The 56,849-nt window shown below is 70.7% G+C and carries 50 protein-coding genes, 1 tRNA gene and 1 other RNA gene; 11 read left to right on the forward strand and 41 right to left on the reverse strand.

What is annotated here, in order from left to right:
- Window positions 1-175 precede the first annotated feature (175 nt).
- The gene (locus ACWD2L_RS30690; RefSeq protein WP_351343904.1) at window positions 176-478 is read left to right on the forward strand and encodes a hypothetical protein; all 303 of its coding nucleotides are present in this window, start codon (window positions 176-178) and stop codon (window positions 476-478) included.
- Between the two features lie 36 nt (window positions 479-514).
- Here ACWD2L_RS30690 and ACWD2L_RS30695 read toward each other — a convergent pair whose 3' ends face one another.
- Both ACWD2L_RS30695 and ACWD2L_RS30700 read right to left on the reverse strand, forming a co-directional pair.
- On the reverse strand, window positions 515-1,189 hold the full coding sequence (locus tag ACWD2L_RS30695; RefSeq protein WP_351343907.1) for an RDD family protein: 675 nt from the start codon (window positions 1,187-1,189) through the stop codon (window positions 515-517).
- A gap of 71 nt (window positions 1,190-1,260) precedes the next feature.
- A complete protein-coding gene (locus ACWD2L_RS30700) occupies window positions 1,261-2,676 on the reverse strand; it encodes an RDD family protein (protein ID WP_351343910.1) in 1,416 nt (471 codons plus the stop codon).
- 232 nt (window positions 2,677-2,908) lie between these two features.
- Here ACWD2L_RS30700 and ACWD2L_RS30705 point away from each other — a divergent pair, with 232 nt between their 5' ends.
- Window positions 2,909-3,388, forward strand: coding sequence for an SsgA family sporulation/cell division regulator (locus tag ACWD2L_RS30705; RefSeq protein WP_351343913.1), 480 nt, complete (start codon window positions 2,909-2,911; stop codon window positions 3,386-3,388).
- 31 nt (window positions 3,389-3,419) lie between these two features.
- Here the strand turns inward: ACWD2L_RS30705 and ACWD2L_RS30710 are convergent, their stop codons facing one another.
- From ACWD2L_RS30710 to hppD, 5 genes are all read right to left on the reverse strand, one after another.
- Complete coding sequence (locus ACWD2L_RS30710) at window positions 3,420-4,790, reverse strand: FAD-binding oxidoreductase (protein WP_351343916.1); 1,371 nt, start codon at window positions 4,788-4,790, stop codon at window positions 3,420-3,422.
- A gap of 292 nt (window positions 4,791-5,082) precedes the next feature.
- Entirely contained in the window at window positions 5,083-5,670 is a 588-nt protein-coding gene (gene nthA / locus ACWD2L_RS30715; protein WP_351338238.1) for a nitrile hydratase subunit alpha, read from the reverse strand.
- A complete protein-coding gene (locus ACWD2L_RS30720) occupies window positions 5,660-5,962 on the reverse strand; it encodes an SH3-like domain-containing protein (RefSeq protein WP_351338235.1) in 303 nt (100 codons plus the stop codon). The genes nthA and ACWD2L_RS30720 overlap by 11 nt, the downstream gene beginning before the upstream one ends.
- On the reverse strand, window positions 5,955-6,239 hold the full coding sequence (locus ACWD2L_RS30725) for a hypothetical protein (protein ID WP_351338232.1): 285 nt from the start codon (window positions 6,237-6,239) through the stop codon (window positions 5,955-5,957). Before ACWD2L_RS30725 ends, ACWD2L_RS30720 begins: the two co-directional genes overlap by 8 nt.
- A gap of 31 nt (window positions 6,240-6,270) precedes the next feature.
- Window positions 6,271-7,416 (reverse strand): 4-hydroxyphenylpyruvate dioxygenase, encoded by a 1,146-nt coding sequence (hppD, locus tag ACWD2L_RS30730; RefSeq protein ID WP_351338229.1) that lies wholly within the window; start codon window positions 7,414-7,416, stop codon window positions 6,271-6,273.
- A gap of 149 nt (window positions 7,417-7,565) precedes the next feature.
- Here hppD and ACWD2L_RS30735 point away from each other — a divergent pair, with 149 nt between their 5' ends.
- From ACWD2L_RS30735 to ACWD2L_RS30755, 5 genes are read left to right on the forward strand one after another with little or no spacing between them, the layout of a single operon-like run.
- Window positions 7,566-8,036 carry an Lrp/AsnC family transcriptional regulator gene (locus ACWD2L_RS30735; RefSeq protein WP_351338227.1) on the forward strand — a complete coding sequence of 157 codons (471 nt, stop codon included), beginning with the start codon at window positions 7,566-7,568 and terminating at the stop codon, window positions 8,034-8,036.
- A 34-nt stretch (window positions 8,037-8,070) separates the two neighbouring features.
- Entirely contained in the window at window positions 8,071-8,718 is a 648-nt protein-coding gene (locus ACWD2L_RS30740) for an ABC transporter permease (protein ID WP_351338225.1), read from the forward strand.
- Window positions 8,711-9,994 carry a betaine/proline/choline family ABC transporter ATP-binding protein gene (locus tag ACWD2L_RS30745; protein WP_351338224.1) on the forward strand — a complete coding sequence of 428 codons (1,284 nt, stop codon included), beginning with the start codon at window positions 8,711-8,713 and terminating at the stop codon, window positions 9,992-9,994. The genes ACWD2L_RS30740 and ACWD2L_RS30745 overlap by 8 nt, the downstream gene beginning before the upstream one ends.
- Window positions 9,991-10,863, forward strand: coding sequence for an ABC transporter permease (locus ACWD2L_RS30750; protein WP_351338222.1), 873 nt, complete (start codon window positions 9,991-9,993; stop codon window positions 10,861-10,863). The genes ACWD2L_RS30745 and ACWD2L_RS30750 overlap by 4 nt, the downstream gene beginning before the upstream one ends.
- Window positions 10,860-11,864, forward strand: coding sequence for a glycine betaine ABC transporter substrate-binding protein (locus ACWD2L_RS30755; protein WP_451192624.1), 1,005 nt, complete (start codon window positions 10,860-10,862; stop codon window positions 11,862-11,864). Before ACWD2L_RS30750 ends, ACWD2L_RS30755 begins: the two co-directional genes overlap by 4 nt.
- Before the next feature lie 12 nt (window positions 11,865-11,876).
- On the opposite strand, the gene ACWD2L_RS30760 is transcribed toward ACWD2L_RS30755, so the two are convergent.
- The 4 genes from ACWD2L_RS30760 to ACWD2L_RS30775 all read right to left on the reverse strand — a co-directional run bounded on the left by ACWD2L_RS30760 (window position 11,877) and on the right by ACWD2L_RS30775 (window position 17,135).
- Window positions 11,877-12,668 carry a YlbL family protein gene (locus ACWD2L_RS30760; RefSeq protein ID WP_351338218.1) on the reverse strand — a complete coding sequence of 264 codons (792 nt, stop codon included), beginning with the start codon at window positions 12,666-12,668 and terminating at the stop codon, window positions 11,877-11,879.
- A 175-nt stretch (window positions 12,669-12,843) separates the two neighbouring features.
- Complete coding sequence (locus ACWD2L_RS30765) at window positions 12,844-13,485, reverse strand: IclR family transcriptional regulator (protein WP_351338215.1); 642 nt, start codon at window positions 13,483-13,485, stop codon at window positions 12,844-12,846.
- A gap of 281 nt (window positions 13,486-13,766) precedes the next feature.
- The gene (locus ACWD2L_RS30770; RefSeq protein ID WP_351338213.1) at window positions 13,767-15,569 is read right to left on the reverse strand and encodes a DEAD/DEAH box helicase; all 1,803 of its coding nucleotides are present in this window, start codon (window positions 15,567-15,569) and stop codon (window positions 13,767-13,769) included.
- A 147-nt stretch (window positions 15,570-15,716) separates the two neighbouring features.
- On the reverse strand, window positions 15,717-17,135 hold the full coding sequence (locus tag ACWD2L_RS30775) for an MFS transporter (protein ID WP_351338210.1): 1,419 nt from the start codon (window positions 17,133-17,135) through the stop codon (window positions 15,717-15,719).
- Window positions 17,136-17,525: 390 nt separating this feature from the next.
- On the opposite strand from ACWD2L_RS30775, the gene ACWD2L_RS30780 reads away from it, so the two are divergent.
- Window positions 17,526-17,597 (forward strand) — tRNA-Cys (locus ACWD2L_RS30780).
- 66 nt (window positions 17,598-17,663) lie between these two features.
- On the opposite strand, the gene ACWD2L_RS30785 is transcribed toward ACWD2L_RS30780, so the two are convergent.
- From ACWD2L_RS30785 to ACWD2L_RS30810, 6 genes are all read right to left on the reverse strand, one after another.
- Window positions 17,664-19,973, reverse strand: coding sequence for a xanthine dehydrogenase family protein molybdopterin-binding subunit (locus tag ACWD2L_RS30785; protein WP_351338208.1), 2,310 nt, complete (start codon window positions 19,971-19,973; stop codon window positions 17,664-17,666).
- On the reverse strand, window positions 19,970-21,268 hold the full coding sequence (locus tag ACWD2L_RS30790) for a 2Fe-2S iron-sulfur cluster-binding protein (RefSeq protein ID WP_351338206.1): 1,299 nt from the start codon (window positions 21,266-21,268) through the stop codon (window positions 19,970-19,972). Before ACWD2L_RS30790 ends, ACWD2L_RS30785 begins: the two co-directional genes overlap by 4 nt.
- A complete protein-coding gene (locus ACWD2L_RS30795; RefSeq protein ID WP_351338205.1) occupies window positions 21,265-22,164 on the reverse strand; it encodes an FAD binding domain-containing protein in 900 nt (299 codons plus the stop codon). The genes ACWD2L_RS30790 and ACWD2L_RS30795 overlap by 4 nt, the downstream gene beginning before the upstream one ends.
- Window positions 22,165-22,474: 310 nt before the next feature.
- On the reverse strand, window positions 22,475-24,094 hold the full coding sequence (locus tag ACWD2L_RS30800) for a beta-N-acetylhexosaminidase (RefSeq protein ID WP_351338202.1): 1,620 nt from the start codon (window positions 24,092-24,094) through the stop codon (window positions 22,475-22,477).
- Window positions 24,095-24,213: 119 nt separating this feature from the next.
- A complete protein-coding gene (locus tag ACWD2L_RS30805; protein WP_351338200.1) occupies window positions 24,214-24,519 on the reverse strand; it encodes a DUF3039 domain-containing protein in 306 nt (101 codons plus the stop codon).
- 42 nt (window positions 24,520-24,561) lie between these two features.
- A complete protein-coding gene (locus ACWD2L_RS30810) occupies window positions 24,562-25,140 on the reverse strand; it encodes a YqgE/AlgH family protein (RefSeq protein ID WP_351338198.1) in 579 nt (192 codons plus the stop codon).
- A gap of 240 nt (window positions 25,141-25,380) precedes the next feature.
- Between ACWD2L_RS30810 and murA the strand changes: the two genes are divergently transcribed.
- A complete protein-coding gene (murA, locus tag ACWD2L_RS30815) occupies window positions 25,381-26,721 on the forward strand; it encodes a UDP-N-acetylglucosamine 1-carboxyvinyltransferase (RefSeq protein WP_351338195.1) in 1,341 nt (446 codons plus the stop codon).
- Between the two features lie 250 nt (window positions 26,722-26,971).
- Here murA and ACWD2L_RS30820 read toward each other — a convergent pair whose 3' ends face one another.
- The 14 genes from ACWD2L_RS30820 to ACWD2L_RS30885 form a co-directional block, all read right to left on the reverse strand.
- Complete coding sequence (locus ACWD2L_RS30820; RefSeq protein ID WP_016645140.1) at window positions 26,972-27,253, reverse strand: HU family DNA-binding protein; 282 nt, start codon at window positions 27,251-27,253, stop codon at window positions 26,972-26,974.
- A gap of 295 nt (window positions 27,254-27,548) precedes the next feature.
- On the reverse strand, window positions 27,549-28,982 hold the full coding sequence (locus ACWD2L_RS30825; protein WP_351338192.1) for an NAD-dependent malic enzyme: 1,434 nt from the start codon (window positions 28,980-28,982) through the stop codon (window positions 27,549-27,551).
- A 337-nt stretch (window positions 28,983-29,319) separates the two neighbouring features.
- Entirely contained in the window at window positions 29,320-31,713 is a 2,394-nt protein-coding gene (locus ACWD2L_RS30830) for a HelD family protein (protein ID WP_451192630.1), read from the reverse strand.
- An 80-nt stretch (window positions 31,714-31,793) separates the two neighbouring features.
- Entirely contained in the window at window positions 31,794-32,606 is an 813-nt protein-coding gene (locus ACWD2L_RS30835) for an anti-sigma factor family protein (RefSeq protein ID WP_351338186.1), read from the reverse strand.
- Window positions 32,603-33,208, reverse strand: coding sequence for a sigma-70 family RNA polymerase sigma factor (locus ACWD2L_RS30840; RefSeq protein ID WP_351338183.1), 606 nt, complete (start codon window positions 33,206-33,208; stop codon window positions 32,603-32,605). Before ACWD2L_RS30840 ends, ACWD2L_RS30835 begins: the two co-directional genes overlap by 4 nt.
- Before the next feature lie 74 nt (window positions 33,209-33,282).
- Entirely contained in the window at window positions 33,283-33,891 is a 609-nt protein-coding gene (locus ACWD2L_RS30845; protein ID WP_351338180.1) for a CGNR zinc finger domain-containing protein, read from the reverse strand.
- 65 nt (window positions 33,892-33,956) lie between these two features.
- Window positions 33,957-34,499: a GNAT family N-acetyltransferase gene (locus tag ACWD2L_RS30850; protein WP_351338177.1), complete on the reverse strand. Its 543-nt coding sequence runs from the start codon at window positions 34,497-34,499 to the stop codon at window positions 33,957-33,959.
- Window positions 34,500-34,674: 175 nt separating this feature from the next.
- Window positions 34,675-35,838, reverse strand: coding sequence for a uroporphyrinogen-III synthase (locus ACWD2L_RS30855; protein WP_351338174.1), 1,164 nt, complete (start codon window positions 35,836-35,838; stop codon window positions 34,675-34,677).
- A 124-nt stretch (window positions 35,839-35,962) separates the two neighbouring features.
- On the reverse strand, window positions 35,963-37,333 hold the full coding sequence (locus tag ACWD2L_RS30860; RefSeq protein ID WP_351338171.1) for a nitrate/nitrite transporter: 1,371 nt from the start codon (window positions 37,331-37,333) through the stop codon (window positions 35,963-35,965).
- 140 nt (window positions 37,334-37,473) lie between these two features.
- Window positions 37,474-38,217 (reverse strand): MHYT domain-containing protein, encoded by a 744-nt coding sequence (locus ACWD2L_RS30865; RefSeq protein ID WP_351338168.1) that lies wholly within the window; start codon window positions 38,215-38,217, stop codon window positions 37,474-37,476.
- 126 nt (window positions 38,218-38,343) lie between these two features.
- The gene (locus tag ACWD2L_RS30870) at window positions 38,344-39,789 is read right to left on the reverse strand and encodes an acyltransferase family protein (protein ID WP_351338165.1); all 1,446 of its coding nucleotides are present in this window, start codon (window positions 39,787-39,789) and stop codon (window positions 38,344-38,346) included.
- Complete coding sequence (locus ACWD2L_RS30875; RefSeq protein WP_351338162.1) at window positions 39,786-41,975, reverse strand: polysaccharide deacetylase family protein; 2,190 nt, start codon at window positions 41,973-41,975, stop codon at window positions 39,786-39,788. Before ACWD2L_RS30875 ends, ACWD2L_RS30870 begins: the two co-directional genes overlap by 4 nt.
- The gene (locus ACWD2L_RS30880; RefSeq protein ID WP_451192635.1) at window positions 41,976-42,755 is read right to left on the reverse strand and encodes a hypothetical protein; all 780 of its coding nucleotides are present in this window, start codon (window positions 42,753-42,755) and stop codon (window positions 41,976-41,978) included.
- Between the two features lie 154 nt (window positions 42,756-42,909).
- A complete protein-coding gene (locus ACWD2L_RS30885) occupies window positions 42,910-43,887 on the reverse strand; it encodes a LysR family transcriptional regulator (RefSeq protein WP_351338158.1) in 978 nt (325 codons plus the stop codon).
- A 129-nt stretch (window positions 43,888-44,016) separates the two neighbouring features.
- On the opposite strand from ACWD2L_RS30885, the gene ACWD2L_RS30890 reads away from it, so the two are divergent.
- Window positions 44,017-45,210, forward strand: coding sequence for an MFS transporter (locus tag ACWD2L_RS30890; protein WP_351338156.1), 1,194 nt, complete (start codon window positions 44,017-44,019; stop codon window positions 45,208-45,210).
- 19 nt (window positions 45,211-45,229) lie between these two features.
- Here the strand turns inward: ACWD2L_RS30890 and dacB are convergent, their stop codons facing one another.
- The 6 genes from dacB to ftsE all read right to left on the reverse strand — a co-directional run bounded on the left by dacB (window position 45,230) and on the right by ftsE (window position 50,893).
- Window positions 45,230-46,813 carry a D-alanyl-D-alanine carboxypeptidase/D-alanyl-D-alanine endopeptidase gene (gene dacB / locus ACWD2L_RS30895; protein ID WP_351338153.1) on the reverse strand — a complete coding sequence of 528 codons (1,584 nt, stop codon included), beginning with the start codon at window positions 46,811-46,813 and terminating at the stop codon, window positions 45,230-45,232.
- Between the two features lie 96 nt (window positions 46,814-46,909).
- Window positions 46,910-47,297: a transfer-messenger RNA gene (gene ssrA / locus ACWD2L_RS30900) on the reverse strand.
- 109 nt (window positions 47,298-47,406) lie between these two features.
- Window positions 47,407-47,952: an SsrA-binding protein SmpB gene (gene smpB, locus ACWD2L_RS30905; protein ID WP_351338241.1), complete on the reverse strand. Its 546-nt coding sequence runs from the start codon at window positions 47,950-47,952 to the stop codon at window positions 47,407-47,409.
- 31 nt (window positions 47,953-47,983) lie between these two features.
- Complete coding sequence (locus ACWD2L_RS30910; RefSeq protein WP_351338150.1) at window positions 47,984-49,156, reverse strand: S41 family peptidase; 1,173 nt, start codon at window positions 49,154-49,156, stop codon at window positions 47,984-47,986.
- Between the two features lie 78 nt (window positions 49,157-49,234).
- Entirely contained in the window at window positions 49,235-50,152 is a 918-nt protein-coding gene (gene ftsX / locus ACWD2L_RS30915; RefSeq protein ID WP_351338148.1) for a permease-like cell division protein FtsX, read from the reverse strand.
- 51 nt (window positions 50,153-50,203) lie between these two features.
- On the reverse strand, window positions 50,204-50,893 hold the full coding sequence (gene ftsE / locus ACWD2L_RS30920) for a cell division ATP-binding protein FtsE (protein ID WP_326015669.1): 690 nt from the start codon (window positions 50,891-50,893) through the stop codon (window positions 50,204-50,206).
- Between the two features lie 290 nt (window positions 50,894-51,183).
- Between ftsE and ACWD2L_RS30925 the strand changes: the two genes are divergently transcribed.
- On the forward strand, window positions 51,184-51,375 hold the full coding sequence (locus tag ACWD2L_RS30925; protein WP_351338145.1) for a hypothetical protein: 192 nt from the start codon (window positions 51,184-51,186) through the stop codon (window positions 51,373-51,375).
- A 67-nt stretch (window positions 51,376-51,442) separates the two neighbouring features.
- Here ACWD2L_RS30925 and ACWD2L_RS30930 read toward each other — a convergent pair whose 3' ends face one another.
- The 4 genes from ACWD2L_RS30930 to ACWD2L_RS30945 all read right to left on the reverse strand — a co-directional run bounded on the left by ACWD2L_RS30930 (window position 51,443) and on the right by ACWD2L_RS30945 (window position 56,743).
- Complete coding sequence (locus ACWD2L_RS30930) at window positions 51,443-52,237, reverse strand: hypothetical protein (RefSeq protein ID WP_351338143.1); 795 nt, start codon at window positions 52,235-52,237, stop codon at window positions 51,443-51,445.
- A 340-nt stretch (window positions 52,238-52,577) separates the two neighbouring features.
- Entirely contained in the window at window positions 52,578-53,684 is a 1,107-nt protein-coding gene (gene prfB, locus ACWD2L_RS30935; protein WP_351338141.1) for a peptide chain release factor 2, read from the reverse strand.
- Between the two features lie 57 nt (window positions 53,685-53,741).
- Entirely contained in the window at window positions 53,742-54,986 is a 1,245-nt protein-coding gene (locus ACWD2L_RS30940; protein WP_351338139.1) for a serine/threonine-protein kinase, read from the reverse strand.
- Window positions 54,987-55,099: 113 nt separating this feature from the next.
- Complete coding sequence (locus ACWD2L_RS30945) at window positions 55,100-56,743, reverse strand: serine/threonine-protein kinase (RefSeq protein WP_351338137.1); 1,644 nt, start codon at window positions 56,741-56,743, stop codon at window positions 55,100-55,102.
- Window positions 56,744-56,849: the final 106 nt, after the last annotated feature.

Below are 56,849 nucleotides of genomic sequence, written 5' to 3' on the forward strand. Positions count from 1 at the left end.
CGCCGACCGTGTCCGTTTTCATGAGCAACAGGCGCGCCTTGCCGTCCACTTGGCGGACTCGGTGACTCCGTGCGCCCCCCATGCTCCGGCAGCAGTGCTTAGGGCATGCTTACCGGGTGCTCTGCTCGGGCACAGGTCCGAATAGTCCCCCGATGTCACGAGGACGGATCTCACCATGCCTCGCCCGACTGTCGCTCAGCTGGCCTATGGATCGGCCACCGTCGTCTGCTCCACCATCGCCATGGTTCTGCTGTCCCGGACGGAATCGGGGCCCGGCGTGCCCGTCATCGCCGTCTCCGCCCTCATCCTGGGCCTGTTCGTGGCGATGTCGGTGCCGACCCGCAAGCGGGAGCCCTCCGCGGGGGCGGCCGCCGCGGACGAGCGGGTACCGGCGCAGCGCCTCAGCACGACGGTGCCCTCCCCTTCCCCCTCGGCCTCGACCGAGGCCTCGCGCGCACGCGAACCGGCGGGCCCGTGAGGCACGGACCCGCCGGTTCATCGGTGCGGTGTTCGGTCAGGTGGCGGTGACCACCACGGTCTTCGCCGCCTTGTCGTGCAGTCCCTGCTTGTAGGGCTTGTCGAAGAAGCTCCAGCCGCCGCAGATCGCCGTCCAGATGCAGGCACAGCAGAACACGGCCGGCAGCCACAGGACGGCCGCGCGCAGCAGGTTGGTCTGCATGCTGGGTGTCGCGCCGTCGCCCAGGTTGGCGACGCGCAGCTTCAGCCACTTCTTGCCGAGCGTCTGCCCGGTCTTCGCCGTCATGATCGTGTCGTAGCCGATGTAGAGAATGGCCCCGATCAGTGACTGGCCGAACCGCTTGCCGGTGCTCATGTCGTCGGTGTCGATGTTGTACTGACCGACCCCGAAGAGCCAGGACAGCAGGGCCACGACGATCGCGATGAGGATGATGTCGATGATCCGCGCGAGGACGCGCTTGCCGCTCTCGGCCAGCGGCGGCATCCCCGCGAGCGGGTCGGCGGCGCCGTAGCCACCACCGTAGGGATCACCGCCGTACGGGGGCGGGGAGCCGCCTCCGTTCGGTGGCGGTGGCGGTGGTGGGGGCGCCGAGTCGTAGGGGTTCTGGGGGCTGCCGTACGGCGAGCCGCCGCCCTGGTCGGTCGGCGGCGGCTTGCGGAACGGGTCGTCGTCCGGCGGCTGGCCGGACCCGGGTGGCGGTTCGGTGCTCATGGCCCGAGTGGAACGCGAACCCGCCCGCGCTGCACGTGGCGGGCCGCCGTCCGGATGACGGACCCCGGCCGTCAGTCCGCCGCCACGAACGTTCCCGCCACCTTGTCGTGCAGGCACTGGCGCCACGGGCGGTCGAAGGCGCCCCACAGGACGCCGAGGACGCCCACGACGAGGACGCCGGGCACGCTGTAGGCGAGCCAGCGCTTGAGGGCCGAGACGAACGTCGGGGCCTCGTGCTCCCCCATGTCACGGACCGTCAGGCCGAGCAGCTTCTTGCCGAGGGTCTGGCCCCACTTCGACGTCGGCAGCGCCTCGTAGAGCGTGCCGACCACGAGCAGCACCGCGAGGATGATGCCGAAGTACGTGCCCGTCGTGCCGTCGAGCAGCCAGACCGTGACCTGGTGGCCGGAGGCCTTCGCCTCGTCGATCTTGCCGTTGATGTGGTCGGCGGCCTTGGTGCCGAGCGGCACAGCGACGGCCGCGGTGACCGCGCCGACGACGACCGAGTCGATGAGCCGGGCCGCGAGCCGCTTGCCGAGCCCGGCCGGGCGGGCCGCCGCCGCGGCCTGCGCCGCGGCGAGGAACGGGTCGCTGGCCACCGGCTTGAACGGGGCCACCGGGCCGCTCGGATCGGCTGCGGGCACGGGCGCCTGGGCCTGTCCCTGTCCCTGGCCCGCCAGTTGGTGCACCTGTTGCGGCCACGAAGGGGAGCCGCCGCCGGGCCCCTGCGTCATGGGGCTCTGGAGGTGGGCCTGTGCCTGGGGCGGCTGCTGCTGTTGCGGCTGCTGGGGCTGGTGCTGCTGCGGCTGCTGTTGCGGGACGTTCGGCTGTGCCGGGGCGGCAGGGGGCTGCGGGGCGGGCTGCGGGTTCAGTCCCGCGCGGGACTGCGCCTGGGACTGCCCCGGCGCGGCGGACCCGCCCTGGCCGCCGTCCTGCTTCGGCAGCGTCCGGAACGCCATCGTGCCGTCGGCGGGGGCCGGCTGCCCGGCTCCCGGCTGCTGCATGGCGCGGAGCTTGACCGTGCCGTCCGTGCGCTCCGGCGGCGCGGACGGCTCCGGAGCGGGCTGCTCGGGGTTCTCTGCGCCCGGGGCGGAGCCCCAGGAGACCCGGTGGGCCTGCTCGTCGCGGAAGCCCGCCTGCCGGGCGGTGTTGGCCTGCCAGGCGGACGCGGGCTCGGGCGCCGCGGGCACGCCGTGATCGTGCCCGTGGTCCGAGGGCCCCATCTCCGTACGCACGGAGGGCTCCTCGTCGAGGAAGACGGGTCCTGTCTCCTCCGCGGGAGGGGGCTCGGACGCCGAGGTGGGGGCGGGGGCGGAGCCCGCTCCGGCCGGGGCCGGGAGGGATTGCCCGTCGGAGGGGGCGGGGCGGCTGGTGCCGGGAACCCACGCAGCCCCGTTCCAGTACCGGACATATCCGGGAATGGACGGATCGGGGTAGTAGCCTTCGCGGGGCCTGTCGTCGCCGGGGGCCGGGGTTGGCGCACTCATGTCCGTCGTCCCGTATCTGCTCGGGGGTCTTGTTGTGGGTTCCACATCTATCAGACCGCCGCGCCCGCCCGTGCCGCTCCGCCGTTACGGACCACTATCCGGGGAACTTGGGGCCCGCGCCGGAACACCGGAAAAATTCTTCGCCGAACTCGCGTAATGCTCCCGCCGGATCGTGCTCTCACCTTCCAACGGGCCCGCTCCGGACCCGTACGACGGAGAGGAAGCGCACGACATGCACACCGTGGTGGAACGCGAACTGGAACTGAAGCTCGTTCTCTCGCCGGAGCGGAGCATCCCCGTCCCGGCCCGACTGACCTACCGCACCGACGACCCCTACGCCGTCCACGTCACGTTCCACATCGGCTCGCATCACCCGGTGAACTGGACGTTCGCCCGCGAGCTGCTCGTGGAGGGCGTGTTCCGGCCGTGCGGGCACGGGGACGTGCGGGTGTGGCCGACGAAGGTCGACGGGCGCAGCGTGGTGCTGGTGGCGCTGAGTTCGCCGGACGGGGACGCGCTGCTGGAGATGCCGACCGCACAGGTCTCGGCCTGGCTGGAGCGGACGCTGCGGGCGGTGCCGCCCGGCACGGAGGCGGATCAGCTCGGCATCGACGATGCCCTGGCCGCTCTGCTGGCCACGGCCCCGGCCACCGACGACCTGTACCTGCGCGACCCGTGGCCGGGCGACGAGTCGTCCTCCGAGGACCTGTGAGGGCGCGCGGCCGGGGCCGCGCCCTCCACTGTCAGAACAGCTTGCCGGGGTTGAGCAGGGCCTGCGGGTCGAAGGCCGCCTTCACCGCCTGCTGCATCTCGACGCCCACCGGGCCCAGCTCGCGGGCGAGCCACTCCTTCTTGAGTACGCCGACGCCGTGTTCGCCGGTGATGGTGCCGCCGAGTTCGAGGCCGAGTGCCATGATCTCGTCGAAGGACTCGCGGGCGCGGCGGCCCTCGTCGGCGTCCTGCGCGTCGAAGCAGACGGTGGGGTGCGTGTTGCCGTCGCCCGCGTGCGCACAGACGCCGATGGTGAGGTTGTACTTCTCCGCGATCCGCTCGACGCCTTCGAGCAGCTCGCCGAGCCTGGAGCGCGGCACGCACACGTCGTCGATCATCGTGGTGCCCTTGACCGCTTCGAGGGCGGTGAGCGACAACCGCCGCGCCTGGAGCAGCAGTTCGGACTCCGCGGCGTCCTCGGCGGGCACGACCTGGGTGGCGCCCGCGGCCTCGCACAGCGCGCCGACGGCTTCCAGATCCTTTACGGGTTCCGGGGTGTCGAAGGCGGCGAGGAGCAGCGCCTCCGTGGTCTCCGGCAGGCCCATGTTGGCCATGTCGTTGACGGCCTTCACCGTCGTACGGTCCATGAGTTCGAGCAGCGACGGCACGTGCCCGCCCTCCATGATCCGGCAGACCGCGTCGCAGGCGGCCTCCGCCGAGGCGAACTCGGCTGCCAGCACGAGCTGTTGGGGCGGCTGCGGCTTGAGCGCGAGCGTCGCCTTCACGACGATACCGAGGCTGCCCTCGGAGCCGACGAAGAGCCGCGTCAGGTCGTAGCCGGCGACGCCCTTGGCGGTGCGCCTGCCGGTCTGGAGCAGTCGGCCGTCGGCGAGGACGACGTCGAGCCCGAGCACGTACTCCGCCGTCACCCCGTACTTCACGCAGCACAGGCCGCCGGAGGCCGTGCCGATGTTGCCGCCGATGGTGCACATTTCCCAGCTGGAGGGGTCCGGCGGGTAGTAGAGCCCGTGCTCGTTGACCTTGCGGGAGAGCGTGGCGTTGATGACACCCGGTTCGACGACGGCGATCCGGTCGACCGGGTTGATCTCCAGGATGCGGTCCATCTTGACGAGCGAGAGGACGATGCAGCCCTCGCTCGCGTTCGCCCCGCCCGACAGGCCCGTGCGGGCGCCCTGCGGGACGACCGGGACGCGCAGCGCGGTCGCCGTGCGCATCACGTGCTGTACCTCTTCGACGGTGCGCGGCAGGACGACGACGGCGGGGGTGCCGGCGTCGCAGAAGCTGGCCATGTCGTGGGCGTAGGAGGTGGTGACGTCGGCGTCGACGATGATGGCTTCCGCGGGCAGGCCCGTGCGGAGCTCTTCCATGAGGGTGCGGCTCATGATCACACCCTCGCACTCCGTGCCGAGCGTGTGAACCCCCAAGCCTGTGGCTGCCGTGAGCCCGGACTCTGCGGCTCTCTTGAGCCCGGACTCTGCGGCTCCCTTGAGCCCGGTGCGGCATATCAAGCCCCTGCGGCGATTGAGCAGCGGGGTATGGGGCAGCGCCCCAATCTTTTGAGCCCCTGCGGCGATTGAGCAGGCGGTGCCGGGGTTGACGACTCGGGGCTCTGCCCCGGACCCCGCTGCTCAATCGCCGCAGGGGCTTGAATGTGCCGCACCGGGCTCACACGGGTTACACCAGCGCCGTGCCGATCAGGCCGTTGCGGGTGATCAGGGCGGCGAGTTGGTTCTCGCTCAGGGCATCCGTGGCGGTGGGGCGGCGTGGCAGGACCATGTAGCGGGTTTCCGCGCTGGAGTCCCAGACGGTGACCTTGGTGGCATCGGGCAGCGTGACTCCGAACTCGCCCAGTACAGCCCGGGGTTCGCGGACCACGCGGGAGCGGTACGCCTCGCTCTTGTACCAGCCGGGAGACGGCCCGAGGAGCCGCAGCGGATAGCAGGAGCACAGCGTGCACACGATCATGTTGTGCACGCTCTCCGTGTTCTCGGTGACCCGCAGCCGCTGGGGCTGAACTCCCCCGGAGGAGAAGCCCAGTTCGGCGACGGCCGTCGAACCGTCCGCGAGCAGCCGCGCCTTGAACGCCGGGTCGATCCAGGCACGGGCCACGACCTTCGCCCCGTTGACCGGCGACGCACCCGCGAGGAACCCGTCGATGACCTCGTCGACCGTCTCGCCGCCGACGATGCCCTTCTCCTCCAACAGGCTCTCCAGGAGCCGTACTTGGCGGGAGATCACCGCGTCGTCATGGTTACCGCTCATCGCCGGGCCCCGCCTTCCGCAAGTAGCTCTCGGACAGGTCGAGGACCACGTCGTGCCCGCCCTCGCCCCACAGCTCACGCGCCGCGAACCGCACCGCGTAGATCATCTCGTCGGGCGCGTTGCCCCGCCCCTGCGCCCGCACGTCGGCGAGCGGCGCCCGGCCCTCCGGCTCGACGACGACTCCGAGCTTGCCGCGGGCGTAGCGCGGCAGCCGGGTGTGGTGCGGCGGGTCGTGCCGGTACGTACGGACCAAGTCACCGGCTACGTAGGCGGGTTGCTCGGACTCAGACACGGTCGAGCGCCCCCTCCTCGATGACTCCCTTGCGTTCGAGGAGCGTGCGGATCGCGTGGAACCAGCGCTCGTAGTACGAGGCCGCCAGGTACTCCTGCGGCGGCATCGTCTCGATCGCGTCCCGGAACTCGTCGAGGTTGAAGACCTTCTGGACGAGCAGCGCGCGCTGGAGCGCGAAGACCCGCGCCTCCCAGTCCGCGTGGAAGGGTTCGGCGTCATCGCTGGTGTCGATGGCGCCGAACCCTGTCGTTCCGCCTACGTCGTTCATCCTGGCCATACGGCCAGCCTAAACGCGCTCCCTGGAAGATCTACAGGTTTCCGCGCTTCTCCTGCTCCCGCTCGATCGCCTCGAAGAGCGCCTTGAAGTTGCCCTTGCCGAAGCCCATGGAGCCGTGCCGCTCGATCATCTCGAAGAACACGGTCGGCTTGTCCTGGACCGGCTTGGTGAAGATCTGCAGCAGGTAGCCGTCCTCGTCGCGGTCGACGAGGATCTTCTGCTCGCGCAGCGTCTCGACGGGCACGCGGGTCTCGCCCGCCCACTCGCCGAGCGTGTCGTAGTACGAGTCCGGGGTGTCCAGGAACTGGACTCCGGCCGCGCGCATGGCCTTGACCGAGGCGACGATGTCGTTCGTGGCGAGCGCAATGTGCTGGACGCCCGCACCGCCGTAGAACTCCAGGTACTCGTCGATCTGGGACTTCTTCTTGGCGATGGCGGGTTCGTTGATGGGGAACTTGACCTTCAGGGTGCCGTCCGCGACCACCTTCGACATCAGCGCGCTGTACTCGGTCGCGATGTCGTCGCCGACGAACTCCTTCATGTTCGTGAAGCCCATGACCTTGTTGTAGAAGCCGACCCACTCGTTCATCTTGCCGAGTTCGACGTTGCCGACGCAGTGGTCGATGGCCTGGAAGGTGCGCTGCTCGGCCGGCTCGACGATCGGGGCGGCGGCCGCGAAGCCGGGCAGGTACGGGCCGTCGTAGCCGGTGCGCTCGACGAGGGTGTGGCGGGTCTTGCCGTACGTGGCGATGGCGGCGCGCACGACGGTGCCGTGCTCGTCCTTCGCCTCGTACGGCTCGGTGAGGCCGCGGGCGCCGTGCTCCGTCGCGTAGGCGTACGCGGCGCGCGCGTCGGGGACCTCGATGGCGAGGTCGACGACGCCGTCGCCGTGCGCCGCCACATGCGCTTCGAGGAAGCGGCCCCACTCGCTGGCGGCCTTGATGACGGAGGTGAAGACGAAGCGGGCCGAGCCGTTGGTGAGGACGTAGGAGGCCGTCTCTCGGCTGCCGTTCTCCGGTCCGGAGTAGGCAACGAGCTTCATGCCGAAGGCGGTCGAGTAGTAGTGCGCGGCCTGCTTGGCGTTGCCCACGGCGAAGACGACCGCGTCCATCCCCTTGACCGGGAAGGGGTCGGCCTGCCGTGCGGTGTCGGGGGTGTGGTGTGTGGTCTGCGTCATACCGTGAGGTTCCCGCCGGTCCGCAAGGTGCGCAATAGTTTGCGTTTTTGCTGGGCAATGTGACCAGTGCACGGCCCGTTTCTTCGGGCTGCTTGTACAGGGTGACCACCCGGGGACGGGGCGGCGACGGGACGGCGACGGAGGCGTACATGGCGATCGACGATCTGGACGGGCGGCTCATCGTGCTGCTCGCGCGCGAGCCCCGGATCGGGGTGCTCGAGATGTCCCGCCGGCTCGGCGTGGCGCGCGGCACCGTGCAGGCCCGCCTCGACCGGCTTACCTCGAACGGAGTCATCCGCGGGTTCGGCCCCCAGGTGGACCCCGCGGCGCTCGGCTACCCGGTCACCGCGTTCGCGACGCTGCAGATCAGGCAGGGGCAAGGAGCCGACGTCAGGACCCATTTGGGTGGCGTCCCCGAGGTCCTGGAACTGCACACGACGACCGGCAGCGGGGACATGCTGTGCCGGCTCGTGGCCCGCTCGAACGCGGATCTTCAACGTGTGATCGACCGGGTTGTCGGATTTGATGGCATCGTCCGGGCTTCCACGGCGATCGTCATGGAAAATCCTGTTCCGTTGCGGATCATCCCGCTGGTGGAGCAGGCGTCAGGAGATTCCTGACGGCTATCCGAGCACCGCCCGGGAGTGAGGTGCGATGAACTTCTGGGACTACCTGTCGGCCCGGCACCAGCAGCTGCTCGCCGACGCCTATCAGCACGCGAGCGCCGTCTTCCAGTGCATGCTCCTGGCGACCTTGATCGGCATCGCCATCGGCATCGTCTCGTACCGCAGTGAATGGGCCGGGAACCTGGCGACGACCGCCACCTCGACCATTCTGACCATCCCCTCCCTCGCCATGATCGGTCTGCTGATCCCGGTCGTGGGCCTCGGTGTCGCGCCGACCGTCATCGCGCTCACCCTGTACGGGCTGCTGCCGATCGTGCGGAACGCGATCGTGGGCCTGCGCGGCGTCGACCCCGCGCTGATCGACGCGGCGAAGGGCATCGGGATGTCCCGGACCGCCCGGCTGTTCAAGGTGGAGCTGCCGCTCGCCTGGCCGCCGATCCTCACCGGGATCCGGGTCTCCACGCAGATGCTGATGGGGATCGCCGCCATCGCCGCGTTCGCCTCGGGCCCCGGACTCGGCAACGAGATCTTCCGCGGCATCGCCTCCCTGGGCAGCGCCAACGCGCTCAACCAGGTGCTCGCCGGAACGCTCGGCATCATCATCCTCGCCCTGCTCTTCGACGCCGCGTACGTCCTCATCGGACGGCTGACCATCCCGAGGGGGATCCGTGCCTGACACCACGACGACCGAAGCCCCCGAGGCGTCCGGGACCCCGCAGCCGTCCGGCGCCAGCATCGAGCTGGAGAACCTCACCAAGCGCTACCCCGGCTCCAGCGAGCCCGCCGTGGACAACGTCAACATGGAGATCAAGCCCGGCGAGCTGATCATCTTCGTCGGCCCGTCCGGCTGCGGGAAGTCCACGACGCTGAAGATGATCAACCGCCTGATCGAGCCGACCGGCGGGCGCATCCGCATCGGCGGCGAGGACGTCACCGACATGGACCCGGTGAAGCTGCGCCGGAAGGTCGGCTACGCGATCCAGTCCTCCGGGCTCTTCCCGCACATGACGGTCGCCCAGAACATCGCGCTGGTGCCGAAGATGATCGGCTGGTCCAAGTCGAAGATCAAGGCGCGGGTGGAGGAGATGCTCGATCTCGTCGGTCTCGACGCCGCCGAGTACCACGGCCGGTACCCGCGTCAGCTCTCCGGCGGGCAGCAGCAACGCGTGGGCGTGGCAAGGGCGTTGGCGGCCGACCCGCCCGTCCTGCTGATGGACGAGCCGTTCGGCGCCGTCGACCCGATCACCCGGGACCACCTCCAGGACGAGCTGATCCGGCTCCAGCACGAGCTGCACAAGACGATCGTCTTCGTCACGCACGACTTCGACGAGGCGATCAAGCTCGGCGACCGGATCGCGGTGCTCCGCGAGAAGTCGCACATCGCGCAGTTCGACACCCCGGAGGCGATCCTCACCAACCCGGCGGACGACTTCGTCTCCGGGTTCGTGGGCGCGGGCGCCGCCCTCAAGCGCCTCAACCTCACCCGCGTACGCGACGTCGAGGTCACCGACTATCCGACGGTGAGCGTCGACGACCCGTTGCAGGACATCTTCAACAAGCTGCGGGCCGCCGGCACGAACGAGCTGCTGCTGCTCGACAAGCGCGGCCGTCCCTACAAGTGGCTGCGCCGCGGCGACCTGATGCGCGCCAAGGGCTCCCTCGCCCGCGCGGGCACCCTCGTGCACGACACGGTGACGTACGACGCGACGCTGCGCGACGCCCTCGAAGCGGTCCTCACGGACAACGCGGGCCGTGTCGCGGTGACCGGGCGACGCGGCGCGTACGAGGGCGTCGTCGACATGGAGACGCTGATGAACTCCGTGCACGAACTCCTGGAGGCCGACCGCCTCGAAGCCGTCGAGCACCAGCACGAGTTGGAGGAGAAGCGCGCCGAGCAGACGCATCTGGAGCAGGAGGGCTCCCAGGGCACCGACGGGGAGGTGAAGGCGTGAGCACTCCGTCCCGAAAGTCGCCTCCGAAGGGCGCGCGCCCCGAGGGCGAGCACGAGGTCAAGGGCCTCGCGTTCCGCGACGAGGGCCAGGGCGAGCAGGAGGCGCCCGCGCCGCCCACCCGCAAGGAACCGTCCCGCATCACCTGGAAGAAGCTGACGTTCCTTCCGGTGTTCCTGATCCTCGTCCTGCTGATCACGTGGCTCTGGTTCCGCAACGCGGACCTCGACACGATCTCCGAGAACGCCATCTCGGGCGGCGCGGTGGGCAAGGCGCTGCGCCAGCACATCACCCTGACGGTGATCTCGACGTTCTTCGTGCTGATCATCGCGATCCCGCTGGGGATCCTGCTGACCCGCAAGATGTTCCGCAAGGCCACCCCGTTCGCCCTGGCGATCGCCAACATGGGCCAGGCGACCCCGGCCATCGGCCTGCTCGCCCTGCTCGTCATCTGGCTGGGCATCGGCGAGCGTTCGGCCCTGATCGGCATCATCATCTACGCGATTCTGCCGGTTCTCTCCAACACCATCGCGGGCCTGAAGGCCAACGATCCGACGCTGCTCGAAGCGGCGAAGGGCATCGGGATGTCGCAGCTGGGGGTGCTCCGCAAGGTCGAACTCCCGCTCGCCGTACCGCTGATCCTCGCGGGCGTGCGCACGGCGCTCGTCCTCAACGTCGGTACGGCGACGCTGGCCACCTTCGGCGGTGGCGGCGGCCTCGGTGTCCTCATCACCACCGGCATCACCAACCAGCGGATGCCGGTCCTGATGCTCGGCTCGATCCTGACGATCGCGCTGGCCCTGCTCGTCGACTGGCTGGCCTCGCTGGCCGAACTGCTGTTGCGCCCGCGCGGGTTGGAGGTGCGCACATGAGTCCCGTGAAGCACATGAAACCCGTGAAGCCTGTGAAGTACCGCGTGCGGGTGGCGGTCGCGGCGAGCTGCGGGATCGCGCTCCTCGCGAGCGGCTGCGGACTGACCAGTGGCAGCCCGCTGGTCGACGACGTGCAGCCCGGCTCCATCGGCAAGGACAAGCCCCTGGCGGGCGCGGACATCACCGTCACGTCGAAGGAGTTCACCGAGCAGCTGGTGCTCGGCGCGATCATGGGCATCGCGTTCAAGGCGGCCGGCGCGGACGTCCTCGACCGGACCGGCATCCAGGGCTCCATCGGCGCCCGCGAGGCCATCAAGTCCGGTGACGCCGACGCCATGTACGAGTACACGGGCACGGCCTGGATCACGTACCTCGGCAACTCGGACCCGATCACCGACCCGCACCAGCAGTACGAGGCCGTGCGCAAGGCCGACAAGAAGAACGGCATCACCTGGCTGCCGCAGGCCTCGCTCAACAACACCTACGCGCTCGCCATGAACGACGCCAACTTCAAGAAGTACGGCACCAAGACGCTCTCCGACGTCGCCGCGCTCGCCAAGAAGAACCCGAAGGCCGTCACGCTGTGCGTGGAGAGCGAGTTCGCCAACCGGGCCGACGGACTGCCCGGCATGCAGAAGGCGTACGGGATGAACCTGCCCGCCGCCAACCTCACGCAGATGGACAGCGGCATCATCTACACCCAGGCGTCCAAGGGGAGTTGCACCTACGGCGAGGTCTACACGACCGACGGCCGGATCAAGGCGATGAAGCTGAACGTCATGGAGGACGACAAGAAGTTCTTCCCGAACTACAACGCGGCGCCCTCGATCAACAGCAAGGCGCTCAAGAAGTACCCGGCGATGGCGGACGTCCTGGAGCCGATCACGAAGAAGCTCGACAACACCGTCGCCAGGGACCTCAACGCGAAGGTGGACGTCGACGGGCAGGACCCGCACGACGTGGCGAAGGACTGGCTGGTGAAGGAGGGGTTCGTCAAGTGAGCCGTTGAGGGCTCAGCACTGCGGGACGGTGCCCGAGCCCTTCTCCATGTTCGTCAGCGCGGTCATCGTGTCCTTGAGCGTGCTCACCGAGATCAGCTTCATCGACTTCGGCGCCGACGCCTTCGCGTCCGAGCACTCGGCCTTCGGTACGAGGAAGACCGTGGCGCCGTCCCGGTCGGCGGCCTGCACCTTCAGAGATACGCCGCCGACCGGGCCGACCTTGCCCTTGGCGTCGATGGTGCCGGTGCCCGCGATGGACTTTCCGCCGGTGAGGTCGCCGCCGCTGCCGTCGCCGTCCAGCATGTCGATGATGCCGAGGGAGAAGAGCAGGCCGGCGCTCGGGCCGCCGACGTCGCCGAGCTGGAGGTCGACCTTGATGTCCTTCGAGGGCTTGCCGAGGTAGGCCAGGGCGGCCTCCGTCGCGGCGTCCTGTGAGCCCTTCATCTCCTGCTGGTTGTGCTGCTCGACCTCCTTGGTCGAGTCGCCCGACGGGTACACGGCGTCGCGCGGCATGACGGCCCGGTCCTCGGCGAACCAGCCGTCGAGTACGTCGCCGAGGTGCACGGAGGCGTCGGGGCCGGTCGCCACGATGGTCACCGCGCGGAGTTTGCCCTCCGTGGGGCGGGTGGGGGCGCCGCTGATGTCGATGACGGGTTTGCCGTCCGACTTCCCCAGGACGTTCGTCGTGGGGCCCGGCTGGGCCACGGAGAACGGGAGCGGGGCGAAGCCCGCCACCGCGAGCAGCGCGATGACGGGGGCGGCGCAGAGGGCCAGGGCGGTGGGGCGGCTGAGGCGATTGAGCACGGGTTGACTCTAACGTGGCGTTGTTGTTCCACCGGCGACGGCGTTGCGGCCACGGGGCTCCGCCCCGGACCCCGCGCCTCAGTCGCCGGCGGGGCTCCATGGGAGCCCCTGCGGCGATTGAGCAGGCCCGTCCGGCAGGACTTTCGGGAAGGGGTGGGGTGGGGGCTTGGAGGGATTAGCGGAGTGCGTCCGCCACCTCGCGGGCCGCGTCCAGGACCCGGGTGCCAACGCGTTCCGGGACGGAGTCCGAGAGCATGACGACGCCCACGCTGCCCTCCAGCCCGGTCACACCCAGGAGCGGCGCCGCCGCCCCACTCGCACCGGCCTCCAGTTCGCCATGCGTGAGGGTGTAGCCGGTCTCGGGGAGCACACCCTGACGCGCGCCGAGGATGGCGCGACCCGCGGCACCCCGGTCGAGCGGGTGCCGGAAGCCCGTGCGGTACGCCACGTGGTAATCGGTCCAGGTCGGCTCGACGACGGCCACGGCGAGGGCCTCCGTACCGTCCACCAGCGTGAGATGGGCCGTCGCCCCGATGTCCTCGGCGAGTGCCCGCAGCGCCGGGAGGGCGGCTTCGCGGACCAGCGGGTGCACCTGGCGGCCCAGGCGGAGGACGCCGAGGCCGACACGGGCTCGCCCGCCCAGGTCGCGGCGGACGAGGGCGTGCTGCTCAAGGGTGGCCAGCAGGCGGTAGACGACCGTCCGGTTGACGCCGAGCTTGTTGGAGAGCTCGGTGACGGTCAGGCCGTGGTCGGTGTCTGCGAGCAGTTTGAGGACGCGCAGTCCCCGGTCGAGCGTCTGGGAGGTCTCCGCGGTCACGACGCCCACTCCTTAGTGGTGAGGGACGGCGGCCTCCTGCGCGGGGGTCGCGTCACCTGTCCCGTGGGCGACGCGCGTCAGAGGCCGCCGGTCGGTGATCAGGCGCTGGGCTGCTTACGGCTGTCTTTTACGCACCGGCTGCGCTCCGCGGCGGCTCTGCCACGGGGCGTGTGCGTTGCCCGGAATGTAGCGAGGTCGTCCCGCTGAGCGGAAGACTCCGTCCAGAATCCGGTCAGTCAACGGCCGGAGATGTGCGCGATTGCCCGCACTTGATCCCCATGTCACTTCATGCGGGTGGCCCATTCCTGCACCTTGGCGATGCGCTGGCGCAGCTGTCCGCCGGTCGCCTCCGCGCTCGGCGGCCCCCCGCACACCCGGCGCAGCTCGGTGTGGATCACACCGTGCGGCTTCCCGGTCTGATGCACGTACGCGCCGACGATGGTGTTCAGCTTCTTGCGCAGCTCCATCAGCTCCTTGTGGGAGACGACGGGGCGGCGCTCCGCGGGCAGCTCCAGGAGGTCGGCCTCGCTGTCCGGCTTCTTCTTGCTGTGCGCGATCTGCCGCGCCTGCCGCTTCTGGAGGAGCTGCTGCACCTGGTCGGGTTCGAGGAGGCCGGGGATGCCGAGGTAGTCCTGCTCCTCCTCGCTGCCGGGGTGCGCCTGCATGCCGAAATCGGCGCCGTTGTACGTGACCCGGTCGAAGGTGGCCTCGGACTCGAGGGCCTCGAAGGAGAACTGTTCCTGCTCCCCCGTGTCCTCGTCCTGCTCCTGGTTCGCCTCGTCCATCTCCTTCTCGGACTCGGCGTAGGGGTCCTCCTCCTCGTCCTTCTTCGGCTTGTCGAGGACGTGGTCGCGCTCGACCTCCATCTCGTTGGCGAAGCCGAGCAGGTCGGGGACGGTGGGCAGGAAGACGGACGCGGTCTCGCCGCGGCGCCGCGATCGCACGAAGCGGCCGACCGCCTGCGCGAAGAAGAGCGGCGTGGAGATCGTCGTGGCGTACACGCCGACCGCGAGGCGCGGCACGTCGACGCCTTCGGACACCATGCGGACGGCGACCATCCACCGGTCGTCGCCCGCCGCGAACTCGTCGATCCGCTTCGAGGCGCCGGTGTCGTCGGAGAGCACGACTGTGGCCCTGCTGCCGGTGATCTCGCGGATCAGCTTCGCGTACGCGCGGGCCGAGTCCTGGTCGGAGGCGATGACGAGGGCGCCCGCGTCCGGGATGCCCTTCCTGACCTCGGTGAGGCGGGCGTCGGCGGCGCGCAGCACGCTCGGCATCCACTCGCCGCGCGGGTCGAGCGCGGTGCGCCAGGCCTGGCTGACGGCGTCCTTGGTCATCGGCTCGCCGAGCCGGGCCGCGATCTCGTCACCGGCCTTCGTGCGCCAGCGCATGTTGCCGCTGTACGAGAGGAAGATGACCGGCCGCACGACGCTGTCGGCGAGCGCCTGACCGTAGCCGTACGTGTAGTCGGCGGCCGAGCGCCGGATGCCGTCCCTGCCCTCCTCGTACTGGACGAAGGGGATCGGGTTGGTGTCGGAGCGGAACGGCGTACCGGTGAGCGCGAGGCGGCGGGTGGCCGGCTCGAAGGCCTCCAAGCAGGCCTCGCCCCACGACTTCGAGTCACCGGCGTGGTGGATCTCGTCGAGGATGACGAGCGTCTTGCGCTGCTCGCTGCGGTTGCGGTGCAGCATCGGCCGCACGCCCACACCCGCGTATGTGACGGCGACGCCCTGGTACTCCTTGCTGAGCGGTCCCGCGCTGTACTCGGGGTCCAGCTTGATGCCTATCCGCGCGGCGGCCTCGGCCCACTGCTTCTTCAGGTGCTCGGTCGGCGCGACCACGGTGACCTGCTGCACGACGTGGTGGTGCAGCATCCAGGACGCGAGGGTGAGCGCGAACGTGGTCTTGCCGGCGCCCGGGGTCGCGACCGCGAGGAAGTCGCGCGGCTGCTCCTGGATGTACCGGTCCATCGCACCCTGCTGCCACGCACGCAGCTTGTTGGCCGTGCCCCAGGGGGCGCGGCCGGGGAATGCGGGTGACAGATGGGCGGACGAGGCAGACGGAGTGGTGGATGTAGTAGTCACGGTCTCCGGTTACTCAAAGCTGGACGGCACGGCTACGTATGACAACCGGGCCACCCTACCGGTGCCGAGGTTGACGAGCGCGCCGGGCGAGGCCGGGGGCGGGGTGGTTGGGACGTGTGTCACAGATCAACTGGGCGGCTGCCGCGTCTACTTCCGCAGCCGTGAGGCCACCCATACGCCCACCAGCGCGACGGCCGACATCGGCAGGAACACGGCGGTGAACGCGGCCGGGTGCGAGCCCCCGGCCCCCTGCGCGACACCGTGCCCCACCGCTCCCCCGCCGAGGGCCGCGAAGGCGGCGCCGCCGGCGGCGAGCAGCAGCGCGTTCGAGAGCCCGTCGGAGATCTGGAGCGCGGCGGAGTTCGTCCCGGCCTCCTCGGGCGCGGACAGCTGCAACAGCAGCACGGACGTGGACGAGATCACGAGCCCCATCCCCAGGCAGCCGAAGGCCCACGCGACGGCCACCGTCCACACGGGCACGGCCTGGATCAGCACGCTCGGCGCGACCGCGACGGCCGCGGCGACCAGCACCATGCCCCCGGCGACGAGCCGCTCCCGGTACGGCTCGACGCGCGGCCGGGACTGAAGCCACGAACCGAACGCCCAGGTGCCGCCGCCCGCGGCGAGGGAGAGCCCGGCGAGCGTGGGGCTGAGGCCCCGCTGCGTCACCAGCATCAGCGGCACGAAGGACTCGGCCGCGATGAACGACCCGGCCGAGATCCCGCGCAGCAGCACCACGGACGGAAGCCCGCGCGCCGCCCGGTACGTGCCACGGGGCAGCAGCCCGAGCACCGACGGCACGAGCAGGGCAAGGCCGACGGCGGCGGGGAGCAGGGACAGCGGCCGCAGGTCCTGGGCGGCGTACTGGAGCAGCCCGGCGCCGGCCGAGATGCCGAGGGCGAGCCGGATCCTGCGCCGGTCGAAGGCGGCAGGGGCGGCGCCCTCGGGCGGCCCGCCGGCCCGCCGCCGCACCTCGGGGAGCGCGAGCGCGAGCGGCAGCACGACGAGGACCGGGATCCCGAGGAACACCCAGCGCCAGCCGAGGTGCTCGGTCACAGCCCCGGACGCCAGCGGCCCGACGATCGACGGCACGACCCAGCTCGCCGCGAACGCCGCCATGATCGCTGGCCGCAACCGCTCCGGGTAGGCCCTGCTGACCACTACGTAGAGCCCGACGATCACCAGTCCGCCGCCGAGCCCCTGCACGGCCCGCCCGGCGATGAACATCCACATGGTGCCCGCGGTCCCGGCGAGCACGAGCCCCGCGGCGAAGGACCCGATCCCGGCGGTGACGGGGCCGAGGGGCCCGCTCCGGTCGGCCCACTGCCCGGCGAGCACCATCCCGAACAGGCTGGTCGTGAAGAAGCCGGAGAACGCGAACGCGTACAGCGACACGCCGTCCAACTCCCGGGCCGCCACGGGCATCGCGGTTCCCACGGCGGTCGCCTCGAAGGCGATGAGCAGCACGACGGTGACGATGCCGATGCTGAGTGCGCGGTAGGTGCGGCCGAGGACGCCTTCGGTCTCCGACGCGGCGATGATGGTGTCGTTTTCGAGGGCGGCCATGCGGTTCAGGGTAAGAGGCGTTTCCGGCGCTGACCCCTGTCGGGAGACGGGGCCCGGCTGGTCCGTTGGTCGTAGGCCACCGGCCCCCACGCCTCGGGGCTCCGCCCCGGACCCCGCGGGCTCTCGTCACAAGAGCGGGGCTGCTTACAGCCCCTGCGGCGATTGAACAGGCCCGCCCGGCAGGACTGCTTACAGCCCCTGCGGCGATTGAACAGGCCCGTCCGGCAGGACTGCTTACAGCCCCTGCGGCGATTGAGCAGGCCCGTCCGGCAGGACTGTCGGGAAGGGGTGGGGTGGGGGCTTGTATGAACGGCGTGTGGCAGTCGCGTTGCGGGGCGCCGGGAGGCCTTGAGGACGGTGATCGCGGGCCCGTAGCGTGAGCGGCAGCTTGGCCGTGTGCCCGAGTGGTTTAGGGATTCGCCTGCAAAGCGAATTACACCGGTTCGATTCCGGTCACGGCCTCTGTGCACGAGGAAGGGGCGCCCCGCGGGAAGCGGGGCGCCCCTTCCTCGTGCGGGAAGGCGCCGCTCAGCCGGCCGGCTCGGCCACCGCCGCCTGCGGCCTGATCGGCAACCGGTTGACCGGCCGCCCGGTCGCCGCACGGACCGCCGACGCGACGGCCGCCGGCGCCGCGACCACCGGCGCCGCACTCGCGGGCTTCGCGCCGAAGGGAGCGACCACGTCGCGCTCCTCGACCAGGTTGACGATGTGGATCTCGGGGGTGTCGAGCGAGGTGGGCAGGGCGTACCCGGTGAGGTCGGGGCGGCGGACGATGCCCTTCGGGGTGCGGAGGTTCTCCGTGAGGGCCGCGCCCACGCCCTGGGTGACGCCCGCTTCGATACGGGCCGCGAGCTGGGCGGGATTGAGGATGCGGCCGACGTCCTGGGCGACCGCGAGTTCGACCACGCGCACCGAGCCGAGCTCCACGTCCACGTCCACCACCGCGCGGATCGCGCAGAAGGCCATGCCGACGAAGGCGTCGCCCTGGCCGGAGGCGTCGAGCGGCTCCGTGGGGTGCGGGCGGCACTGCGCCGTGGCCCACAACTCCTTGCCGTCCATGGCCTCTTCGACGGTCGTCGAGAGCACGCCGTCGTAGGACGTGATCTTGCCGTCCGCGATCTGCAGCAGCTCCGTGGACATGCCGAACGTGTGCGCCAGCGGCTGGAGGAGCTGGGTGCGGACCATCTTGGCCGCCCGCTCGACCGCTCCGCCCGACACCCATGTGTGCCGGCCCCGGCAGCCGGGTCCGGCCGGCGGCTGATCGGTGTCGACGGGCGCCACGTGGACTTCTTCGATCCCGAGCGTCTCCTGGACGATCTGGCGGGCGAGCGTGGCGAAGCCCTGGCCCGTCTCCACGGCGGCGCAGATGACCGTCGCGACGCCGCCCTGGACCTTCACGGTGGCCGTGGAGACCTCGTCCGCGCCCTCCGCGCCGAGCATGTGCACCATGCCGATGCCGTAGCCGACGCCGCGGCGGATCGCGGCCGGGTCACCGACGCCCTCGGGACCACCGGGGAGCAGCCAGTCCCCCTCCGGCGTGTCCTTGGGGAGCGGCGGCAGCGGGAAGTCCCTTACAGAGGTGAGCAGTTCGGCCACGGGCGCAGGGCACGTCACCGTCTGCCCCGTCGGAAGGATGTCGCCGGTCGCGAGGACATTGCGCAGGCGCAGTTCGGCCGGGTCGACGCCCAGCTTCTTCGCGAGCTTGTCCATCTGCGCCTCGTACGCGGCGCAGACCTGGAGCGCGCCCTCTCCGCGTACGTGGCCGGAGGGCGGGTTGTTCGTCCGTACCGCCCAGCCCTCGATGGAGGCGTGCGGCACTACGTAGGGGCCGCAGGCGAAGGACACCGCCGCGGCGAGCGCGTCGGACGACGTGTCGGCGTACGCGCCCGCGTCCAGCAGGATCTGGGCCTCCACCTTGACCAGCCGGCCGTCCGCGTCCGCGTGGTGCCGGTAGCGGAGCAAGGTGGGGTGGCGGTGCGGGTGGCCGAGGAAGGACTCCTCGCGGGACGCCGCCAGCTTGACCGGGCAGCCGGTGTGCAGGGCGAGGAGGCCGAGCGGGAGGTGGAAGCTGGGGTCCTCGCGGTCGGCCGTCGCGCCGGGCACGCCGGTGACGACGACCTTCACGCGCTCGCGCTCCAGGCCGTAGCGGGCCGCCGCGAGGTCGCGGTCACCGTGCGGGTCGGTGGAGGCGATGTAGAGCTCGACGCCGCCGTCGGGGCGGGGCACGGCGAGCCCGGCCTCGGCACCGATCGGCGCCGGATCCTGACGCCCGATGCGGTACAGCCCCTCGACGATGACCTCGCCGGTCGCCTCTGCGTCGCCGTGCTGGAGCGGGATGTGGCGGATCAGGTTGCCGTCGGGGTGCAGGGGCTCCGCCCCGAAGGACTGCTCGGGGTCCGTGACCGGGTCGAGGACCTCGTACTCGACGACGATCGCGGCGGCGGCCATCCGCGCCGTGTCGGGGTGGTCGGCCGCCACGGCCGCGAGCGCCTCCCCGTGGTGACGCACCACGTCGGAGGCGAACATCGGGCGGTCCGACGCGCGGTGTCCGGACAGCGGGCCGCCGGGGACGTCCTCGTGCGTGACGACCGCGAGGACGCCGGGCATCTCGCGCGCGTGGCTGGTGTCGATGCTCACCACGCGCGCGTGCGCGTGCGGGGAGCGCAGGATCGACGCCCAGAGCAGGCCCTCGGCCCACAGGTCGGCGGCGTACGGGAACGTGCCCTCCGCCTTGGCGTGCGCCTCCTCCGAGGGGAGGGACGTGCCGAGTCCGTGCGGGAAGCTCTCCGCCTCCGGGGCGGCGGGGGCCACGGAGGTCGTGGCCGTCTCGTTCGTCATGCCTGGCCTCCGTCCGGAAAGTCCTGCGGGTCCCCGGTGGTCGGGGGTCCCGCCTGGCGCGGGATCAGCGGCTCTTCCGCGCCGCCCTCGGCCGCGGTGTCCGCCGCCGTCCGCCGCTCCTCGGCCACCTGGCGCACCGCGTCCACGACACCCCGGTAGCCGGAGCAGCGGCACAGGTTGCCGCACAGCGCCTGGCGGGTCTCCAGGGCGGTCGGGTTCGGGTTGCCCTCCAGGAGGTCGTGCGCCGTCATCGCCATGCCGGGGACGCAGAAGCCGCACTGCACCGCACCGCACGCGGCCAGCGCCCGCTGCACGTCCGAGGGGCGGCCGTCGGTGGCGAGTCCCTCGACCGTACGCACCTCGCTGCCCGCGGTGGTCGCCGCGGGCACCAGGCAGGAGGCTACGAGACGGCCGTCCACCTGCACGTTGCACGCGCCGCACTCGCCCTGCGAGCAGCCGTCCTTGGCCCCCGCGAGCCCGAGCCGCTCACGCAGCACGTACAGCAACGACTCCCCGATCCAGGCGTCCGTGACGGGCCGGTCCGCACCATTGACCCGCAGAACGTAACTGGCCAGGGGGTGATCGTCATGAAGCGAGGGCTGAGCGACGTCTTCACCCTCGGACTCCTCCGGGACGGCGTCGACCTCGACCTCGGACGCCTCCACAGCCACGGTCTCGTGCCCATCAAGCCCGCTCTGCGAACGAGAGCCCGGCACATCAAGCCCCGCCGGCGATTGAGGCGCGGGGTCCGGGGCAGAGCCCCGCGACGCAGGCCCGGCCGGCCCCTCCGGGGAGACGAGCGGCGGAAGCTCCACCTCGACGTCGGGCTCCGCCGGGGCCCACGGCGCCGCCGCACCCCCCGGCAACGTCGCCGGAGGCACCTGCCCACCCCACTGCCGCCCCACCGAGGACGCGCTGAACTCACCCGATTCCTCCGGGAGTTCACCCCCGGCCAGCGGCACGGACCACTGCCCGGTCTGCCCGTGGTGCGGCGCCTGCTCCACAGGCTCGGCCGCCACGGGCTCAGCCACCCCACCGCCGGAGGCCCCCGCCCCCGGCCCAACGAGATCCTGCGGCAGCACCCACACCCCGGTCGACGCGGGATCGGTCGCGGCCGCCCCCGTGGCCGGACCCACCGTGATCGGCGGCGGCACGTAGCCGTGCCCCGGCGCGGCGAGCGGCGCCGCGTCCGGGAAGCCCTCGGGGGGCAGCTGCACGAAGGCCGTGGCGTCGGAGTCGTACTCGCCCTGGGGCACCGGCTCCCAGCCGTCGGGGCCGGGGTACTCGTTCGTCACGACAGTGCCCTCCCAAGTGCACGTCGGGCCAGCACGGCGACGGTGCGCCGCAGATGCAGTACGGCGGGCGGCAGCTGCTGCTGCGTGCCGTCAGGAGCGGGGTCCGGGTCGGGGACGCAGGCCGCGGCGACGTACTCGCCGAAGGCGTGCACGGCCTCCGGTACGAGGGCGCCGCGTTCGCCGTCCCAGTCGATGAGCGAGGCCACCCACTGCTCGGCCTCCAGGGGCCGCAGCGGCATCGGCGCGATGGCCCCGACGGCGCAGCGCACCCCGCGCCGCGCCGGGTCGAGGACGAGCGCGACGGAGGCCATGGCGCGGCCGGGACCCGTACGCCCGGTCGCCTTCAGGAAGACCTGCGGAGCATGCAACAACGGAACCCGCACAAACCCGATCAGTTCGCCCGGGGCGAGCATCTCCATGCCGGCCAGCAGGTGCGAGACCGGCACTTCGCGTCTCGCGCCGCCCCGCCCCGCGATGATCAACGTGGCTTCCAGCGCGGCCAGTACGGGCAGCGTGTCATTGGCGGGCGCGCCGGAGGCGATGTTGCCGCCGAGCGTGGCCGCGTTGCGGATCTGGGGCGGGCCCGCGGCCCGCGCGGCGGCGGCGAGGCCGGGGATCAGCGCGGCGAAGTCGGGGCGGCCGATGCGCGCGTGGGTGAGGCCCGCGCCGAGCAGCGCGTTCCCGTCCTGGTACTGCCAGCCGCGGATCTCGCTGATCCGGCCGAGTCCGACGAGGGCGGCGGGGCGCAGTCCCCCCGCGTTGACCTGGGCCATGAGGTCCGTGCCCCCGGCCACCGGTACGGCGGCGGGCATGGCGGCGAGTGCCGCGACGGCCTCGTCGAGCGAACCCGGAAGTACCGCGGCCTGTGTCGTCGCCTGCGGTGCGTGCGTGGTCAAACCGGCTGCCCCTTCCCGAAGTCCGGCCGCGTGCCTGGCAACGGCGCCGGTCCCCGCGTGGTCCGCGCGTGACCGCCGTTCCCGCCGTTACGCCTGTTCCGCCGTACGGTACGTGCTGACAGGCCGGAGGTGGCAACTCTGGCACATCTTCCTTCCGGCCCGGAGCGGGGGTCCGGTAGGAGGCATTCGCCCCTTCCACCTCATAGATGACCGATATCGCACCAGATCACCCGTGGGGGCGAATTGGCGGCCTGCGCCTACGTATGAGGCGAGGTGGGCGGTGAGGCGTGGCCCTCGCCTCCGTGCAAGCTCACACGTTCGGGGGTTCCCCTTCGAAGGGACGTCCGAGCACACCCGGGCGCCGCTGCCAGGGCAACGGGCCGCCGGGCGGCCGGTAGCCGACGCCCAGGGCGTCAAGTCGCCGGTAGTGCGCGGTCATTCGGCGCTCGAAGTCCGCGAAGTCACGCGCGGCGGGTTCGGGCAGCTCGCTCCAGGCGACCTCACTGAAGGCGGAAAGCCGCGGATACACCTGGTAGTCGAGGCGCTGCTCGTCCTCCGTCACCTCGGTCCACACGTTGGCCTGCGTGCCGAGGACGTGCCGCGCCTCCTCCTCGCTCAGCTGCGGGGGAACCGGTTCGAAGCGGTAGACGTCCTCCAGGGTGCGTACGTAGCCGATGGGGACCGGTTCCTCGTCGCCGGGGGCCTGGCGGTAGTTCAAGTAGATCTGCTGCTCGGGGCACATGACGACGTCGTGGCCCGCCCTCGCCGCGGTGATGCCGCCTTCGTAGCCGCGCCAGGAGGAGACCGTGGCGCCGGGCGCGAGGCCCCCTTCGAGGATCTCGTCCCAGCCGACCAGGCGCCGCCCGCGCGTGCCGAGCCAGGTGTCGAAGTGCCGGATGAACCAGGACTGGAGCTCGTCCTCGTCGGCCAACCCCAGTTCCTTGATGCGTGCCTGGGCGGTGGGCGACTGCCTCCACTGGTCCTTGGGGCACTCGTCGCCCCCTACGTGGATGAACGTGGACGGGAACAGGTCGAGGAGTTCCTCGAAGACGCCCTCGTAGAAGCGGAGGGTGTTGTCAGTGGGGGCGAGTACGTTCGGATTGACGCCCCAGGTGTCCCAGACGGGGAGGGAAGACGTGTCGACGACATCACTGTTGCCGAGTTCCGGATACGCGTGGATGGCTGCCTGCGAGTGGCCCGGCAGGTCGATCTCGGGGACGACCGCGATATGCAGCGCGTCCGCGTACGCGACGATTTCGCGGATGTCGTCCTGCGTGTAGAAGCCGCCGTGCGGCTTGTCCTCCCACAACTCCGAGGCGCGGTGGCCGAATTTCGTCCGTGACCGCCAGGAGGCGTCCTGCGTCAGCTTCGGGTGGCGCTTGATCTCGACGCGCCAGCCCTGGTCGTCGGTGAGGTGGAAGTGCAGGACGTTGAGCTTGTGGGCGGCCATCAGGTCGAGTTGGCGCAGCACTCCGGCCTTCGGCGTGAAGTGCCGGGCGACGTCGAGCATCATGCCGCGCCAGCGGAAGCGCGGCGCGTCTTCGACGGTGACGTACGGGACGGACCAGGTGCGTCCGGGGAGCGGGGCCCGGCGGTACGCGTCGGGGCCCAGGAGTTGACGCAGCGTCTGGGCGCCCCAGAAGACGCCTGCCGCGGAGCCGCCCTCGATCGTGATGCCCGCGTCCGTCACGCGCAGCCGGTAGCCCTCCGGTTCGAGGGAGCGGGCGGGGTCGATGCGCAGGGAGATGACGTCGCCCTCGTCCGCACCCTTGGGCGGCAGGTCGAGACCGGTCGCCGCGCCGAGTGTCGCGCGCAGCCGGCGTGCCGTGCCTTCGGTCCCCTCCCCCGCCGCGATGCCGGTGCGCTCGCCGAGCGCGTGGCGTCCGTCGCCCGAGCGCGTCAGCCGACGGGGTGCGGGGATGAGTTCCATGGCGGGAGGCTAAGAGGACTGGACCAATTCGCGCAATGGTGGGGCGGACGCGCGAAACCCCGGGCATGCGTCACCGCACACCCGAGGTTCACAGGGACTCACCGGGAAGGGAGGAGCGACTACTTGTCCTTGCCGCCGCCCTTGCCGTCCTTGCCGCCGTTGTCCTTGTCGCCGCCGGCGCCCATGGACTCGTAGATCTCCTTGCACATGGGACACACGGGATACTTCTTGGGGTCACGGCCCGGCACCCACACCTTGCCGCAGAGCGCGACGACGGGCGTGCCCTCCAGCGCGCTCGCCATGATCTTGTCCTTCTGGACATAGTGGGCGTAGCGCTCGTGATCGCCATCGCCGCTCGACGTCTGCGGCGTCGGCTCTACGAGGGTCCCCGTACCTGTCCCGCGCTCGGGCTCAAGAGTGCTCATAACCGCCAAGGGTACTTAAGCCCGCCCGGTCCCGGAACGAGGTCAGTTGAGCGAGGGATCGTCCGGATACGTGGCCACCATCGCCAGTTCGCCGCGCTGGCGCCGCAGGACCGCCCGCCACAGGCCCTCGGGGCGGGTGGCGGAGACATCACCGGGCTCCGACTCGACGACGTACCAGGCACCCTCGGTCAGTTCGTCCTCCAGCTGCCCCGGCCCCCAGCCCGAGTAACCGGCGAAGATCCGCAGGGAGCCGAGCGCCGCCGCGAGCAGCTCCGGCGGGGCCTCCAGGTCGACGAGGCCGATCGCGCCGTGCACCCGCCGCCAGCCGAGGGGCGCCTCCCGCTCGTCGTCGCCGGGGATGACCGCGACGCCGAGCGCCGAGTCGAGCGAGACCGGGCCGCCCTGGAAGACGACCCCCGGCTCACCGGCCAGACCGGCCCAGCCCTCCAGGATGTCCCCGACGTCCACCGGCGTCGGCCGGTTCAGTACGACGCCGAGCGAGCCCTCCTCGTCGTGGTCGAGGAGCAGCACGACCGCCCGGTCGAAATTCGGGTCCGCGAGGGCGGGTGTAGCCACGAGCAGCCGCCCTGTGAGCGAGGACACCTCGGTCATGCCTGACATGATCCCGCATTCGGCCGCCGCGGGGGGAGCCAAGCGCAACAACCGCGGGAACGCAGCTCAGCGCGCGGGGAAGCGGAAGGCCGGCACTTCACAAAATCGTCACGCTTTGTGCTTTCCCCGGCGCGCTTCGTGTTGTGGCGAACTCATGACGCTCCCTGGAACCCGCAGGCATACGAATATGGGGCGGGCCGCCCTTACCCTTGAGCCTGGCCCTGCCCTTCTCTTCGGAACGCGAGATTCATGACCGTCACCGACGATGTACTCCTTGTCCACGGCGGAACTCCGCTCGAGGGCGAGATCCGTGTTCGCGGCGCGAAGAACCTCGTGCCAAAGGCCATGGTCGCCGCGATCCTCGGCAGTGCGCCGAGCCGGCTGCGCAATGTCCCGGACATCCGCGACGTGCGCGTCGTACGCGGCCTGCTGCAGCTGCACGGCGTGACGGTCGGCCCCGGTGAGGAGCCGGGCGAGCTGGTGATGGACCCCTCGCACGTGGAGTCGGCGAACGTGGCCGACATCGACGCGCACGCGGGCTCCTCCCGCATCCCGATCCTGCTGTGCGGCCCGCTGCTGCACCGCATCGGCCACGCCTTCATCCCGGGTCTCGGCGGCTGCGACATCGGCGGCCGTCCGGTCGACTTCCACTTCGAGGTGCTCCGCCAGTTCGGCGCGACGATCGAGAAGCGCGAGGGCGGCCAGTACCTGGAGGCCCCGCAGCGGCTGCGCGGCACGAAGATCCGTCTCCCCTACCCCTCCGTGGGCGCCACCGAGCAGGTCCTGCTCACGGCCGTCCTCGCCGAGGGCGTCACGGAGCTCTCGAACGCGGCCGTGGAGCCTGAGATCGAGGACCTGATCTGCGTCCTGCAGAAAATGGGCGCGATCATCGCGATGGACACGGACCGCACCATCCGCGTCACCGGCGTCGACAAGCTCGGCGGCTACACGCACCGCGCCCTGTCGGACCGTCTGGAGGCGGCCTCCTGGGCGTCGGCGGCGCTCGCCACGCACGGCGACATCTACGTCCGCGGCGCGCAGCAGCGCTCGATGATGACGTTCCTGAACACGTACCGGAAGGTCGGCGGCGCCTTCGAGATCGACGACGAGGGCATCCGCTTCTGGCACCCCGGTGGCCAGCTGAAGTCGATCGCGCTGGAGACGGACGTCCACCCCGGCTTCCAGACGGACTGGCAGCAGCCGCTCGTCGTCGCCCTGACGCAGGCCACGGGCCTCTCGATCGTCCACGAGACGGTCTACGAGTCGCGTCTCGGCTTCACGTCCGCGCTGAACCAGATGGGCGCGCACATCCAGCTCTACCGCGAGTGCCTCGGCGGCTCCAACTGCCGCTTCGGGCAGCGCAACTTCCTGCACTCGGCGGTCGTGTCCGGGCCGACGAAGCTGGAGGGCGCCGACCTGGTCATCCCCGACCTGCGTGGCGGCTTCTCGTACCTGATCGCGGCGCTGGCGGCCCAGGGCACGAGCCGTGTCCACGGGATCGACCTGATCAACCGCGGCTACGAGAACTTCATGGAGAAGCTCGTCGAGCTCGGCGCGAAGGTCGAACTCCCGGGCAAGGCCCTCGGCTAGCGGTTCGCTCCGCGTAGCCACCAGGGCCGCCCCCGGTCGACCGGGGGCGGCCCTGTTTTTTGTTTTTTAGGGGCGCGGGGAACCGCGCGAACGCAACCAGACGAAAAGCCGCGACGGGCCACAGAGCTGAGGGTCGCCCGCAGACCCGCCGTGCCGTGGCTGGGCGCGCAGTTCCCCGCGCCCCCCAAAAAAGAACAAAAAAAGGACGGCCCCCCGGAAGGATCCGGGGGGCCGTCCTTGCGCCTAGGAACTACTTGCCCTTGGCGGCTTCCTTGAGCTTGGAGCCCGCCGAAACCTTGACGCTGTAGCCGGCCGGGATGTTGATCGGCTCGCCGGTCTGCGGGTTACGGGCGGTGCGAGCGGCACGGTGGGTGCGCTCGAAGGTCAGGAAGCCGGGGATGGTGACCTTCTCGTCGCCCTTGGCAACGATCTCGCCGACGGTCTCGGCGAACGCGGCCAGCACGGCGTCGGCGTCCTTGCGAGTCACCTCGGCGCGGTCGGCCAGCGCGGCCACCAGCTCACTGCGGTTCATGTTTGTACTCCCGTGTTCTTCTTGCCGTTGAGGCGTGCCACGCGACCAGGCCGCGTGTTGGGCAACAGCAAAGTTGATGCTGCCAGGGTCTCGGTCAGGCCCAGGACCCGGGTCCGTCTTCCAGACCCTTGCGCCTGAAGAGGCATCCTGCCCCTACCCACGGCGGTAAAGCCAATCCGGCACCCCTTGGAGTAACACGGAAGGCGCCACCGCGCCGGTGAGAGGCGGGCCGGGGGCCTGTTTCCCGGCCAGCCTATGGGTCCCGCGGGCCCCGTAAACCGCGACGCGCCGGTAATCAGGCGGTCGTGGCCCCCGTCACAACCACTCCGGCAGCTTTCGCGGCATCGCGCACCGCTCCGGCGACGGCTCCCGCGACCTTGTCGTTGAAGACGCTCGGGATGATGTAGTTCGGGTTGAGCTCGTCCTCGGTGACCACGTCGGCCAGGGCCGTCGCGGCCGCCAGCATCATTTCCGTGTTGACCGTGCGCGACTGGGCGTCGAGCAGGCCGCGGAAGACGCCGGGGAAGACCAGCACGTTGTTGATCTGGTTCGGAAAGTCGGAGCGGCCCGTGGCCACGACCGTCGCCGTCTGACGGGCGATCGCCGGGTCGACCTCCGGGTCCGGGTTCGCGAGCGCGAACACGATGGCACCTTCGGCCATCGCGGCCACGTCGTCGCCGTTCAGCACGTTCGGGGCCGAGACGCCGATGAACACGTCCGCGTCGACGACCGCTTCCTTCAGCGTGCCGGTCAGGCCCTCGGGGTTGGTGTTGTCGGCGATCCAGCGCAGCGGCGAGTCCGCGTCGGCGTCCTTCAGGTCCTCGCGGCCCGCGTGCACGACACCGTGGATGTCGGCCACGACGGCGTTCTTGACGCCCGCCGCGAGCAGCAGCTTCAGGATGGCCGTACCGGCCGCGCCGGCGCCCGACATGACGACGCGGATGTCGCCCATGTCCTTGCCCGCCACGCGCAGCGCGTTGGTCAGCGCGGCGAGCACGACGATCGCGGTGCCGTGCTGGTCGTCGTGGAAGACGGGGATGTCGAGGGCCTCGCGGAGGCGGGCCTCGATCTCGAAGCAGCGGGGCGCCGAGATGTCCTCGAGGTTGATGCCCGCGAAGCCGGGGGCGATGGCCTTGACGATCTCGACGATGGCGTCCGTGTCCTGGGTGTCCAGGCAGATCGGCCAGGCGTCGATGTCGGCGAAGCGCTTGAAGAGGGCCGCCTTGCCCTCCATGACCGGCATGGCGGCCATCGGGCCGATGTTGCCGAGGCCGAGCACCGCGGAGCCGTCGGTGACGACCGCGACGGTGTTGCGCTTGATGGTCAGGCGCCGGGCGTCCTCGGGGTTCTCGGCGATCGCCATGCAGACGCGGGCCACACCCGGCGTGTAGACCATGGAGAGGTCGTCACGGTTGCGGATGGGGTGCTTGGACTGCATCTCGATCTTGCCGCCGAGGTGCATGAGGAACGTACGGTCGGAGACCTTCCCGAGCGTCACGCCCTCGATCTTGCGGAGTTCCTCGACGATCTCGTCCGCGTGGGACGTCGACGTGGCCGCGATCGTGACGTCGATCCGGAGCTTCTCGTGACCGGAAGCGGTGACGTCGAGGCCGGTCACCGAGCCGCCGGAGGACTCAACGGCGGTGGTCAGCTGCGAGACGGCGTTACCGCCCGCGGGGACCTCCAACCGGACCGTCATCGAGTAGGAGACGCTGGGCGCCGTTGCCATGGCCGACTTCCTCTGCTTTCACCGTGTAGCTGTTGCCGTCCGATGGTCCCACCTACCGGTGAGTACGTGGTAGTCGCATCGGGTTTTGAAGCTAACGTTCATTCATCTTTTGGAAAGTAGTTTCCACCATACGAGAAGTCAGGGGAAACGGGAAGAGGGAACAGAACGAGGCCCACGTCACGAAAGTGACGTGGGCCTCGCCTCACATTCACGACACCGACCCGCCATGCTCGCCTCGCGGCAAGTGGTCCCTCTAAGGGACGATGGTTGGGCCCGGGGGCTTGGATCGAGCCGGTGCCGTCATCAACGGTAACACCGGAGACATCAGGGGCAAGGGTCAGTCACGGAGCAGGTCCGGCACCCCGTTCGCGTCCGGTTCGTCGCGTTCGCCGGAGACCACCGTGAGCTGCTGCGTGGCACGGGTCAGGGCGACGTACAGGACCCGCAGACCCGCCGGGGACTCGTCCGCGATCTCGGCCGGGGAGACCACGATCGTGGCGTCGTACTCCAGGCCCTTGGCCTCCAGGGAGCCGAGCGCCACGACGCGCTCGCCGAGCCCGGACAGCCAGCGGGCCGCCTCGTCCCGGCGGTTCATCGCCACGACGACGCCGACGGTGCCGTCGACCTGCTCCAGGAGCCGGGCGGCCTCCGCGCGAACCGTGTCGCCGGCCTTGTCGCGTACGGCGACGAAGCGCGGCTCCACGCCCGTCGAGCGGACCGCCGAAGGGGACTCGGAGCCGGGCATCGCCAGCGCCAGGACCTTCGCGGCCAGCTCGGCGATCTCGGACGGGTTGCGATAGTTCACGGTCAGCGTGAAGCGGCGCCGCGGCCGGGAGCCGAGGGCTTCGTCGCGGGCGGCGCCCGCCTCCTCCGGGTCGGACCAGGAGGACTGGGCGGGGTCGCCGACGATCGTCCACGTCGCGTGCCGGCCCCGGCGGCCGACCATTCGCCACTGCATCGGCGTGAGGTCCTGCGCCTCGTCGACGATGACGTGCGCGTACTCGGTGCGCTCCTGGGCGAGGCGCTCGGCGCGCTCGCGCTGGGACTCCTCGCGCTGCGGCATCAGCTCCTCGAGGCCGGTGAGCTGGTCGAGCGGGTCGTACTCGCGCCTCTTCTTCGGGCGGGCCGGGGTGCCGAGGACGGCGGTCAGCTCGTCGAGCAGGGCGACGTCGTGGACCGAAAGGGCGTCGCGCCGCAGGGACTTGGCGAGTTTGCGGATCTCGCCGGGGTTGAGGACACGGCGGGCCCAGCGGCCCAGGCGCCGCTCGTCGGACATGGCGGACAGGACCGAACGGGGCGTCAGCTCCGGCCACCACGCGTCGAGGAAGTGGATGAACTCGTCCTCACCGCTCACGTCCTCGTCGAAGGAGGAGCGCAGCTCGGCCGCGAGCTCGGGGTCGGAGTGCCGGCTCCCGGCGCCCGACTGGTCCCAGAGCGCGTCGAGGAGGAGCCTGCGGGCGCGCGGGCGCAGATGGTTGACGGGGGCGGTGCCGCCGAGGGCGGACTGCCGGATCCGACTCAGACGGTTCGCGTCCAGCTCCAGGCGGCGGCCGAAGGCGACGACGCGCAGCCGCGTCGGGGTCGGCGCGGGACCGGCCTCCGGTTCCTCGTCGTCGCCGAACGCGAGCTGTTCCTGGACGGCGGGCCGCTGCGGGCGCCCCGACTCCAGGGCGCCGCGTGCCGCCTTCCGCAGCAGCCCCGGCATCCGCGACGAGCCCTTGATCCGGGCCACCGCCGGGGAGTCGTAGACCGTGGCCTCCGCCCCGTCGACCAGCGAGCCCACCGCGCGGATCGCGACCTGGCCCTCCTCGCCGAGCGAGGGCAGCACGCCCTCGGTGTAGGCGACCAGGAGCGGCGTCGGCGAGACGATCAGGATGCCGCCCGCGTACCGGCGGCGGTCCTGGTACAGCAGGTACGCGGCGCGGTGCAGCGCCACCGCCGTCTTGCCGGTGCCGGGCCCGCCCTCGACGTAGGTCACGGACGCGGCGGGGGCGCGGATGACCTGGTCCTGTTCGGCCTGGATGGAGGCGACGATGTCGCGCATCGAGTGGCTGCGGGCCTGGCCGAGGGCGGCCATCAGGGCGCCGTCGCCGACGGCGGGCAGCCGCTCGCCGTCCAGGTACGCGGTCAGCTCCGGGCGCATCAGGTCGTCCTCCACGCCGAGCACCTTGCGGCCCTTGGAGCGGATGACGCGGCGGCGCACCACCCGGCCGGGGTCGACCGGCGTGGAGCGGTAGAAGGGCGCGGCGGCCGGGGCGCGCCAGTCGATGACGAGCGGCGAGTAGTCCGCGTCGAGCACGCCGATGCGGCCGATGTGCAGCGTCTCGGCGATGTCGGCCGTGTTGTCCTCGCGGACGGCGCCGTCCGCCGGTTCGAGCGCCGTGTACGCGCCGTCCGGGCCCTTTTTGCCGTCCTTGCCCTGAAGCAGGTCGATGCGGCCGAAGAGGAAGTCCTCGAACTCGTTGTTGAGACGGTTGAGGTGGATACCCGCGCGGAAGACCTGCGCGTCGCGCTCGGCGAGCGCGCCGGGCGTGCCGACCTGGCCGCGTTTGGTGGCGTCCTCCATCAGGAACTCGGCCTCGTGGATCTTCTCTTCGAGGCGTCGGTAGACGGCGTCGAGGTGGATCTGCTCGATACCGAGCTCACGGTCGCGGACCGAATCCGCGGCCTCGACCCCACCTGGGTTCGTATCCGATTTCACCGCTGAATCGTGCGGAGCCTGAGCGGCCACCGGGCCCCCTTCTGACGTGCTGGGCAGCCGTCAAAGGTACGCGAAAGGGGCCCCGTAGGGCTACGTGCGCGCCCACGCGGTCAGGCGTTCACCTCCACGAGCCGCTTTCCGTCGAGCGTCTCGACCTCGAAGTGGTCGATCTGGCCCCGGTCGAAGGCCGCGCCCCCGTGCACGTACAGGGGATGCTTCGCGTTCGCGTTCGCACTGTCGTCGATGCCGTAGCCCCACTTCGGGACCGCCCAGGTAGTGACGGTCTCGCGCTCGCCGTTCTTGCCGACCGCGACGAGGGAGCACTTCAGCGGACCCTTGACGTTCTTCAGTTCCAGGACGGTGTGGGTGCCCCAGGCCTTCTTCTCCATGCCGATCGTCGCCGTGACGTTCGTCGTGGTGTCGGTGGCCTTCACCTTGTCGGGCATGTGGTGGAAGAAGGCGTCCTGGGCGGGGCTGGTGGGGTGGGCCTCCGCGACGCTGCCGCCGCCTCCGTCCGTCACCGCGAGGACCGTCAGCGGGCCGCCGATGATCAGGGCGGCGGCGGCCGCGACCAGGAAGAGGCCGCGCTTGCGCTTGTGCCTGCGGCGGCGCCCCAGTTCGTCGGCGAGGGACGCCGCGAGGCGGGGGCTCGGGCGGGCCGCGAGGGAGTCGCCGATCTGCGGGGTCGGCTCGCGCGGTGCGCCGCGCTCGGCCGGCAGGTCGGCGAGGGCGGCGAGCATCGGCTCCATGCCCGCGAACTCCTCCAGGTCCCGCGCGCACCGCTCGCACGTCGCCAGATGCGCCTCGAACGCGCTCGCCTCGATGTCGTCGAGAATGCCCAGCGCGTAGGCGCCGACGGTCTCGTGCACGTCACCCGCCGGCTCGTGCCCGAAGGGACCGTACGTTCCGTGCCCCGTCGTCATGCCGTCACCCCCCGTTCCTCCAACGCCAGCTTCATCGAGCGCAGCGCGTAGAAGACCCGCGAGCGCACCGTGCCGCTGGGGATGCCGAGCGTCTCGGCCGCCTCGCTGACCGTACGTCCTTTGAAGTACGTCTCCACGAGTACTTCCCGGTGGGCCGGGGTCAAGTCCTCCAGCGCGTCGGAAAGGGTCATCAGCCACAGCGCCTTGTCGATCTCGTCCTCCGCGGGGATGACCTCCAGCGGCGACGGATCGACCTCCTGCGGCCGAGCTTGTCGACTGCGGTGACCGTCGATGACGATGCGCCGGGCGACCGTCACCAGCCAGGGGCGTACCGAACCGGTCGCTCGGTTGAGCTGTCCGGCGTTCTTCCAGGCACGGATGAGCGTCTCCTGTACGACATCCTCCGCGCGCTGCCGGTCGCCCGCCACCAAGCGGAGCACATAGGCCAGAAGCGGTCGTGCGTGCTCGGCGTAGAGCGCGCGCATCAGCTCCTCGTCCGGCTCGGGGGGCCGGGGTGCGCGATGTCGGGCCCGGGGCGGGCGTTCATCGGCCACGGCGGAATCCTTGCGCACGCCTACCTCCGGTGTCCCCTGTTCGGCCATGTCTCTCGGCTGGGCTCACGGGAGGGATACGCACACGAACTCACGGATGTTCAAAGGCAGTTGCGGAAAGCGCCTCACGCCCTCGCCAGCGCCGCCGCTCTGCGCCGATGCCGGGCCACCCGCTCCCGGTTGCCGCACACCTCACTGGAGCACCAACGGCGCCTGCGGCCACGGGACATGTCCAGGTAGATGATGGGGCAGGCGTCGCCCTCGCACTGGCGGAGGGCGTCGCGGACGGCCGGGTCGGTGAGGAGGTCGACGGCATCGCGTGCGACGGCCGCGAGCAGGGCCGGGCAGTCGGGTTCGAGGTGCAGGGAGCGGACGAGGGTGCCGTCGGCGGCGCGTACGGCAAGGGGTGCGGGCGGGGCCGCGCGGGCGAGCAGGTTGACCCGTTCCAGGGCGGCGGACGACGGGTGGCCCGACAGTTCGCCGCGCACCAACTGGCCTACGTGACCGCGCAGTTCATGGAAGGCGGCGAGCCAAGCGGGTGAACGGTCCGCCAGCGCGACGGTGGCCGGGACGAGCCCCGCGCCGACCAGCCAGGCGCGCAGCAGGTCGGGGCTCGTGAGGCGTTCGTCGGGGTGCGCGGTCGCGACGAGGTCCAGGCAGAGACGCCCGGAGTCGAAGCGCAACTCGTAGGGGGCAGGGGCAGGCGGGTGGGGCCCGGTGGGTACTGCTGCCATGCCCTCTACAGTGCCCGCCCGCGGGCGCCGCCGGAACCCCTGCCGCCGGAACGGGGGTTGACGGGCTACGAGCGGCCGTACGCCGGCGGGTCGTCGTGGAGGATGCGCTGGAACAGGACGTGGTCGCGCCAATCCCCGTTGATGTGGAGGAACTTGGGCGCGAGCCCGTACCGGACGAAGCCGCACTTGGCGAGTACGCGCTGGGACGCCTCGTTGTCCGTGAGCGTGCCCGCCTCGACGCGGTGCAGGCCCAGTTCGTCGCGGGCGGCGCGGCAGATCTCCTCGACGGCGGCGGGGACCAGGCCGCGGCCCCGGTAGTCGGCGTCCACCCAGTAGCCGAGGCTGGCGCTGCACAGGGGGCCGAGGTGAATGCCACTGAGCGCCGCGCGGCCGACCACGCGGCCGTCGGCGGACCGGTCCAACAGCAGCCACGTGACCCCGCCGGGCTCCGCGATCCGCTCGGCCTGCTCCCGCTCCGTGTAGTACTCCTCGGAACGGTACGGCTCCCAGGTCTTCATGAACTCCCGGTTGCGGACGACGGCGTCGGCGAGCGCGGGGGCGTCCTGAGGGACGGCGCGGCGGAGTTCTATGTCGGGGGTGATCAGCATGCGCCCATTTAAGCCCCTGCGGCCTATCAAGCCCCTGCGGCGATTGAGCAGCATCTTTCAAGCCCCTGCGGCGATTGAGCAGGCGGCTTCCCGGGGCCGACCCCCGGGGCTCCGCCCCGGACCCCGCTGCTCAATCGCCGCAGGGGCTTGATTTGCCGCACCGGATCGCCCCAGGTCACGCGTCCGCGTACTTCGCATCTGCCGCCGGATCCAACGCCAACCGATACCCCCGCTTGACCACGGTCTGAATCAGTCTCGGCGCCCCGAGGGACGACCTGAGTCGCGCCATCGCCGTCTCCACCGCATGCTCGTCCCGCCCCGCCCCCGGCAACGCCCGCAACAGCTCCGCGCGGGACACCACCCACCCCGGCCGCCGCGCAAGCGCCCTCAGCAGCGACATGCCCGCGGGCGGCACCGGCCGCAGCTCGTCGTCCACGACCACGGCCTGCCCGCGGATCTGCATCCGGTGGCCCGCGATCGGCAACGTACGCGCGCGTGCGGGCAGTTCCTTGCAGAGCAGCTGCACCAGGGGTCCGAGCCGGAACCGCTCCGGCTGCACCGTGTCCACGCCGTGCGCCTGCAACGGCACCGCCGTGACCGGCCCGACGCAGGCCGCGAGCACGTCGTGGTGGAGGGCCGCGAGCAGCTCCTCGAGGAGGCCCCGCTCCTCCGCGCGGCGCAGCAGCGCCGTCGCCGCGGGCGCCGAGGTGAACGTCAGCGCGTCCACCCCGCGCGCCACCGTGGCGTCGAGGAGGCGGTCGACCGGGCCGATGTCCTGCGGCGGGAGCCAGCGGTAGACGGGGACGCCGACCACTTCGGCCCCCGCCTCGCGCAGCGCCTCGACGAAGCCGGGGAGCGGCTCGCCGTGCAGCTGCACGGCGACGCGCCGCCCCTGGACGCCCTCGTCGAGCAGCCGCTCCAGGACCTCGGCCATCGACTCGGACGAGGGCGACCACTCCTCCGTAAGACCCGCGGCGCGCACCGCGCCCTTCACCTTCGGGCCGCGCGCGAGGATCTCGACGCCGCGGAGGCCCGCGATCAGGTCCTCGCCCAGGCCCCAGCCGTCGGCGGCCTCGACCCAGCCGCGGAAGCCGATGGCGGTGGTGGCGATCACCACGTCCGGCGCGTGGTCGATCAACTCCTTGGTGGCGACGAGGAGTTCGCTGTCGTCCGCGAGCGGCACGATACGCAGGGCGGGCGCGTGCAGCACCGAGGCGCCGCGCCGCTGGAGCAGCGCGCCCAGCTCGTCGGCGCGGCGCGCCGCGGTCACGCCCACGGTGAAGCCCTCGATCGGCCCGTGGGCCTGCTCCGGCCTCGTGGCCTGCTGTTCCTCGTCCATGCTGGTTCTCGCCCCGCTCGACGTATGTGCGTGCACCGGGTCCACCGATGCGTCGTCCGAGCCTGTCAACGCTCCGTGTCGGACCCGGATCAACGCTATTGCATGCGTGTTACGGGGTGCGCGCTCACACCTCGGCGTAGCTGAGCTGCGGCTTCGCCTCCGCCGTGGACGGGGCGACGGTCCGCTGGGCCGGGCGGCGAAGGTATACGGCCCAGGTCACCGCGAAGCACACGGCGTAGAAGGCGAGGAAGGCCACGAAGGCCCCGGTGCCGGTGCCGGCCGTCTGGAAGGACTGCCGGAACGCCAGGTTGATGCCGAGCCCGCCGAGGGCGCCGACCGCGCCGATCAGTCCCATGGAGGTGCCGGAGAGCCGCCGCCCGTACGCGGCCGCTTCCTCGCCCGCGAGCCCCTTGGCCAGCGCCTTCGCCTGGAAGATGCCGGGGATCATCTTGTACGTCGACCCGTTGCCGAGCCCGCTCAGCACGAACAGGGCGATGAACGCGACGGTGAACAGCGTGAGCGACTCCTCGACCGAGGCGAGGATCACGACGGCCGTGGCGAGGGCCATGCCGACGAAGTTCCACAGCGTGATGCGCGCGCCGCCGTACGTGTCGGCGAGCCTGCCGCCGACGGGCCGGATGAGCGAGCCGAGCAGCGGGCCGGTGAAGGTGACGCCCGCCGCCTGGAGCGGCGTACGTCCGAACTGGGTCTGCAGGACCAGACCGAAGGCGAACGAGTAGCCGATGAAGGAGCCGAACGTCCCTACGTAGAGGAACGACATGATCCAGGTGTGCCGGTCGCGCGCCGAGTCCTTCGCGGCGCCGGTGTCGTTCTTCACCGTCGCCAGGTTGTCCATGAACAGCGCGGAGCAGACGGTCGCGACGACGATCAGCGGAATGTAGATCCCAAGCAGCACGCGGGGCCCGCCGCTCGCGCCGATCACGGCGAGCGCGACGAGCTGGATGACGGGGACGCCGATGTTGCCGCCGCCCGCGTTCAGGCCGAGCGCCCATCCCTTCTTACGAAGGGGGAAGAACGAGTTGATGTTCGTCATGGAGGAGGCGAAGTTGCCGCCGCCGACGCCGGTGAGCGCCGCGCACCACATGAAGGTGGTGTACGAGGTGCCCGGCTCCATGACCGCGAACGCGGCGACGGACGGCACGAGCAGCATGCTCGCCGAGACGATCGTCCAGTTGCGGCCGCCGAAGACCGCGACGGCGAACGTGTAGGGCACGCGCGCGAAGGCCCCCACCAGCGTCGCCATCGACACGAGGAAGAACTTCCCCGCCGGGTCGATCCCGTACTCGGGCCCCATGAACAGGACCATCACCGACCACAGGGTCCAGATGGAGAACCCGATGTGCTCGGACAGGATGGAGAAGGCGAGGTTGCGCCGGGCGACCTTGGCCCCCGTCTCCTCCCAGAACGCTTCGTCCTCGGGATCCCACCGCTCGATCCAGTTCCGGCTCCGGGGCTGTTCCTTGGGGCCAGGCATCTCACGCCTCCAGGTCACGGTTCGCAGCTGATGTGACCGAAGGTAGGGAGGCCTGATTTCCGGGCTGTGGCGTGGAGTGACCGGCGGGGAACTTCGCTCTCACCTGGCCGGTGGGCAGATGGTGAGGCCCGCGCGGAGCCTCAGGAGCGCGCCACCGGGTCGCCCTCCAGCGTCTGCGGGTCGAAGAGCAGCACGGCACCGGCGAAGAACAGCACGAGGAACGGGCCGATGAGATACGGGACGAGGACCGTGAACACCGCGGAACTCGTGCCGCTGGACGGCGCCATCAGCTCGACGGTGAGCGCCTCCATGCCCAGGTAGTGCATGGCGCAGACGGCGACACCCATGAGCAGACTGGCGCCGAGGCTGACGAAGAGCCCGCGTACGTTCATGATCAGCCACAGGGCGGCGGTGGCCGCCACGACGGCCACCGCCACCGAGGCCGCCACGACGGACGCGCTGTAGTGCAGGGACCCGGCGAACCGCATGGCGGCCATGCCCATGTAGTGCATGGCCGCGACGCCGAGCCCCATGAAGAGGCCCGCGCCGAGCAGGACCGGCGTGCGCTGCCCGCCATAGCCGGCGGCGAAGACCCCCACGCCGACCACGAGCACCGCGACGGCGAGGCTGAGGAAGGTGAGCCGGGCGTCGTAGTCCATGTGCGCCCCGTGCACCTGGAAGCCCATCATCGCGATGAAGTGCATGGACCAGATGCCGACGCCCAGCGAAAGCGCGCTGTACGACAGCCACTTGGGCCGCCCCGAGTCGAGCTGCCGAGCCCGCACGGTGCAGCGCAGCCCGATCCCGCCTCCCAGACTGGCCACTAAAAACGCTGCCACCGGGGTCACCGCCCCATAGCCGAACCCGTCAACCGTCGCCTGCACAACGCACCCCTGGTCGCCCCGTCACGGCTCGTCCGTCGCGAGCACCGGCGGGCAACATTAGCGAGCACCTACACGGCTTGGGGGCGACTTCTACACGCCTCCATCACATCGTGACCCAGCGGCACTTCAGGAGTGCCGCGCCCCTCTCCGACCCTTCCGGCCCTTCCGCCCGTCCGGCCACAGCCGCGGTGCGCGCTTCGCCGCCAGGTCCTCGACCCACCCGGTGGAGACGATCGCGAGGGCGACGAGCGGCCAGACGAGGACGAACGACCAGAGCATGTACGTCGTGTCCAGCGCGGAGCTCAACCGGTCGTCCATGAAGGGCAGTTGGTAGAGCAGGTCGACCAGCGGGAACGTCGCCATGATGAGCAGGTTGTGCCACAGATAGATCGTGACGGCCCGGTTGTTCGCCAGCGTCACCAGGCGGTCCCAGCGCGCGAGCCGACCGGGCAACTTCTGCCAGGACGGCGCGTACTGGAGCAGGATGACGACGAACCCGAGGGACCAGGCCGCCTGGGCGAGCGGTATCTCGTTGAGGTCCCAGCCCTCCTCGGAGAGATGGCCCGAGGCCCACCACAGGCCGAAGCCCATGAGCATCGCGGCGCAGGACACGGCGGCGTAGCGCGGCACCTTCTGCAGCACGCCCTCCTGGTGCGCGAAGCCGAGGACCCAGCAACTGCCGTACACGGCGAAGTCGGTGACGGCCTCCCCGGTGCGGCCCGGGATCTCCACCAGGCCCGTACCGATCACGGCCGTGAGGGCGAGCGGGGCGCAGAGCGTCGCCCACGGGAGCTTGCGGAACGCCTTGAGCAGCAGCGGGGACGCGAGCACGAACCACAGGTAGGCGCGCAGGTACCAGAGCGGCCCGATGCCCTGCTCGGCCCACGTGGTCTCCAGGAAACCGGGCGGGTTGGCGATCTCCCACGGGTAGGCGGGGGCGCCGATCGGGATCACGTAGTTGACGATGCCGAGCCAGCCCCAGGCGCCACCGCCGGTGTCCGGGTCCTTGCCCGGGTTCCAGCCGCCCACGAAGAGCAGCGGCAGCACCAGCGCGCTGAACAGCCACATCGGCGGGAGGAGCCGACGCAGCCGCCCTCGGACGACGCTCAGCGCGGGCCTGCTCAGGGAGCGCGCCATCAGCGATCCGGCGAGCGCGAACATCACGCCCATGGACGGGAAGACGACCGAGAGCCAGACCCAGCCGAAGAAGTGGTAGGCGATGACCCGGACGAGCGCGATGGACCGCAGCAGGTCGAGGTAGCGGTCCCGGCCGGGCTTCTTGGGCGCCGCCTCGACCAACGGGCTTGTGGTGGCAGCCTGTTGGCGTTGCTGCGGCACCTCGGGGAATCGGGCGGTGGCATCGGCCGCCGCCGCACCGGTGGCGACGGCGTCGGTGAGCACGGGCGCGACGGGCGCGACGGTACGCCGGGTATGCGGCGCGGGCGGCACGGCCGGCCAGCCGGCCCCGGTGGCGCCCGCATGGCGCCCGCGCTCCGGCTTGGCGAACCGACTCCCCTGCTCCGAGGGTTCGTTCACTCCCCCGCCGCTTCCGCCGTTCGTCGGATACGTCATGCCACCGGCCTCCGCTCGTCACCGGAGACGGAGGCCGTCCGCTGGTGCGGCACATGGCCGCCGGGGCCCGCGCCCACCACGCCGGTGCGGCGCAGCTTCTGCCAACGCAGGCGGCCACCGGTCAGCGCGGTGATCCAGGACTGGAGCAGCACGACGTACATCAGCTGCCGGTACAGGAGTTGCTGGAGCGGAAGGGATATGAGGTGCGTCATGCGTTCCTTGTCGAGCCGGAAGGCGTACGCCGCGCAGACCGCCTGGAGCGCGAGCACGCCGAACCAGGCGCCGACCGTCTTCCCGGTCGGGCCGAACACGAGCCCGTAGATGAGGAAGACGTCGATCAGCGGCGCGAGGAGCGGGGCCAGGACCATGAAGAGCGAGACCAGCGGAAGGCCGACCCGGCCGAAGCGGCCCGACGGCCCCTTCTCGACCAGGGCCCTGCGGTGCTTCCACATCGCCTGCATCGTGCCGTACGACCAGCGGTAGCGCTGCGACCACAGCTGCTGGACGGTCTCCGGGGCCTCGGTCCAGGCGCGCGCGTTCTCCGCGTAGACGACGCGCCAGCCGTCGCGGTGCAGCGCCATCGTGACGTCGGTGTCCTCGGCGAGCGTGTCGTCGCTCATGCCGCCGACGCGCTCCAGGGCGCTGCGCCGGAAGGCGCCGACCGCGCCGGGGATCGTCGGCATGCAGCGCAGGATGTCGTACATGCGGCGGTCGAGGTTGAAGCCCATCACGTACTCGATGTGCTGCCACGCGCCGATCAGCGAGTCGGTGTTGCCCACCTTCGCGTTGCCCGCGACGGCGCCGACGCCCGGGTCGCCGAACGGCTGGATCAGCTCGCGCACGGTGGCCGGTTCGAAGACCGTGTCGCCGTCCATCATCACGACGAGGTCGAACCGAGCGTTGGCCAGGCCCCTGTTGAGGGCCGCGGGCTTGCCCGCGTTGTGCTGCCGGACGACGCGGACGCCGGGCAGCCGCATGTTCTCCACGATGCGCGCGGTGCCGTCCGTGGAGCCGTCGTCGATCACGACGACCTCGATGGGATGCTCGCTCAGCGTGAGCGAACGGATCGTGTTCTCAATGCACTTGGCCTCGTTGTAGGCCGGTACGAGGACGGAGACCGGCTCCGTGACCGGTGGCCCCCACGTGAAGCCCTTGCGGCGCACCCTGCGCGCGTGCACCCCGGAAAGGATGAGCATCAGGCCGAAGCGGGACATGACGAGGACGCCGATGACGGCGAGGCCGACGACGAGGACGCCCGTGACGTTGTCCGAGGCCTCCACCGCGTAGACCCACGCCTTGCCCTTCCACAGCTCGACGCCGCTCACGGGCGTGTGCGCACCGGGCATGCCGAGGGCCTCGGTCAGGTTCGCGAACTTGTATCCCTCGCCCTGGAGTTGGGGCAGGAAGCGGTCGAGCGCGGCGACGGTCTGCGAGCGGTCGCCTCCGGAGTCGTGCATCAGGACGATGGCGCCCTTGCCGTCCTTGGGCGTGGCACGGCGGATGATCTCGTCGACGCCGGGTCGCTTCCAGTCCTCGCTGTCCGTGTTGTTGACGACCGTGATGTAGCCGCGCGAGCCGATGTACTTGGTCACCGGCCACGACGCGTCGTCCATGGCGTTCGCGAACGAGGAGTACGGCGGCCGGAACAGGGAGGTGCGCACGCCGGCCGCGCCTTCGAGGGCCAGCTGGTTCTGCGACAGCTCCCAGTCGATGCGCTTCTTCGACTGGTAGGAGAGGTCCGGGTGGTTGAAGGTGTGCAGGCCGACCTCGTGCCCCTCCTCCACCATGCGGCGCACCAGGTCGGGATGGCGCGAGGCCATGGTGCCGGTGACGAAGAAGACGGCGTGCGCGTCGTGCTTCTTGAGGACGTCGAGGACCTTGGGGGTCCACTCGGGGTCGGGGCCGTCGTCGAAGGTGAGCACCAGTTGGTGCTTGCCTATGGAACGGCTGGTCTCCCGGTCCCCCCTGGTGTCGATGACGGGTCCGCCGTCGAGGATCTTCTCCGGCACCTTGTCGGTGGCCGCCTCGGGGCGGATGCGGTGGTCCGCGAGGATCTCGCTGTGGACGTAGCCGCGCAGCATCAGCATCGCGATCACGGCGACGAGCAGCAGTGAGGGCAGCAGATAGCGCAGCGGAAGGCGGCGCCTGCGGGCCGCGGCCTGTGCGTGGCGTGGGCGGTCGGACATCTACAGGACGCTGCTTTCCAGGGGCGGGACGAGGGACGCCACCAGGGGCGCTACGAGCAGGTGCGCGAGGTCGCCGACGGCGACGGTGCCCGAGCCGTCGGCCACGGTCCCGTCCGCCGGGCCGGTCGGCTGGCCGCCGGGGTCCGTCGACGGGTCGGCGGTGCCGTCACCGGGCGGCTCCGTCGTCGGGTCGTCGGGCTCGTCCGGCTTCGTGGGCTTCGTGGGCGGCGTCGTCGCACCGCCCGTGGGCCTGGTGGACGACGAGGTCCCGGTGGACGGCTTCCCGGACGCGCTCGACCCGGCCGAAGCCGACGCGCTCGCGCCGGGCGCCGTGGGGGCGCTCGGGACGACGCTGCCGGAGGCGCTGGGCTGCGGGGTGGCGCCCGGCGACCCGGACGTCGAGAGGGCCGGGGTGGGCTCGGACGGCTTGGTGCCGACCTTGTCCGCGCCCTTGCCCTCGGCGGGCATGGGCAGCCACGGCGCGTCGGAGTTCCCGGAGAAGAGGGTGACCACGATGACGACCGCGTAGACCGCGATGGCCAGGCCCGCCGCCACACCGAAACGGCGGAAGTTGCGGCTGCGCCGCCCCGAGTCGTCGACGAAGACGGGGAGTTCCTTGTCGTCGGCGCCCGTCTCCCGGGCCGCTCCGCCCCCTGCGTCGCCGCCCGGTCTCGCACTCTCCAGGTCGCCCAACTGCCGACCCCTGAAGTCGAGTTGGACCGTCACCTCGTGCGGGTAATGACTCGGCCCGGACAGGCCGTCTTCTCGTGAGTTCTCCACCGTACGCACATCCCCCCAAGGACACGTTCATGCGCGCGACTTCAGGGGTCCACGACGGCCGAACCGGGCCCCCACCCGATCCAAGCGCCCCCTCTTATCACACTGCACTCGACCCCCGAATGTAGCGCACACCAGTGACACCCGCGTACACACCTCATTCACGACTCAACATAATCTGCACATCTGCGGCTGGAATCCACGCCTCCGGAGGCCTTTCCAGCCACCCGCCCTCCACCGCGAGGGCGGCCGCGGCGGCCCGAAGTGCCGCAATTCCGGGGTGTTTGCGCCCCTTTCGCCACACGAGTGACACAGGCGACAGTGGCACCGGGTCGACGAGCGGGCGCAGCACCGACCCCGGCATGGCCGGAAAGTCCACCCCGGTAAGGACGGGATTCCGGTACTTGCCCATGATCCGGCGGAACTCCTCCTTGCCGACGGCGAGCGGCGCGGGCGGCGCGACGTGGATGCCCCGGCCCTCGAACAACAGGCGGGCGAGATCGGTCCATTCGGGCGTGCGGGGGTTACCGGCGCCCGCGTAGACCGTCTCCCCTGCGAGCCGGTCCAGCGGCACGGCGTCGAGCGCGACCAGCGGATGGTCATCGGGCAGCATGATCGCCATCGGCTCGTAGCGCACGGGCTGCTGGGAGAGCCGGGCACGCACGGCCGGGTCGAGTCCGGCGAACCGGCCGAAGGACACGTCGAGCCGCCCCGCGAGGAGTTCGGCGGCGGCCCAGGTCAGGCCGCTCTCGTAGCGGGCCATCAGCTCGTGGCCCGGGGCGAGTTCGCGGGCCCGTGCGAGCACCCGCTCGTGCGCGAGACCCGGGCTGTTGACGTCGACGAGCAGCGGCGGGTCGGTGGCGGCGGGCCCGGTGAAGGCCGTGAGCAGCTCGTCCTGCGCCGCGATCACGCGCCGCGCGTGCGGCAGCAGCCGGGCCCCGTCGGCGGTGAGCGTCACCTGCCGGGTGGTGCGGCCGAAGAGGTCGACGCCCAACTCCCGTTCCAGGCGCCGAATGTCTCGGCTGAGCGCCTGCTGGGCGACGTACAGCCGGGCGGCGGCGCGGGTGAAGTGCAGCTCGTCGGCGACGGCGAGGAAGGCGCGCAGCAGGCGGGGTTCGACGTTCGCTGGTGGCATCGGGCGAACTTACAACGCAGGCGCGTGAAAACTGACAACGCAGGCGCGTGAGAATTGACAACACAGGCGCGTCAATCGGCGCCGAGTAGGTGTTGGACCCCACACCTGACCTGCGGTGATGCTCATGGCATGGCCACCACCACGTCCTACACCCGGCTGTTCGCCATCCCCGGCGCCCGCGCCTTCACCTTCGGCAACCTCATCGCCCGCTTCCCGCAAGGGATGTTCAGCATCAGCGCCGTGATGCTGATCTCCGGGGTCCGCGGCTCGTACGCGCTCGCCGGGGCGGTCACCGCGTCGGCCCTGGTCGCGAGCGCGTTCATCGGGCCGTGGCTCGCACGCATGGTGGACCGGTACGGACAGGCCAGGGTCGCCGTGCCCGCGACGCTGGTTGCGGCGTCCGGCGCGCTCGCGCTCCTGGTGTGCGTACGGCTCGACGTCCCGGACTGGGCACTGTTCGCGGCGTATCTGCCGACGGCGGCGCAGCCCAACACGGGCGGCATGTCGCGGGCCCGCTGGTCGCATCTGCTCGACGGCGATCCGAGAGCGCTGCACACCGCGAACTCCTTCGAGCAGGCGGCGGACGAGCTCTGCTACATGCTCGGCCCGGTGGTGGCCGCGTTCCTGTGCAGCGCGCTGTTCCCGGAGGCGGGCGCGCTCGTCGGCGCGTTCCTGATGGTGACGGGCATCCTGGTGTTCACCGCCCAGCGCGCGACGGAGCCGCCCGCCCACGCGCCTACGAAGGCGACGAAAACGCCACTACGCGCGCGTGGCATACCGTCCCTCCTTGTCGTCTTCCTCGCGACAGGCGCGATCTTCGGCTCCCTCGAAGTCGTCACGGTGGCCTTCGCCGACGGGCTGGGCCACAAGCCGTGGGCGGGCGGCATCCTGGCGTTGCAGGCGGCGGGTTCGTGCGTGGCGGGCCTGATCTTCGGCGCCGTACGGCCGACGGGACCCGCGGCCCGCCGCCACCCGGTGTGCGTCGCGGCGATGGCGGCGCTGATGACGCTGCCCCTGCTCGCGGCGGCGCTCACGGGCTCGCTGTACGTCCTCGGGGGCGCACTCCTGATCGCGGGCATGGCGACGGCCCCGACGATGGTGACGGGCATGACGCTGGTCCAACAGCGCACCCCCGAAGGCCAGTTGAACGAGGGCATGACGCTCGCGGTGACGGCCATCCTCGGCGGCATCGCGTGCGGCTCGGCGACGGGCGGCGCCGCGGTGGAGCACTGGGGCCCCACCGCGGCGTACACGGTGCCGGTCACGGCAGCGGCGTGCGCACTGCTGCTGGCGCTGTACGGCTACGTACGCGTCGGCCGTTGACGGGTCCGTCGGCGGCGGATCAGCACGTGACCGGCTTGCGCCACGAGCACTCCAGGTCGCCGTCCCGTTCGGCGGCCGGGACGGAGCGCGTGGACTTCGGCGCGACGGCCGCCGCCTCCTTGGACGTCGACTTCGCGAGGGTCACGACGATGGCGTCCTCGAGCGGTTTCACGGAGTCGACGAGGTAGTTGTTCTGGACGACGCTGTACACGAGCGACCGCCCGTCGGCGTCCTTCACATAGCCCGATAGCGCGGACGCGCCCGTCAACGACCCGGTCTTGCCACGGGCGTTGAGCGCGGCGGGCGTGTCGCACATCCGGCTCCGCAGCGTCCCGCCGACGAACCGGTCCGGGTCGCAGGCCACGGGAAGCGACTTGTACCAGTCGGCGTACCAGGGCTCGTCCTGTACGGAGAGGAGGAGGTCGGCGAGCTGGCGGGCGGCGAAGTTGTCCTTGCGCGAGAGCCCGGACCCGTCGACCTGCCGCAGCTTGGTGGCGTCGACCCCGGCGCCCTTCAGATAGTCGGCGACGGCGTCGATGCCGTCACCCCAACTCCCGGGCTTTCCGGTCGCCTTGTAGCCCATGGCCTTGGTGAGGGACTCGGCGTGCATGTTGTTGGAGAGCTTCATGAAGGGGATCAGCAGATCCTTCAGCGGCATGGAGTCGTGCGTGGCGAGCCGCTTCGCGCCCTCGGGCGTGGCCCGTCCCAGCTTGGTGGAACCGCCGACCTTCACCCCGTGCGCGGCGAGCGCGTCCCGGAACACGGCGGCCGCGTACCCGGTCGGCTCCCACACGGTCACCCACTCCTTGGTGGTGTCCCCGCCCACCGGCACGGTGCCGCTCACGGTGATGGTGTTGGTCCCGTGCCGCCGCTCGACGGCGACGGTGTCGTCTCCTCCGGCCCGGACGGTGGACGCCTTGAGGTCGATATCGACGTAACGGTTCTTCGGCGTGACACTGACGGCGGGCCGGTCCCCCGCCTTGGCGCCAGGCTTCACCTCGACGATGACGGTCCCGGTGTCGTAGTCGGTGTCGGGCGCGACGCTCAACGCGCTGATCTGGGCGGCGTAGTACGAGGACTCGTCGTCGCCGCCCCAGGTGTCACCGATCCGGTGGTCGTCGAACCGGGTGTCGTCCGCGACGAGCCGCCCGCTCACCCGCTTCACACCGGCCGCGGCGACGTCGGCGGCGAGCTTGTCGTAATCAGCGGCGAGGGTGGTCGGGTCCCCGGTGCCGCGCAGATACAGGTCCCCGTCGAGCACCCCGCCGCGCACCCGCCCACCGGCGAGCACATCCGTGCCGAACCGGTAGTCGGGGCCGAGGACGCCCATCGCCGCGGTGGAGGTGGCGAGCTTCGTGTTGGAGGCGGGCGCGAGCCGCCCGGTCGGATTGTGCTGGTACAGGGTCTCCCCGGTCTTCGCGTCGGCCACGACGACACTCGCCGCGCCGCCCTCCATCCGCGCGTCACCGAGAATCGTGTCGATCGCCTCCGGCAGCCCACTGGGTGTGGAATCGGCGCCGGCGGGCGCTCCCCAACTCAGCGTTGCTGCGATCACGACGGCCACGGCGGGCAGGGTCCATCTCGATCCCTTGCGTCTACTCATGCCACAGGAGCATCCCGGAACCGCAGGGCCCCGCCAAGACCCACGACAAAGGCCCGACTGTCTGAACAGTCGGGCCTGAATCGCATGGGGTGTGGCTGGTGGAGATGGCGGGAATCGAACCCGCGTCCAACGGTGCAGCAGCAGGGCTTCTCCGTGTGCAGTTCGCTTCGATTTTCTCGGCCCCGGTGATCACGCGAACAAGTCGCCGACGGGCCCAGCCACTGTTTGATTTCCTTTTCCGCCCCGTGGCCGGACGGAAAAGTTTAGTTCCCTAGATTATGCCAGGATCCGGGCCGGGAACACTCCCGGGCTGACACCCTTTAGGGTCCCTCACTCACTGCTTATTAGGCAGCGAGGGCGAAGGACTGGGAATCGCTCTTAGAATTGGCGATTATTGGTTGCGACATATGGTTAACGAGATCATTGCCGCTTCCTCGACACGCTTCACCTGCTTCGACATCCGCTGTCGAAACCGATCATCCCCATGTGGTTTTTTCAAGTGGGCCTCTCGACCCGGTGCCCCTGCGGTGAGGAGCAGTGCCATCGTACGTGACCAACGCCCGACGATGCCAGCCTATTCCTGACGGATGCCCTCAGCCCATCCGCTCGTTGTTGCGCTGCCGCCGCTTCGCCGAGGCGATCGCCCGGTCCGAGTCCCGCCGGTCCTGCTTCTCGCGCAGCGTCTGCCGCTTGTCGTACTCCTTCTTGCCCTTGGCGAGCGCGATCTCGGCCTTCGCCCGGCCGTCCTTGAAGTAGATCGCCAGGGTCACGATCGTGTGCCCGGTCTCCTCGGACTTCGACTCCAGCTTGTCGATCTCCTCCCGGTGCAGCAGCAGCTTGCGCTTGCGGCGCACCGCGTGGTTCGTCCAGGTGCCCTGGTTGTACTCGGGGATGTGGGCGTTGTGCAGCCACGCCTCACCCCCGTCGATCTGGACGAAGGCATCGGCGAGCGAGGTGCGACCCTGCCGCAGGGACTTGACCTCCGTGCCGGTCAGCACGATGCCGGCCTCGTAGGTGTCCATGATCAGGTAGTCGTGGCGCGCCTTCTTGTTCTGCGCGACCATCTTGCGCTTGCCGTCCTTCTTCTCGGACGACGCCCCCTTGCCCTGCTTGGGCTGGGACTCCTTCGGTACATACATTGCCTTGGCCATAGTGCTGGCCATTTTCGCACTACGAGGGGGCCCCGAGGCCAGTCAATACTGTCTCCGCCCGCCGCAGGGTGTCCGCCTCGGCCTCCAGATCGGGCGTGATGCCACGGCCGTCGACCGTACGGCCCGATGGGGTGCGGTAGTGCCCGACGGTCAGCTCCGCCACGGAGCCGTCGGGCAGTCGGCTCGGCATCTGGACCGAACCCTTGCCGAAGGTCCTGGAGCCCACGACGACCGCTCGGCCGCGGTCCTGGAGGGCGCCGGTGAGCAACTCGGCCGCGCTCATCGTCCCGCTGTCGACGAGCACGACCACCGGTCTGGACGTGTCGGCCCCCCGCTGCGCGTGCAGGGCCCGCTGCGCCCCGCGTACGTCGTACGTCGCCACGAGCCCGCCGTCGAGGAACGCGGAGGACGCCCTGACCGCCTCGGTGACCAGGCCCCCGGCGTTGCCCCGCAGGTCGAGCACGACGCCCGCGCGCGCGGGTGCCGCGCCGACCGCCGTGTCCACCTGGTCGCCGACGCCCTTCGTGAAGGCGCTGACCTTCACGAGCGTCGCGCCGTCGGGCAGTCGCGTGGAGGTGACGGAGTCGGTCGACAGGTTGGCGCGGCGCAGGGTCTCGCTCCACGCGCGCGTGCCGCGCTGCAGGCCGACGTGGACGGGGGTGCCGGCGTGCTTGCCCCGCAGGAGCGCGAGGACCTCGGTGACGGGGTGTCCGGTGACCGGCTCGCCGTCGACCGCCGCGATGCGGTCGCCCTCGCGGATGCCGGCGTGCTGCGCGGGCGAGCCCTGCCGGACCTTGGAGACCTGCACCCACCCGTCGGCGGTGCGCCGGGCCCGCAGGCCGATGCCGGTGTACTCGCCGTCGAGGGCCTGCTCGAACTCCTCGTACTCGCCTCGCGAGTAGACGGAGCCCCAGCGGTCGCCGCTGCGGCTGACGGCGTCCTCGGCGGCCTTCGTGGGCGATTTCCCGTCGGCCATCGCCTCGGCCGCCGCGTCGCTCGGATCGGTCGGTCGCGCGATCGGTTTCTCGTGCGCGGCGACGAGCGAACTGTCCGCGCTCTCCTTGGGTTTCTGGTGCCCACCCGGCCAGGAGCCGGTGGCCGCGCCACCCGCGAGGACCGTCACGAAGATCAATGTCAGGGTCGCCCCGCGGCCGATGCGACGGGGCCTGGAGTACAGCTCCGGACCTGACATGTCGGTGAGTCTAGGACAACCGAGGGCGCCGTACGGGGCGTTGACCCGCACGACGCCCCGTGGCGCGAAGGACTCTCGTCACACCTTCAGGTACTTGCGCAACGCGACGAACGCGGCAAGCGCCGGCATCAGCACACTCACGGCGAGGATCAGCGGCAGCTTCGTCAACACCGAGTCCCAGCCGATGAAGTTGATGAGCTGCAGCTTGTCGGAGAGGGCCACGCCGTTGTCGATCACGAAGTACTGGCCGGCCGCGAGGAACACACAGGCGATGCCGCCGCCGATGAGCCCGGCGACCGCGGCCTCCATGATGAACGGCGCCTGGATGTAGAAGCCGGACGCGCCGACGAGCCGCATGATCCCGGTCTCGCGGCGGCGGCTGAACGCGGACACCCGGACGGTGTTCACGATCAGCAGCAGCGCGACCACGAGCATCACCACCATCACCGCGCCCGCCGCGTAGTTCAGGTAGCCGAGCAGCCGGAAGAGGTTGTCGAGCACGCCCTTCTGGTCCTGCACGGACTGCACTCCGGGCCGCCCGTTGAACGCCGTCGCGATGACGTCGTACTTCTCCGGGTTCTTCAGCTTGATCCGGTACGACTCCTGGAGCTGGTCCGGCGTGAGCGAGCTGGCCAGCGGGGAGTCGCCGAACTGCTCCTTGTAGTGCTTGTACGCCTGGTCCTGCGATTCGTGCGCCACGGAGTCGACGACGGGCAGCTTGTCGAGATCCCTGACGATCTCCTTCTTCTGCTCGGTCGTGACCGGGCCCTTGGCGCAGTTCGGGTCGGAGTCGGCATCTCCCTTGTTGCACAGGAAGATCGAGACGTTGACCTTGTCGTACCAGTAGCCCTTCATCTGGTTGACCTGGTCGCTCATGAGCAGCGAGCCGCCGAAAAGGGCGAGCGAGAGGGCAACCGAGATGATCACGGCGAAGGTCATCGTGAGGTTACGGCGGAGTCCTACGCCGATCTCCGACAGAACGAATTGGGCACGCATAGCGTCACTAACGCCTTTCGCAGCTTTCTTTCTCGGTACTTCTCGCGGTTCTCAGTGCTGGTAGCCGTACACGCCGCGCGACTGGTCGCGCACGAGGCGGCCGTGCTCCAGCTCGATGACGCGCTTGCGCATCTGGTCCACGATGTTCTGGTCGTGGGTGGCCATGATCACGGTGGTGCCCGTCCGGTTGATCCGGTCGAGCAGCTTCATGATGCCGACCGAGGTCTGCGGGTCGAGGTTGCCCGTCGGCTCGTCCGCGATCAGCAGCTTCGGCCGGTTGACGAAGGCCCGCGCGATGGCCACGCGCTGCTGCTCACCACCGGAGAGCTCGCCGGGCATGCGGTCGTCCTTGCCGCCGAGGCCGACGAGGTCGAGGACCTGCGGCACGGACTTGCGGATCTCACCGCGGGACTTGCCGATGACCTCCTGGGCGAAGGCGACGTTCTCGCCGACCGTCTTGTTGGGCAGGAGCCGGAAGTCCTGGAAGACCGTGCCGAGCTGGCGGCGGATCTGCGGGACCTTCCAGTTGGATACGCGTGCAAGGTCTTTGCCCAGGACGTGCACCTGGCCGTGGCTGGCCCGCTCCTCGCGCAGCACGAGGCGCAGGAACGTCGACTTGCCGGAGCCGGACGAGCCGACCAGGAAGACGAACTCACCACGCTCGACCTCGAGGGAGACATCCCTGAGGGCGGGCCGGGTCTGCTTGGGATAGACCTTGGAGACGTTGTCGAATCGGATCACGGGTGCACCACGGGTAGCCGGAGGTAGGTGTGCGTGACCATACGCGAAGCCGCGCACGGAGCGCAGGCGCCGTCCCTCGTTGAGCGTTTTGTCCCGCCGCGATGCGCGATACGGCGCCGGAATTGTCCGCCCCGTACCTGGTCAGGGGCGGTACTTCCAGCGGGGCGCGCCTAATTTCCGGGAAGCTGGCACAGTGGTAGGGGGAACGGTTGCGTTTCCCGGAGCGTTGAGCGGAGAGAACCCCAGGGTGCCCGGTGGCAGGCTCCGCCGCGCGGGAGGAGGAGAAGCGCATGACCTACGACCGATTGGTGTGCGCGAACTGCGCGGCCCCTGTGAGCGAGGGCCGCTGCCCGGTGTGCCGGGCGAATCGCGAGCGGCTTCAGCAGCAGAACCCGCTGGCCGCGCTCAGCCCCATGGCGCTGGTCGCCCTGGTGGCGGTGCTCGTGGCAGCGGTGGCGCTCCTCGCGCATCAGACGGTGTAGTCGCCACGGAAGACATACGAAAGGGCCCGGAGCCGATCGGCTCCGGGCCCTTCGCGTATGCGTAGTGCTACGCGGCGGCGCCGCCGCGGTTGTTCGCGAGGCGCGGCAGGAGTCGGAAGCCGACACCGCCCGCGATCATCGTGGCCGCACCGATCACCAGGAACGTGGTGCCGGAGGAGCCGGTCTCGGCCAGCTCGCCGCTGGGCTTGGCTGCGGCACCGGTCTGCTCGGTGGGAGCGGAGCCGGTGTCCTGCAGGCTGTCCTTGCCCTGACCCTGCTCGACGGGGTTGTTGTTGCCGTCGGGGTTGGTGTTGTCGCCACCGCCGGTGGACGAGCCACCGGTGCTGGAGCCGCCACCCGTGGAGTCGTCGCCACCGGTCGTGGAACCGCCGGTGGAGGACGAACCGCCGGTGGAGGAGCCACCGGTGGAGTCGTCGCCGCCGGTGCCGCCACCGTTGCCGTTGCCACCCGAGTTGCCGTTGCCACCGGTGGAGTCGTCGCCACCGGTCGTGGCACCGCCGGTGGAGTCGTCGCCACCGGTACCACCCGTGGAGTCGTCACCGCCGGTCGTGTCGCCGCCGTTGGTGTTGCCCTCGGTGATACCGGCGACGCCACCGTTGGTGTTGCCCTCGGTGACACCCGCGATGCCGTTGCCCGGGTCCTCATCGCCGGGCGGCTGCTCGTCGTCACCGCTGTCGTCGTCGGTGGGCCAGCAAATAAGGCCGAGCGGGCCACACGTCTCGCCGCTCTTCTCGTCGACGGTGGCGGCGGATGCCGCACCCGCGGCGGTCAGCGAGGCGCCGGCCGCAATTACCGCACCGGCCGCTATCCGCGCAAAGCGGATCCGCGTCTTCTTGGTCATCTGTCTGCTACCCCCAGTAGCCAATCGTCAGTGGAGCAGCGCCAGGGACCGCGTTCATCGGAGACAACAGAGGCCTCGTACACCCCTCCCCCGTTCACACGCGTCCCACTAATACGCATGCCGCGCGCAACCCTTTCCACTTTTGAGATCAACGTCAAGGGCGTTGCGTACGCTATGTCCACAGTTGAGGCGAGTTGACCGCCTTACGAACATGTGACTGTGACGTAAATGCCTGGCCAGTCTTCACAAGTGCGGCACATCTGGATTCGGATTGGCGCAAAACGAAAGGCAACTACCGCTCTCGAAACGGTAGTTGCCTGTAATTCGTTGAAACCCGGAGTTACTTCTCCTGCTGCTTGCGCCAGCGAATTCCGGCCTCGATGAAGCCGTCGATCTCGCCATCGAGAACGGCCTGCGGGTTGCCGACCTCGAACTCGGTACGGAGGTCCTTGACCATCTGGTACGGGTGCAGGACGTACGAACGCATCTGGTTGCCCCAGGAGCTGCCGCCGTCGCCCTTGAGGGCGTCCATCTTGGCGCGCTCCTCCTGGCGTTGCCGCTCGAGGAGCTTGGCCTGCAGCACGTTCATGGCCGTGGCCTTGTTCTGGATCTGCGAGCGCTCGTTCTGGCAGGAGACCACGATGCCGGTGGGGAGGTGCGTCAGACGGACCGCGGAGTCCGTCGTGTTCACGCCCTGGCCGCCGGGGCCCGAGGAGCGGTAGACGTCCACGCGCAGGTCCGACTCGTCGATCTCGACGTGGTCGGTCTGCTCGACGACGGGCAGCACCTCGACGCCCGCGAAGGACGTCTGGCGACGGCCCTGGTTGTCGAACGGCGAGATGCGCACCAGGCGGTGCGTGCCCTGCTCGACGGAGAGCGTTCCGTAGGCATAGGGGACCTTGACCGCGAAGGTGGTCGACTTGATGCCGGCCTCTTCCGCGTACGAGGTCTCGTAGACCTCCGTCTTGTACCCGTGCCGCTCGGCATAGCGCAGGTACATGCGCTGCAGCTGCTCGGCGAAGTCCGCGGCGTCGACGCCGCCGGCCTCGGCGCGAATGTTGACGAGGGCCTCGCGGGAGTCGTACTCGCCGGAGAGCAGCGTGCGGACCTCCATCTCGTCCAGCGCCTTCTTCACGCCCTTGAGCTCGGACTCGGCCTCGGCACGGGTGTCCGGGTCGTCCTCCTCCTCGGCCATCTCGAACAGCACGCCGAGATCGTCGAGACGGCTGCGCAGCGCCTCGGCCTTGCGGACCTCCGCCTGGAGGTGGCTCAGCTTGCTGGTGATCTTCTGCGCCGCCTCCGGGTCGTCCCACAGGGACGGCGCGGCCGCCTGCTCCTCGAGCACGGCGATATCTGCCCTCAGCTTGTCGAGGTCCAGGACGGCCTCGATCGACTCCATGGTCGAGGAGAGGGACTTCAGCTCTTCGGATACATCGACGACTGCCACAGGACCAGCCTAACGGCTGGTGCAAGTGATCCGCCCCGGCCGTCCTCGGCGCCGGTGCTACGGCTGTGCGGGCGCGGAATTGTTGCTGTCCACGGGCGGCGCCTCGTCGGAGCCCGAGGACGCTGCCGCCCATACGCCGCCGCCGACCGCGGCGACCAGGACGAGTCCGGCCACCCCGAGGGTGATCCGTCTGCGGCGCGCAGAGTGCCGGTTGCGGGCCGAGCCGGGCCGGGGCGATCCGTGGGCGCGGGGTGCGCGGGCGGTGCCGCGGGCGCCGCCGGCCAGTTCGTCCGGGGCCGGGACCCTCATCGACGTATGGGTGTCGCGGTTGGAGTCCTTGGGCGCGGAGCCGGGGATCAGGGAGACGGCGCCGCGGCGGGGCCGCTCCGGGGGGTCCTCCGGCGTCTCGGTCCGCTGGTCCGGTTCGTCGTCGGGGGCGGGCTCCGTCTCCGGCTCGTCCACGTCGAGCGGGGGCAGGCCGGTGAGCATCGGCTGCAGTTCGCGCAGACGCGCGGCCAGCTCGGTGGCGCGCAGGCGGGAGGCCGGGGCCTTGGCGAGGCACTGGATGAGCAGCGTCCACAGCTCGTCGGGGATGCCGGGGAGCGGGACCACCGTCTCCGTGACGTGCCGGCGCAGGATGGCGCCGGGGTGGCCGCCCCCGAACGGCGTGAAGCCGGCGAGAAGTTCGTACAGGACCGTCGCGAGCGCGTAGATGTCGACGGCCGCGCGCGCGGGCAGGCCCTCGATGACCTCGGGGGCGAGGTAGTCCGGCGTTCCAATGATCTTCGTCGCGCGCGTGCGGCGCGGGGTGTCGATCAGCTTGGCGATGCCGAAGTCGGTGAGCAGCGCGGGGTGCGAGCCGCCGGGGCCGAGCTCGCCCTGCATGTCGAGCAGTACGTTCTCCGGCTTGACGTCGCGGTGCACGATGCCCGCGGCGTGCGCGGCGGCGAGGCCCTCGGCGATGTCCGCGGCGACGGCGACCGCGGCCTCGGGCGGCATCCGGCGCTCGCGGTCGAGCCGCGTGCGCAGGTCCGTGCCCCGTACGAGGTCCATGACGAGCGCCAGGTCGTTCCCGTCGACCACCAGGTCGCGCACGCCCACCACGCGCGCGTGGTCGAGGCTCAGCAGGGCGGTGCGCTCCTGGACGAAGCGGCCGACCAGTTCCTGGTCGGCGGCGAGGTCCTCGCGCAGCAGTTTGATGGCGACCGGACCCTCGGGTCCCTCACCCAGCCACACCGTGCCCGCACTGCCGCGCCCCAGGATCTGGTGTGCGGTGTACCGGCTGCCGATCTTCCGTGCCAAGGCTGCTCCTACCAGACGCGTGTTGGCGCCCAAGCTACGCGGCTCGGACGCCAACCTGCGCATCAGAGGGGGAATTCACCCGCTGGGTGTCGACAAATCGCCAACGTCACCGTCTAGTTGCCGGTCTTGCTCCCGAGATCGCCGATCCAGCCGGACACTGTGGAGAACCAGTCGGAGATCTGGGCCCAGTAGCCCTTGCCGGTGCCGATCCAGTCCTGGAGCGGGGTGAACTCCCAGACCAGCCAGCTCACCACGAAGAGCATCACGATCATGAACAGGCAGCCCTTGAGGCAGCCGAGGCCCGGAATCCGCATCCGGTTGGGACTGCGGCGGCGCGGCTCGCGCGGCTCCGGTGCCGGGCGCGGGGCCTGGCGGGGCGGCGGCTGCTGCGGCGGCGCGTACTGCTGCGGCTGGTGCTGGGGCTGCTGCTGCGGCGCGTACTGCTGCGGTTGGTGCTGCTGGGGCTGTTGCTGCTGCGGGCGCGCGACCTGGCGCTGCGGGCGGCGGCGCAGCGGGTCCTCGTTCGGGTCGAGGTACTGGACCTGCGTCTGCTCGTTGCGGTCGCGGGCCGCGCGCAGTTGGTTGCCCCAGGCGTCGGGCATCTGCTCCGGCTGGCCCTGCGGCATGGGCGGCATCACGGCCGTCGGATCGGCGGCGTCGCCGCCCTGGCCGTTGCCCTGCTGCTGCATGATGCTGGTGGCCGCGTTCGGGTCGTACGCCGACGCCGCCGCGGCACCGGCCGCCGCCCCCGCCGCTCCGGCGAAGCCCGCCGCCGCCGCGTTGTTCGGCAGCACCTGCGTCGGGTCCGCGTCCGAGGTGCCGGGGGTGCCCGGCACGTGGGCCGGGGTGGGGTCCGGCATCAGGAGCGCGCCGACGCCCTCGGCCGCGGCGATCTGCGCGCTGTTCGCGTGCACGCCGATCCCCTCGGCGACGGTGCGCAGGCCGCGCGCGAGGTTCTCCGCGCTCGGCCGTTCGTCCGGGTTCTTGCGCAGGCAGCGCTCGATGACCGTCCACAGCGGGTCCGGGACCGTCGAGGGACGGCGCGGTTCGGCGCTGAGGTGCTGGTGCAGGACCTCGAGCGCAGAGCCGCCGGAGAACGGCGGTCGGCCCGTGACCAGCTCGTACAGCAGGATGCCCGCGCCGTAGACGTCGACGGCGCTGGTCTGCGGGCGGCCCTCGGCGGACTCGGGCGCCACGTAGGCGGGCGTGCCGACGAACTCGTGGGTGCGGGTCAGGCCCGGGGAGTCGGCGAGGCGGGCGATGCCGAAGTCGGTGAGCATCGGGTACATCTCACCGGCGTCCTGCTTCAGTAGGACGTTGGCCGGCTTGAGGTCGCGGTGCACCACCCCGTCGGCGTGCGACGCGGCGAGCGCGTCGGCGATCTGGGCCGTCAGGAGCGCGGCGCCGACCGGCGAGAACGGCCCGTTCTCGCGCAGGTAGCGGTGCAGATCCGGGCCCTCGACGAGGTCCATGACGAGGGCGAGCAGCTCGCCCTCGACGACCAGGTCGCGGGTGCGCACGATGTTCGGGTGGGTGAGCCGCAGCAGGACGGAGCGCTCCCTGAGGAAGCGCATCACCACGTCCGCGTCGTTGGCGAGCTCTTCCTTGAGGACCTTGATCGCGACGGTCTCGCCGGGCTGCCCGGCGACGGCCGCCTCGGCGCCCGCCGTCTCGCGCTGGCGGGCTCGCCAGACGGTGCCCGTGGCGCCGCGTCCGAGCGGCTCCTCGAGCAGGTACTTGCTGCCTACCGGCCGCACGTCATGCGCTCCCTGCATCGGTACTTGCTTGGGTCACCTGGTTCCGGGTGTTCCGACCCACTCTAGTGGCGGATCCCCCGGTACCGACTGTCGATCTTCCGTGGTT

It is taken from the genome of Streptomyces sp. NPDC002754, assembly GCF_053592315.1.

Excerpts from the sequence above, each read along its gene's own strand:
- ACWD2L_RS30690 (WP_351343904.1), top strand. The coding sequence starts at position 176 with ATGCCTCGCCCGACTGTCGCTCAGCTGGCCTATGGATCGGCCACCGTC.
- ACWD2L_RS30695 (WP_351343907.1), bottom strand. The coding sequence starts at position 1,189 with ATGAGCACCGAACCGCCACCCGGGTCCGGCCAGCCGCCGGACGACGAC.
- ACWD2L_RS30700 (WP_351343910.1), bottom strand. The coding sequence starts at position 2,676 with ATGAGTGCGCCAACCCCGGCCCCCGGCGACGACAGGCCCCGCGAAGGC.
- ACWD2L_RS30705 (WP_351343913.1), top strand. The coding sequence starts at position 2,909 with ATGCACACCGTGGTGGAACGCGAACTGGAACTGAAGCTCGTTCTCTCG.
- ACWD2L_RS30710 (WP_351343916.1), bottom strand. The coding sequence starts at position 4,790 with ATGAGCCGCACCCTCATGGAAGAGCTCCGCACGGGCCTGCCCGCGGAA.
- nthA (WP_351338238.1), bottom strand. The coding sequence starts at position 5,670 with ATGAGCGGTAACCATGACGACGCGGTGATCTCCCGCCAAGTACGGCTC.
- ACWD2L_RS30725 (WP_351338232.1), bottom strand. The coding sequence starts at position 6,239 with ATGGCCAGGATGAACGACGTAGGCGGAACGACAGGGTTCGGCGCCATC.
- hppD (WP_351338229.1), bottom strand. The coding sequence starts at position 7,416 with ATGACGCAGACCACACACCACACCCCCGACACCGCACGGCAGGCCGAC.
- ACWD2L_RS30735 (WP_351338227.1), top strand. The coding sequence starts at position 7,566 with ATGGCGATCGACGATCTGGACGGGCGGCTCATCGTGCTGCTCGCGCGC.
- ACWD2L_RS30740 (WP_351338225.1), top strand. The coding sequence starts at position 8,071 with ATGAACTTCTGGGACTACCTGTCGGCCCGGCACCAGCAGCTGCTCGCC.
- ACWD2L_RS30755 (WP_451192624.1), top strand. The coding sequence starts at position 10,860 with ATGAGTCCCGTGAAGCACATGAAACCCGTGAAGCCTGTGAAGTACCGC.
- ACWD2L_RS30775 (WP_351338210.1), bottom strand. The coding sequence starts at position 17,135 with ATGGCCGCCCTCGAAAACGACACCATCATCGCCGCGTCGGAGACCGAA.
- ACWD2L_RS30785 (WP_351338208.1), bottom strand. The coding sequence starts at position 19,973 with ATGACGAACGAGACGGCCACGACCTCCGTGGCCCCCGCCGCCCCGGAG.
- ACWD2L_RS30800 (WP_351338202.1), bottom strand. The coding sequence starts at position 24,094 with ATGGAACTCATCCCCGCACCCCGTCGGCTGACGCGCTCGGGCGACGGA.
- ACWD2L_RS30805 (WP_351338200.1), bottom strand. The coding sequence starts at position 24,519 with ATGAGCACTCTTGAGCCCGAGCGCGGGACAGGTACGGGGACCCTCGTA.
- ACWD2L_RS30810 (WP_351338198.1), bottom strand. The coding sequence starts at position 25,140 with ATGTCAGGCATGACCGAGGTGTCCTCGCTCACAGGGCGGCTGCTCGTG.
- murA (WP_351338195.1), top strand. The coding sequence starts at position 25,381 with ATGACCGTCACCGACGATGTACTCCTTGTCCACGGCGGAACTCCGCTC.
- ACWD2L_RS30820 (WP_016645140.1), bottom strand. The coding sequence starts at position 27,253 with ATGAACCGCAGTGAGCTGGTGGCCGCGCTGGCCGACCGCGCCGAGGTG.
- ACWD2L_RS30825 (WP_351338192.1), bottom strand. The coding sequence starts at position 28,982 with ATGGCAACGGCGCCCAGCGTCTCCTACTCGATGACGGTCCGGTTGGAG.
- ACWD2L_RS30835 (WP_351338186.1), bottom strand. The coding sequence starts at position 32,606 with ATGACGACGGGGCACGGAACGTACGGTCCCTTCGGGCACGAGCCGGCG.
- ACWD2L_RS30840 (WP_351338183.1), bottom strand. The coding sequence starts at position 33,208 with ATGGCCGAACAGGGGACACCGGAGGTAGGCGTGCGCAAGGATTCCGCC.
- ACWD2L_RS30845 (WP_351338180.1), bottom strand. The coding sequence starts at position 33,891 with ATGGCAGCAGTACCCACCGGGCCCCACCCGCCTGCCCCTGCCCCCTAC.
- ACWD2L_RS30850 (WP_351338177.1), bottom strand. The coding sequence starts at position 34,499 with ATGCTGATCACCCCCGACATAGAACTCCGCCGCGCCGTCCCTCAGGAC.
- ACWD2L_RS30855 (WP_351338174.1), bottom strand. The coding sequence starts at position 35,838 with ATGGACGAGGAACAGCAGGCCACGAGGCCGGAGCAGGCCCACGGGCCG.
- ACWD2L_RS30860 (WP_351338171.1), bottom strand. The coding sequence starts at position 37,333 with ATGCCTGGCCCCAAGGAACAGCCCCGGAGCCGGAACTGGATCGAGCGG.
- ACWD2L_RS30870 (WP_351338165.1), bottom strand. The coding sequence starts at position 39,789 with ATGACGTATCCGACGAACGGCGGAAGCGGCGGGGGAGTGAACGAACCC.
- ACWD2L_RS30875 (WP_351338162.1), bottom strand. The coding sequence starts at position 41,975 with ATGTCCGACCGCCCACGCCACGCACAGGCCGCGGCCCGCAGGCGCCGC.
- ACWD2L_RS30885 (WP_351338158.1), bottom strand. The coding sequence starts at position 43,887 with ATGCCACCAGCGAACGTCGAACCCCGCCTGCTGCGCGCCTTCCTCGCC.
- ACWD2L_RS30890 (WP_351338156.1), top strand. The coding sequence starts at position 44,017 with ATGGCCACCACCACGTCCTACACCCGGCTGTTCGCCATCCCCGGCGCC.
- dacB (WP_351338153.1), bottom strand. The coding sequence starts at position 46,813 with ATGAGTAGACGCAAGGGATCGAGATGGACCCTGCCCGCCGTGGCCGTC.
- smpB (WP_351338241.1), bottom strand. The coding sequence starts at position 47,952 with ATGTATGTACCGAAGGAGTCCCAGCCCAAGCAGGGCAAGGGGGCGTCG.
- ACWD2L_RS30910 (WP_351338150.1), bottom strand. The coding sequence starts at position 49,156 with ATGTCAGGTCCGGAGCTGTACTCCAGGCCCCGTCGCATCGGCCGCGGG.
- ftsX (WP_351338148.1), bottom strand. The coding sequence starts at position 50,152 with ATGCGTGCCCAATTCGTTCTGTCGGAGATCGGCGTAGGACTCCGCCGT.
- ACWD2L_RS30925 (WP_351338145.1), top strand. The coding sequence starts at position 51,184 with ATGACCTACGACCGATTGGTGTGCGCGAACTGCGCGGCCCCTGTGAGC.
- ACWD2L_RS30930 (WP_351338143.1), bottom strand. The coding sequence starts at position 52,237 with ATGACCAAGAAGACGCGGATCCGCTTTGCGCGGATAGCGGCCGGTGCG.